The 56,463-nt window shown below is 75.4% G+C and carries 48 protein-coding genes (2 of these 48 running past the window's edge); 19 read left to right on the top strand and 29 right to left on the bottom strand.

Annotated elements, in window-relative coordinates:
* On the top strand, positions 1 to 1,308 hold the 3' portion of the coding sequence (locus IE180_RS29645; protein ID WP_190160024.1) for an aminotransferase class I/II-fold pyridoxal phosphate-dependent enzyme. Its footprint begins 12 nt before the window's first position; only the last 1,308 of its 1,320 coding nucleotides appear in the window; the start codon falls outside the window, past its left edge; its stop codon occupies positions 1,306 to 1,308.
* An 87-nt stretch (positions 1,309 to 1,395) separates the two neighbouring features.
* Here the strand turns inward: IE180_RS29645 and IE180_RS29640 are convergent, their stop codons facing one another.
* Positions 1,396 to 3,036, bottom strand: coding sequence for a serine protease (locus IE180_RS29640; RefSeq protein WP_190160023.1), 1,641 nt, complete (start codon positions 3,034 to 3,036; stop codon positions 1,396 to 1,398).
* Positions 3,037 to 3,165: 129 nt separating this feature from the next.
* Between IE180_RS29640 and IE180_RS37420 the strand changes: the two genes are divergently transcribed.
* Positions 3,166 to 4,062: an RNA polymerase sigma factor gene (locus IE180_RS37420; RefSeq protein ID WP_190160022.1), complete on the top strand. Its 897-nt coding sequence runs from the start codon at positions 3,166 to 3,168 to the stop codon at positions 4,060 to 4,062.
* A complete protein-coding gene (locus IE180_RS29630) occupies positions 4,059 to 5,147 on the top strand; it encodes a CU044_5270 family protein (RefSeq protein ID WP_190160021.1) in 1,089 nt (362 codons plus the stop codon). The genes IE180_RS37420 and IE180_RS29630 overlap by 4 nt, the downstream gene beginning before the upstream one ends.
* 57 nt (positions 5,148 to 5,204) lie before the next feature.
* On the opposite strand, the gene IE180_RS29625 is transcribed toward IE180_RS29630, so the two are convergent.
* Positions 5,205 to 7,178: an acetoacetate--CoA ligase gene (locus tag IE180_RS29625; protein ID WP_190160020.1), complete on the bottom strand. Its 1,974-nt coding sequence runs from the start codon at positions 7,176 to 7,178 to the stop codon at positions 5,205 to 5,207.
* Between the two features lie 215 nt (positions 7,179 to 7,393).
* Between IE180_RS29625 and IE180_RS29620 the strand changes: the two genes are divergently transcribed.
* On the top strand, positions 7,394 to 9,865 hold the full coding sequence (locus IE180_RS29620) for a glycoside hydrolase family 31 protein (protein ID WP_190160019.1): 2,472 nt from the start codon (positions 7,394 to 7,396) through the stop codon (positions 9,863 to 9,865).
* Between the two features lie 71 nt (positions 9,866 to 9,936).
* Here the strand turns inward: IE180_RS29620 and IE180_RS29615 are convergent, their stop codons facing one another.
* Positions 9,937 to 10,497: an NUDIX domain-containing protein gene (locus IE180_RS29615; RefSeq protein WP_190160018.1), complete on the bottom strand. Its 561-nt coding sequence runs from the start codon at positions 10,495 to 10,497 to the stop codon at positions 9,937 to 9,939.
* On the opposite strand from IE180_RS29615, the gene IE180_RS29610 reads away from it, so the two are divergent.
* Positions 10,496 to 11,359 (top strand): M15 family metallopeptidase, encoded by an 864-nt coding sequence (locus tag IE180_RS29610; protein ID WP_190160017.1) that lies wholly within the window; start codon positions 10,496 to 10,498, stop codon positions 11,357 to 11,359. The genes IE180_RS29615 and IE180_RS29610 overlap by 2 nt on opposite strands.
* 25 nt (positions 11,360 to 11,384) lie before the next feature.
* On the top strand, positions 11,385 to 12,572 hold the full coding sequence (locus tag IE180_RS29605) for a lipid-transfer protein (protein WP_190160016.1): 1,188 nt from the start codon (positions 11,385 to 11,387) through the stop codon (positions 12,570 to 12,572).
* Positions 12,573 to 12,751: 179 nt separating this feature from the next.
* Here IE180_RS29605 and IE180_RS29600 read toward each other — a convergent pair whose 3' ends face one another.
* Genes IE180_RS29600 through IE180_RS29585 form a run of 4 tightly spaced genes read right to left on the bottom strand, consistent with a single transcriptional unit; the run spans position 12,752 to position 17,096 of the window.
* Positions 12,752 to 13,357, bottom strand: a complete 606-nt coding sequence (locus IE180_RS29600) for a GTP-binding protein (RefSeq protein ID WP_190160015.1) — start codon at positions 13,355 to 13,357, stop codon at positions 12,752 to 12,754.
* Positions 13,338 to 13,763 carry a DUF742 domain-containing protein gene (locus IE180_RS29595; RefSeq protein ID WP_190160014.1) on the bottom strand — a complete coding sequence of 142 codons (426 nt, stop codon included), beginning with the start codon at positions 13,761 to 13,763 and terminating at the stop codon, positions 13,338 to 13,340. The genes IE180_RS29600 and IE180_RS29595 overlap by 20 nt, the downstream gene beginning before the upstream one ends.
* Before the next feature lie 10 nt (positions 13,764 to 13,773).
* The gene (locus IE180_RS29590; protein ID WP_190160013.1) at positions 13,774 to 14,223 is read right to left on the bottom strand and encodes a roadblock/LC7 domain-containing protein; all 450 of its coding nucleotides are present in this window, start codon (positions 14,221 to 14,223) and stop codon (positions 13,774 to 13,776) included.
* Positions 14,220 to 17,096 (bottom strand): sensor histidine kinase, encoded by a 2,877-nt coding sequence (locus IE180_RS29585; protein WP_190160036.1) that lies wholly within the window; start codon positions 17,094 to 17,096, stop codon positions 14,220 to 14,222. The genes IE180_RS29590 and IE180_RS29585 overlap by 4 nt, the downstream gene beginning before the upstream one ends.
* 453 nt (positions 17,097 to 17,549) lie before the next feature.
* Between IE180_RS29585 and IE180_RS29580 the strand changes: the two genes are divergently transcribed.
* On the top strand, positions 17,550 to 17,918 hold the full coding sequence (locus IE180_RS29580) for a hypothetical protein (RefSeq protein ID WP_229861016.1): 369 nt from the start codon (positions 17,550 to 17,552) through the stop codon (positions 17,916 to 17,918).
* 90 nt (positions 17,919 to 18,008) lie between these two features.
* Here IE180_RS29580 and IE180_RS29575 read toward each other — a convergent pair whose 3' ends face one another.
* The 5 genes from IE180_RS29575 to IE180_RS29555 form a co-directional block, all read right to left on the bottom strand.
* The gene (locus tag IE180_RS29575) at positions 18,009 to 22,706 is read right to left on the bottom strand and encodes a coiled-coil domain-containing protein (protein ID WP_190160012.1); all 4,698 of its coding nucleotides are present in this window, start codon (positions 22,704 to 22,706) and stop codon (positions 18,009 to 18,011) included.
* 55 nt (positions 22,707 to 22,761) lie between these two features.
* On the bottom strand, positions 22,762 to 23,664 hold the full coding sequence (locus IE180_RS29570; RefSeq protein WP_190160011.1) for a hypothetical protein: 903 nt from the start codon (positions 23,662 to 23,664) through the stop codon (positions 22,762 to 22,764).
* Positions 23,661 to 23,876 carry a hypothetical protein gene (locus IE180_RS29565; protein ID WP_190160010.1) on the bottom strand — a complete coding sequence of 72 codons (216 nt, stop codon included), beginning with the start codon at positions 23,874 to 23,876 and terminating at the stop codon, positions 23,661 to 23,663. The genes IE180_RS29570 and IE180_RS29565 overlap by 4 nt, the downstream gene beginning before the upstream one ends.
* 353 nt (positions 23,877 to 24,229) lie before the next feature.
* Positions 24,230 to 25,774 (bottom strand): hypothetical protein, encoded by a 1,545-nt coding sequence (locus IE180_RS29560; RefSeq protein WP_190160009.1) that lies wholly within the window; start codon positions 25,772 to 25,774, stop codon positions 24,230 to 24,232.
* An 88-nt stretch (positions 25,775 to 25,862) separates the two neighbouring features.
* Positions 25,863 to 26,567: a GntR family transcriptional regulator gene (locus IE180_RS29555; protein ID WP_229861012.1), complete on the bottom strand. Its 705-nt coding sequence runs from the start codon at positions 26,565 to 26,567 to the stop codon at positions 25,863 to 25,865.
* A gap of 139 nt (positions 26,568 to 26,706) precedes the next feature.
* On the opposite strand from IE180_RS29555, the gene IE180_RS29550 reads away from it, so the two are divergent.
* The 4 genes from IE180_RS29550 to IE180_RS29535 all read left to right on the top strand — a co-directional run bounded on the left by IE180_RS29550 (position 26,707) and on the right by IE180_RS29535 (position 29,423).
* Positions 26,707 to 27,027 (top strand): hypothetical protein, encoded by a 321-nt coding sequence (locus IE180_RS29550; protein WP_190160038.1) that lies wholly within the window; start codon positions 26,707 to 26,709, stop codon positions 27,025 to 27,027.
* A 154-nt stretch (positions 27,028 to 27,181) separates the two neighbouring features.
* A complete protein-coding gene (locus IE180_RS29545; protein WP_190160008.1) occupies positions 27,182 to 27,946 on the top strand; it encodes a LamB/YcsF family protein in 765 nt (254 codons plus the stop codon).
* Positions 27,943 to 28,563: a 5-oxoprolinase subunit B family protein gene (locus tag IE180_RS29540; RefSeq protein WP_190160007.1), complete on the top strand. Its 621-nt coding sequence runs from the start codon at positions 27,943 to 27,945 to the stop codon at positions 28,561 to 28,563. Before IE180_RS29545 ends, IE180_RS29540 begins: the two co-directional genes overlap by 4 nt.
* Positions 28,560 to 29,423, top strand: a complete 864-nt coding sequence (locus IE180_RS29535; protein ID WP_190160006.1) for a 5-oxoprolinase subunit C family protein — start codon at positions 28,560 to 28,562, stop codon at positions 29,421 to 29,423. The genes IE180_RS29540 and IE180_RS29535 overlap by 4 nt, the downstream gene beginning before the upstream one ends.
* A 21-nt stretch (positions 29,424 to 29,444) precedes the next feature.
* On the opposite strand, the gene IE180_RS29530 is transcribed toward IE180_RS29535, so the two are convergent.
* The 5 genes from IE180_RS29530 to IE180_RS29510 form a co-directional block, all read right to left on the bottom strand.
* Positions 29,445 to 33,038 carry a hydantoinase B/oxoprolinase family protein gene (locus tag IE180_RS29530; RefSeq protein WP_190160005.1) on the bottom strand — a complete coding sequence of 1,198 codons (3,594 nt, stop codon included), beginning with the start codon at positions 33,036 to 33,038 and terminating at the stop codon, positions 29,445 to 29,447.
* Positions 33,035 to 34,198 carry a glycosyltransferase gene (locus IE180_RS29525; protein ID WP_190160004.1) on the bottom strand — a complete coding sequence of 388 codons (1,164 nt, stop codon included), beginning with the start codon at positions 34,196 to 34,198 and terminating at the stop codon, positions 33,035 to 33,037. The genes IE180_RS29530 and IE180_RS29525 overlap by 4 nt, the downstream gene beginning before the upstream one ends.
* Complete coding sequence (locus IE180_RS29520; RefSeq protein ID WP_190160003.1) at positions 34,195 to 34,851, bottom strand: glycosyltransferase; 657 nt, start codon at positions 34,849 to 34,851, stop codon at positions 34,195 to 34,197. Before IE180_RS29520 ends, IE180_RS29525 begins: the two co-directional genes overlap by 4 nt.
* Positions 34,852 to 35,285: 434 nt before the next feature.
* Positions 35,286 to 36,701: a HEAT repeat domain-containing protein gene (locus IE180_RS29515; RefSeq protein ID WP_190160002.1), complete on the bottom strand. Its 1,416-nt coding sequence runs from the start codon at positions 36,699 to 36,701 to the stop codon at positions 35,286 to 35,288.
* Positions 36,702 to 36,957: 256 nt separating this feature from the next.
* Complete coding sequence (locus tag IE180_RS29510) at positions 36,958 to 37,350, bottom strand: ankyrin repeat domain-containing protein (RefSeq protein WP_190160001.1); 393 nt, start codon at positions 37,348 to 37,350, stop codon at positions 36,958 to 36,960.
* A gap of 314 nt (positions 37,351 to 37,664) precedes the next feature.
* Between IE180_RS29510 and IE180_RS29505 the strand changes: the two genes are divergently transcribed.
* Entirely contained in the window at positions 37,665 to 37,859 is a 195-nt protein-coding gene (locus IE180_RS29505) for a hypothetical protein (RefSeq protein WP_030691317.1), read from the top strand.
* 37 nt (positions 37,860 to 37,896) lie between these two features.
* Positions 37,897 to 39,792 (top strand): hypothetical protein, encoded by a 1,896-nt coding sequence (locus IE180_RS29500; protein WP_229861008.1) that lies wholly within the window; start codon positions 37,897 to 37,899, stop codon positions 39,790 to 39,792.
* A 70-nt stretch (positions 39,793 to 39,862) separates the two neighbouring features.
* Here the strand turns inward: IE180_RS29500 and IE180_RS29495 are convergent, their stop codons facing one another.
* Positions 39,863 to 41,365: an SCO1417 family PLP biosynthesis transcription factor gene (locus tag IE180_RS29495; protein ID WP_190160000.1), complete on the bottom strand. Its 1,503-nt coding sequence runs from the start codon at positions 41,363 to 41,365 to the stop codon at positions 39,863 to 39,865.
* 102 nt (positions 41,366 to 41,467) lie between these two features.
* Between IE180_RS29495 and yczE the strand changes: the two genes are divergently transcribed.
* From yczE to IE180_RS29475, 4 genes are all read left to right on the top strand, one after another.
* Positions 41,468 to 42,256 carry a membrane protein YczE gene (yczE, locus tag IE180_RS29490; RefSeq protein WP_229861007.1) on the top strand — a complete coding sequence of 263 codons (789 nt, stop codon included), beginning with the start codon at positions 41,468 to 41,470 and terminating at the stop codon, positions 42,254 to 42,256.
* Positions 42,253 to 43,017, top strand: a complete 765-nt coding sequence (locus IE180_RS29485; protein WP_190159999.1) for a glycerophosphodiester phosphodiesterase family protein — start codon at positions 42,253 to 42,255, stop codon at positions 43,015 to 43,017. Before yczE ends, IE180_RS29485 begins: the two co-directional genes overlap by 4 nt.
* A gap of 41 nt (positions 43,018 to 43,058) precedes the next feature.
* Positions 43,059 to 44,429, top strand: coding sequence for an MFS transporter (locus IE180_RS29480; protein ID WP_190159998.1), 1,371 nt, complete (start codon positions 43,059 to 43,061; stop codon positions 44,427 to 44,429).
* Positions 44,430 to 44,684: 255 nt separating this feature from the next.
* Complete coding sequence (locus IE180_RS29475) at positions 44,685 to 45,059, top strand: RNA polymerase-binding protein RbpA (RefSeq protein ID WP_015032218.1); 375 nt, start codon at positions 44,685 to 44,687, stop codon at positions 45,057 to 45,059.
* Between the two features lie 107 nt (positions 45,060 to 45,166).
* Here the strand turns inward: IE180_RS29475 and fxsA are convergent, their stop codons facing one another.
* The 4 genes from fxsA to IE180_RS29455 all read right to left on the bottom strand — a co-directional run bounded on the left by fxsA (position 45,167) and on the right by IE180_RS29455 (position 49,220).
* Positions 45,167 to 45,760 (bottom strand): FxsA family membrane protein, encoded by a 594-nt coding sequence (fxsA, locus tag IE180_RS29470; RefSeq protein WP_190159997.1) that lies wholly within the window; start codon positions 45,758 to 45,760, stop codon positions 45,167 to 45,169.
* Positions 45,761 to 45,833: 73 nt separating this feature from the next.
* On the bottom strand, positions 45,834 to 46,610 hold the full coding sequence (locus IE180_RS29465) for a polyprenol monophosphomannose synthase (protein ID WP_190159996.1): 777 nt from the start codon (positions 46,608 to 46,610) through the stop codon (positions 45,834 to 45,836).
* Positions 46,611 to 47,075: 465 nt separating this feature from the next.
* Positions 47,076 to 48,713, bottom strand: a complete 1,638-nt coding sequence (locus IE180_RS29460; RefSeq protein WP_190159995.1) for an amidohydrolase — start codon at positions 48,711 to 48,713, stop codon at positions 47,076 to 47,078.
* 66 nt (positions 48,714 to 48,779) lie between these two features.
* Positions 48,780 to 49,220, bottom strand: coding sequence for an Lrp/AsnC family transcriptional regulator (locus IE180_RS29455; RefSeq protein ID WP_030691308.1), 441 nt, complete (start codon positions 49,218 to 49,220; stop codon positions 48,780 to 48,782).
* Between the two features lie 225 nt (positions 49,221 to 49,445).
* Between IE180_RS29455 and IE180_RS29450 the strand changes: the two genes are divergently transcribed.
* A complete protein-coding gene (locus IE180_RS29450) occupies positions 49,446 to 49,817 on the top strand; it encodes a hypothetical protein (RefSeq protein WP_190159994.1) in 372 nt (123 codons plus the stop codon).
* A gap of 9 nt (positions 49,818 to 49,826) precedes the next feature.
* Here the strand turns inward: IE180_RS29450 and IE180_RS29445 are convergent, their stop codons facing one another.
* Both IE180_RS29445 and IE180_RS29440 read right to left on the bottom strand, forming a co-directional pair.
* Entirely contained in the window at positions 49,827 to 50,918 is a 1,092-nt protein-coding gene (locus IE180_RS29445; RefSeq protein WP_190159993.1) for a phosphotransferase family protein, read from the bottom strand.
* Between the two features lie 94 nt (positions 50,919 to 51,012).
* Entirely contained in the window at positions 51,013 to 52,116 is a 1,104-nt protein-coding gene (locus tag IE180_RS29440) for an Rv3169 family protein (protein WP_190159992.1), read from the bottom strand.
* 388 nt (positions 52,117 to 52,504) lie between these two features.
* Here IE180_RS29440 and IE180_RS29435 point away from each other — a divergent pair, with 388 nt between their 5' ends.
* Positions 52,505 to 52,690, top strand: a complete 186-nt coding sequence (locus IE180_RS29435; protein ID WP_190159991.1) for a hypothetical protein — start codon at positions 52,505 to 52,507, stop codon at positions 52,688 to 52,690.
* Here IE180_RS29435 and IE180_RS29430 read toward each other — a convergent pair.
* From IE180_RS29430 to IE180_RS29415, 5 genes are all read right to left on the bottom strand, one after another.
* Entirely contained in the window at positions 52,653 to 53,825 is a 1,173-nt protein-coding gene (locus IE180_RS29430) for an acyl-CoA dehydrogenase family protein (RefSeq protein WP_190159990.1), read from the bottom strand. The two genes, IE180_RS29435 and IE180_RS29430, sit on opposite strands and share 38 nt — an antisense overlap.
* Positions 53,826 to 54,028: 203 nt before the next feature.
* Complete coding sequence (locus tag IE180_RS29425) at positions 54,029 to 54,172, bottom strand: SCO1431 family membrane protein (protein WP_190159989.1); 144 nt, start codon at positions 54,170 to 54,172, stop codon at positions 54,029 to 54,031.
* A 216-nt stretch (positions 54,173 to 54,388) separates the two neighbouring features.
* Positions 54,389 to 54,760 carry a hypothetical protein gene (locus IE180_RS36815; protein WP_229861005.1) on the bottom strand — a complete coding sequence of 124 codons (372 nt, stop codon included), beginning with the start codon at positions 54,758 to 54,760 and terminating at the stop codon, positions 54,389 to 54,391.
* Between the two features lie 11 nt (positions 54,761 to 54,771).
* Positions 54,772 to 55,812 (bottom strand): helicase-related protein, encoded by a 1,041-nt coding sequence (locus tag IE180_RS29420; protein ID WP_229861003.1) that lies wholly within the window; start codon positions 55,810 to 55,812, stop codon positions 54,772 to 54,774.
* Between the two features lie 352 nt (positions 55,813 to 56,164).
* Positions 56,165 to 56,463: the end of a C39 family peptidase gene (locus tag IE180_RS29415; RefSeq protein ID WP_190159988.1), read on the bottom strand. Its footprint extends 1,105 nt past the window's final position; only the last 299 of its 1,404 coding nucleotides appear in the window; its start codon lies beyond the right edge, outside the window; it ends in the stop codon at positions 56,165 to 56,167.

Genomic DNA, 56,463 nt, shown 5'->3' with positions numbered 1-56,463 from the left:
TATGCGATCGAAGGGGCGACGGCCAAGGGGATTGCCGCGTCCGTGGAGCGGGGCGTCGCCGAGGGCGGGCTCGCCCCCGGCGACGCCCTGCCGCCGGTGCGGCGGCTCGCCGACGAGTTGGGGGTGAGTCCGGGAACCGTCGCCACGGCCTACAAGGAGCTGCGGCAGCGGGGGCTGATCGTCACGCGGGGCCGGGGCGGGACGGTGGTGGCGGAGGTGCCCTCGCCGACTTCGCGGCGCCCCCCGCGCGTACCGCCCGGTCTGGTGGACCTGTCCGCCGGGTTTCCGGACCCGGCCTTCCTCCCCGTACTGCGGCCCCCGGCGGCCGTCGCCCCGGTGTACGGCTCCCATCGCGCCGCGCCCCGGCTCGCGCATCTGGAGGCGCTGACCCGGGCGTGGTTCGAGCGGGACGGGGTGCCGGCGGGACACGTGACGTTCGCGCACGGCGCCCTGGACTGCGTCGCGCGGCTCCTTTCGACGGAGCTTCGGCCCGGGGACGCCGTGGCGGTGGAGGATCCCGGGTTCCACCATGTGCTCGACCTGGTCCCCGCGTTGGGGCTGCGGACGGTCCCGGTGGCCGTGGACGGCGAGGGGCTCGTACCGGAGTCGCTGCGGGCCGCGCTGCGCGGCGGGGTGCGCGCGGTGGTGTGCAGTCCGCGGGGGCAGTGTCCGACGGGGGCGTTCTTCACGCGCGCGCGGAGGGACGAACTGGTGGCGGTGCTCCGGGAGTTCCCGGAGGTGCTCGTCGTCGAGGACGACCACAACGCGGAGGTCGGCGGGGCCGCGGCGTACACGCTCGCGGCGGCGGGGCTCGACCGGTGGGCACAGGTGCGGACCGTGTCGAAGCACCTCGGCATCGACCTGCGCTGGGCCGGGGTCGCGTGCGACGCGGTGACGCTGGCGCGGCACGACCGGCGGATGGTGATGACCTCGGGCTGGGTCAGTCACGTCCTGCAGGAGACGGTGGCCGGCCTCCTCGCCGACGAGGCCGTGCGGGATCTGGTGGCGGCGGGCGAGGAGGCGTACGCGGAGCGGCGCGCGGCGCTGATCGGCGCGCTCGGCACGTACCGGATCCGCGCGTTCGGTGCGAGCGGCCTGAACGTGTGGGTGCCCGTGCGGGACGAGTCGGCGGTGGTGAACGGGCTGCGAACGCAGGGCTGGTGGGTCGCCGCCGGGACGCGGTTCCGCATCGCGGCCCCGCCGGCCGTGCGGATCACGACCGCGGCGCTCGCGCCCGCGGACGCCCCGCGCCTCGCGGCGGACTTCGCCGAGGTCCTGGGGGACGCCCAGGCGACGTACGGCGGTTGACGGTGCGCCGGGCGGTGTCGCGTCCGGGACGCGCGGACGCTCCGGGGAAGGCGTCGGCCCTCCCCGGAGCGTCCGGTCGGGGCCGGTTCAGCGGGTGCGGAAGGCGTGGCGCTGGGTCTGGGTGAGGGTGTTGCCCCGGGCGTCGGTGAGTTCGGCGCGGAGCGAGACGGACCCGCCCGGGCCCGGGGTGCGGAATTCCACCCGGCCGTCGAGGGCGGGGACCCGCGTCCAGGTACGGCCGCTGTCCGTGGACACCGACACCGTCAGGGACCGGACGCCGGCCCGGGCGGCCTCGCCCTGGACGGTGACCGGCACGCGGAGCGGGGCGCCCGCCGGGGCGGTGCCGTCGAGGGCGAGGTCCGGGGCGAAGCGGACGGTGCTGAGGGGAAGGGCCGCGGGGCGGCCGGCGGCGGCCGAGGCGAAGGTCCACGAGGCGGTGACGCGCTCGCTCGACGCCGTGCCGTCGCCCCGGGTCGCCGAGGCGGTCAGCCGGTACGAGGCCGCTCCGGGGGTGGTCGTGAAGTCGGCGCGGCCGGGCTCGCCCCGACGGGTGCCGATCAGGACGCCGTCGCGGTGGAGCGTGGTGGTCGCGGTGCGGAAGCGCGGGGCGCTCGGCGCGTGACCGTCCCCGTCGGCGAGCAGCGGGAGGTCGAGCGCGATCCTGTCGCCGTCGCGGACGCCGGCCGGCCGGGCACCGGGCCCCGTGTCGAGGGCGGGGCCGAAGACGGCGTTGTCGAAGGTGTGGGTGGTGGTCGCGCCCGCGTGGACCGCGATTCCGTCGGCCTCGTAGCGGTTGGGCGGCGTCCCGGGGGCGGCCGGGCCGGTGAAGGTGACGTCCCAGAGACCGCGCTCCGGGGTGACGAGGACGGTCGCGGTGCCGGGGAGCCGGAGGGGCTGGGCGAGACCGATGGTGGGGCCCGCGTCGGGCTGGACGGAGACGAACCCGGTGCCGCCCGCGCCCTCGGGGGCGGCACCCCGGATCTTCAGGGTGGCCAGCCCGTCGGCCGCCGGGTGCCGGACGAGGCCGGTCAGGGCGCGGTCCGAGGTGAAGGTGTAGCCCAGTCCGTAGTCGTTGCGGGCTCCGGACCAGTAGGTGTCGAACCACTCCTTGACCGAGCCCGGTTCCGAGGCCGGGCCGAGGTGGGCCACGCGCAGGCCCTCATGGGCCGTCATGACGTTCGCCGAGCGGGTGGTCCCCTCGTGGGTGACCTCGACGAACCCGATGCCGTTCAGGCGGCGCGCGCCCGGCTCCGGCGGGCGCACGTCCACCGGGGCGGTCGTCCGGGCGTCGACGGTGACGGTCGTGTCGCCGTTCAGGTCCAGGCGGGGCTGGACCACCCAGTCGGTGCCGGTCGCCGGATCGGTGCCGTACAGCGTGGAGTCGAGCAGGTAGCGCCCCCCGGGGAGGCGGAGGGTGACCGTGCCGGACTCGTCGTAGGGCGTGGCCGCCTCCTGCGCGCCGGGGCCCGAGATGCCGGTGACGTGGGTGCTGTACCCGCCGGTGGCGTGGCCCGCCCGGTCGAGGTGCCGGATGGTCAGCGTGTACGTCTCGGGGGCGCCGGGCGCCGCCGCGGCGGTCGGGGGCAGCGCGGAGAGGGTCGTGCCCGCGAGGACTCCGGCGAGGGCCAGGGCGCGCAGGACGGTGCGGCGGCCGGCGGCACGGGGTTCGGGGGTGCGGGGCCCGGCGGTGCTGTCGGGCGTACGTCCGTGTGTCGAGGAATCGTTCATGCCCAGCACTGCTCGGGGCGGGCGGGGCGTTCCCGTGACCTGGGCCACATCGGCGGGGTGCGGGGCGCTGTGGCCCAGGTCACGGGAACCCTGCCGAACCAGCGCCCAGTGCCAGATGTGGAATCACCTATGAGAGATCGTTTCCGCGCCGGGGACCCCACGGCGCTCGGCGAGGCGTACGACGAGCACGCACGCGTGCTGTACCACTACGCCCACCGGGTGTGCGGGGACCGGGCGGCCGCGGAGGACGTCGTGTCCGCCGCGTTCCTGGAGGCCTGGCGCTGCCGCGGCAAGGTGCACGCCGACGGCGGCAGCCTGCGGCCGTGGCTGCTCGGCATCGCGACCAACATCATGCGCGGCGCGGCCCGCGAGGCGCGCAGACGGGACGCCGCGCTCGCCAGGATCCCCGAGCGCGGCGTCCTGCCGGACTTCGCCGACGACGTCCTCGGCCGGATGACGGACACGGAGCAGATCCGTGCCGCCCGCCTCGCGCTCGGGAAGCTCAAGCGGCGTGAGCGCGAGGTCTTCACGCTCGTGGTGTGGGCGGGCCTGGACTACGCCGCGGCCGGGGAGGCCCTGGGAATCCCGGTCGGCACCGTCCGCTCCCGGCTGTCCCGGGCCCGCGAACGGCTCCGGAAGCTCGCCGAGACCGAACTGCGCGCGGCGCGGCGCCGGGAGCGGTCCGCCGCGGCGGCGGTCCGCTCGACCGGCCGGCGCACTCCTGGCGGCGCCCCGGCCGGGGGTGGCTCGCCTTCCGCCGCCGAAGGGACGCCCGGACCCGTCATCGAGGGAGCGCGCGGACCCGTGGCCGGGAGAACACGCGGATCCGTCGCGGTGCCCGGCGCCCCAGGAGTGTCCGGAGCCCCCGGGGTGCCGGCGCCGGGGGCCGTGCCCGGAGTCCCGGCGGCGCCGACGGTCTCGCCGGAAACCGTGTCCCCGCCCCTCGCCGCACCCGGCTCCCTCTCCGTCCGCTCGACCGTCCGCCCGGCCCTCGCGCCCCGACCCACCTCGGAGAACCAGGCATGAACGCCTTCGCCCCCCGCCCGCCGCGCGCCGACGCGGACGAGCTCCTGCGCGCGGAGCTCGCCGAGCTGCTGCCCCCGCCTCCGGTACCCGATCTGACGGCGGAGCGGGACCAGCACCTCAGGCACGCCGTCCTGCGGGCCGCCCTGGCCGGCGGGGACGGCACGGCCGCCCGCCCGGCGCGTGCGCGCCGCCCCCGCCGGGGGCTCCGGCTCGGCTGGATCGCCGCGCCGATGGCCGCCTGCGCGGTCGTCGCCGGCGTCGCCGTGCTCGCGCCCCAGGACGGCCCCGCCGGGACGCCCGGCCGTGTCCCCGTCGGGCAGCCCGCCTCGCCCGAGGCCGTGCGGGTCCTGTCCGGTGCCGCGCTCGCCGCGGCCGCCGCCCCCGCGCCGGACGCCCGGCCCGGTGGGTACGTCTACGTCAAGAGCCTCGTCGCCCACGCGGGGCGCGACGCGGCCGGCGGTCCCGCCACGCTGCCGCCCGCGCATCAGCGCGAGGTGTGGCTCTCCGTCGACGGCGGCCGGCCCGGTCTGCTGCGCGAGCCCGGCGCCGCCGACACGGAACTGGGCGCCGAGGCGCCCGTGTACGAGCTGGAGCATCGCGGGGCCACGCCCCGGAAGACCACCATGGAGACGGCGCCGCCCTCCGTCACGAATCCGACGCACGCGTACGTGGCGGCCCTTCCCACGGATCCGGCGGTGCTGCTGCGTCTGGTCCGGGACCAGACGCGCGCGGGCGGGGGCGACGCCGATCAGCGGGCGTTCACCGCGATCGGGACCCTGCTCGCCGAGACCTGGGCGCCGCCGGGGGTCACCGCCGCGCTGTACGAGGCGGCGGCGCGGATCCCCGGGGTGACCGTGCTGCCGTCCGCGAAGGACGCGGCCGGTCGCGAGGGCGTCGCCGTGGCCCGTGCCTCCCGCGGCGAGCAGACCCAGTGGGTCTTCGACCGGACGACGTCGGCCTTCCTCGGCGAGCGCACGGTGCTCGTCGAGGACACCTCGGCCGGGCGGGCGGGGACGGTCCTCGGGGTCTCGGCCGTACTCGCCAAGGCGGCCGCCCCCGCGCGCGGCGAGGTGCCGAAGGGCTGATCGGAGAAGGACCGGGGCCCGCCGATCCGGTCGGATCGGCGGGCCCCGGTCGTGTGCTCAGCCCCGGCGGTCGGCGGCGAGGGTCTCGTAGAAGTGGAGGAGACCGAGGTCGTCGACCGAGCCGGCGTTGACGGCCTTGGCCAGGGGGGTGCCCTGGAGGAGGCGCTTGACCGGGACCTCGATGCGCTTGCCCGTGAGGGTGTGCGGGACGCCCGGGACCTCGATGATCTCGTCGGGGACGTGGCGCGGGGAGAGTTCGCTGCGGATCGTCCGCTTGATGCGGTCGATCAGCTCCTCGTCCAGGGTGGCGCCGTCCACGAGGTGCACGAAGAGCGGCATCCAGTACCCGCCGTCCGGTTCCTCCAGGCCGATGACCAGGGACTCGCGGATCTCGGGGAGGCGCTCGACGGCCTCGTAGATATCGGCGCTTCCCATCCGGACGCCCTGGCGGTTCAGGGTGGAGTCCGAGCGTCCGTGGATGACGACCGAGCCGCGGTCCGTGATCGTGATCCAGTCGCCGTGGCGCCAGACGCCCGGGAACATCTCGAAGTAGCTGTCGCGGTAGCGGCTGCCGTCGGGGTCGTTCCAGAAGTGGATCGGCATGGACGGCATGGGGTTGGTGACGACGAGCTCGCCGACCTCGCCGATCAGGGGCTTCCCGGAGGGGTCCCAGGACTGCAGGTCGGTGCCGAGGCCCGCGGCCTGGAGCTCGCCGATGTGGACGGGCAGCGTGGGGACGGCGCCCGCGAAGCAGGAGCAGACGTCCGTGCCGCCGCTGACGGAGGCGATCCACAGGTTCTCGCGGACCTCGTCGTGGAGCCAGCGGAAGCCGTCGGGGGGCAGCGGGGAGCCGGTGGTGGCGACGCACTTCACGGCGGAGAGGTCGAAGTCCCGGCCGGGGTGGACGTCCGCCTTGGCGCAGGCCATCACGTACGCGGCGGAGGTGCCGTAGAGGGTGGCGCGGGTCCGCTCGGCGACCCGCCACTGGGCGGCGGTGTCGGGGTAGCCGGGGCTGCCGTCGTAGAGGACGACGGTCGTGCCGGTGAGGAGGCCGGAGACGAGGAAGTTCCACATCATCCAGCCGGTGGAGGTGTACCAGAAGAACACGTCCTGGGGGCCGAGGTCGCAGTGCAGGCCCAGCTGCTTGACGTGCTCGACGAGGATGCCGCCCTGGGACTGGACGATCGCCTTCGGCAGACCGGTCGTGCCGGAGGAGTAGAGGACCCACAGCGGGTGCGCGAACGGCACCTGCTCGTAGACCGGCTCGACGTCGGCGGCGACCAGGTCGGACCAGGCGAGGGCGCCTTCGGGGGCCGGGGTGCCGAGGAGCGGGATGTGGACGACGGCGCGGAGGGTGGGAAGCTCGGCGCGCAGCTCGGCGACGGTGTCGCGGCGGTCGTGCTCCTTGCCGCCGTAGCGGTAGCCGTCGACGGTGAAGAGGACGACCGGCTCGACCTGCTGGAAGCGGTCGAGGACGCTGCGGGCGCCGAAGTCGGGGGCGCAGGAGGTCCACACGGCGCCGACGGCGGCGGTGGCGAGGAGGGCGACCACGGCCTGCGGGACGTTGGGCAGGTAGCCGCTGACGCGGTCGCCGGGGTTCACGCCGAGGGCGCGGAGCTCGGCGGCGAGGGAGCCGACCTGGCGGCGGAGCTCGCCCCAGGTGATCGGCGTGGGCTCATGTGTCTCGTCCACATGGAGCAGGGCCGTGTCATGGGGGCGCTCGTCGGCGGCGCGCAGGGCGTGCTCGGCGTAGTTGAGGGTGGCTCCGGGGAACCAGTCGGCGCCGGGCATGGAACGGTCGCCGAGGACCCGCTCGTACGGGGTGGAGAAGCGGAGGTCGAACCACTCGACGACGGCCTGCCAGAAGGCTTCGAGGTCCTCGACCGACCAGCGGTGGAGCGCCGGGTACCCGCCCTCGGCCGGGGCGCCGTGGTGCTCGGCGGCCCAGGCCTGGAAGCGGGTGACGGCGGCCGTGGCGATGCGTTCCTCGTCCGGCTGCCAGAGCGGCTCGGTCGGCGCTGCGGATGTCATTTGGGGCGGCTCCCTGGCTGTACGCGGGTCTGCGTGTGTCTCGCGCACGTGCGGGGGTGTGCGCGTGACGCGGCTGACAGGACGATGCCACGTGATCGTCGATCGCACCAGGTCTGCCCGCCCATGGTCGGGCAGTTGAACATGTGCTCCCACCACGGGTGAACGGCAGCTGAACGGAACCGGTTCGCGCTCCTGCGAATGGCAGGGTGAGCTGCATGGACGGTCGTGAACTGGTGCGTTCGATGAAGGTGTTCGGTTCGGTGCAGGGCTTGCGTGCGGTGTGGTCGGCGTGGCGGCAGCGCCGTACGGACGTGTGGGGGCTGCCGCCCAGGGGGGCGGAGCGGGCCAGGGTGCCGGGGCTCGCGGTGGGGGCGGAGCCGGCTCCGGGCGGAGGAACCGTCCGGTTCGCCCGGTCCTCGCTCCGGATTCGCGTGTCGTCGGGCGGCACGGTGTTCTGGGGGTGGGACGGGGCCGGGCCGCTCCCCTCGTACGCGCTGGCGGGCGGGGCGCCCGACGCGGACCCCCGCGCCTCCCTCGAACCGGACACCGACGGCGGGTGGCGGATCGTGTCGGAGCGGGTGACGGTGACGGTCTCCCGGCACGGTGCGGTGGAGCTCCGGACCCCGGGCGGGGTGCTGCTCCGCCGGGACCTGCCGCCGCGCTGGTGGGAGCCGGTGGCGGGCGACGGCGCAAGGCCGGGGACGGGCGGTCGTGCGGGGTCGGTGGCGGGCGACGGCGCAGGGCCCGCGGGGGGCGGGAGTGCCGGACCGGCGGCGGGCGGCGGGCGGTGGGTGCAGCGCAGCGAGGTGCCGGCCGACGCCCGGTTCTTCGGGCTCGGCGGGCGGGCGGCGGGGCCGCGCCTGCGGGACGGCTCGTACCGGCTGTGGAACACCGACCCCCAGAGGGGTTTCGATCCCGGGGACGATCCGCTCTACCTGACCATGCCCGTCCAGTTCGTGGTCTCGGACGCCGGGACGCACCTGGCGTTCCACGACAACTCCTGGGACGGCAGGGTCACCCTGGCCGAGGGCGAGGAGGGGGCCGGTTCCGGGCACGACCGGCCGGGGACCAGCGAGGTGCGGATGACGGGCGGGCCACTGCGCTGCTGGGTGATCGTCGGCACCCCCGCGCGCGTCCTGTACGGCTGGGCGGCGCTGACCGGTGCGCCCGCGCTGCCGCCGTCCTGGGCGCTCGGACCGCAGCACGCGCGCTGGGGCTTCGGCAGCGCGCGGGAGGTGCGGCGGGTGGTGGCCGGATACCGGGAGCGGGGGCTGCCGCTGTCCGCCCTGCACCTGGACATCGACCACTACGACGGGCACCGGGTGTTCACGGTCGACCGGGAGCGGTTCCCCGATCTTCCGGGGCTCGCGGAGGAGCTGCGGGAGCAGGGCGTGCGTCTGGTGTCGATCGTGGACCCGGCGGTGAAGGCCGAACCCGGCGACCCGGTGTACGACGGCGGGGTGGCGGTGGACGCCTTCGTGAAGGACGCGCGCGGGCAGGAGGTGCGCGGGGTGGTGTGGCCCGGCGAGTGCGCCTATCCGGACTTCACGGACCCCGCGGTGCGGGAGTGGTGGGGCGGCCTGTACGAGGAGCGTCTCCGGCAGGGCTTCGCGGGGGTCTGGCACGACATGAACGAGCCGGTGTCCTTCGTCCCCTTCGGGGACCCGACGCTGCCCCGTTCGACGCGGCACGCGCTGGAGGGCCGCGGCGGCGACCACCGGGAGGCGCACAACGTGTACGGGCTCTCGATGGCCCGGGCCGGGTACGAGGGACTGTGCCGGCTGCGCCCCGACGAGCGGCCCTTCCTCTTCTCGCGTTCCGGCTGGGCGGGCATGCAGCGGTACGGGGGCACCTGGTCCGGCGACGTGGCGACGGGGTGGCCGGGGCTGCGGGCCTCGCTCGCCCTCGTTCTGGGGCTGGGGCTGTGCGGGGTGCCCTACTCGGGGCCGGACGTGGGCGGTTTCGACGGCAGCCCCTCGCCGGAGCTGTTCCTGCGCTGGTACCAGCTGGGCGCGTGGCTGCCCCTCTTCCGTACGCACGCGGCGATCGACGCGGGGCGGCGGGAGCCGTGGGAGTTCGGCCCCGAGGTCCTGGAGCACGCGCGCGTGGCGCTGGCCGAACGGGAGCGGCTGCGGCCGTACTTCACGACGCTGGCCCGGCTGGCCCGGATGACGGGCGCGCCGTACGTCCGCCCGGTGTGGTGGGGGACGCCCGAGGACCGGGCGCTGCGCGACTGCGAGGACGCGTTCCTGCTCGGCGACGCGCTGCTGGTGGCGCCGGTGCTGACGCGGGGTGCGGACCGGCGGGCGGTGCGGCTGCCGCGCGGGCGCTGGTACGACACGGCGACGGGGCGGGCGTACGAGGGTCCGGGGCAGGTGCTGCTCGACGCGCCGCTCTCCCGGGTGCCGGTCCTGGCCCGGGCGGGGGCCGTGCTGCCCGTGCGGGGCGAGGGGGACGAACTCGTCCTGGAGGCGTGGGCGCCCGCCGCGGGGCGGACCGGTGGCGGGCTCGTCGTGCGGGACACCGGGGACGGCTGGGAACCGGCCTCGATCGAGCGGTACCAGTCGCGGCTCGTGGACGGCCGGGTGGTGGTGGAGCGCGTCACGGACCACGGGGCGGAGGAGCCGGGGCTGCCGGTGGTGGTGCGGGGCTGTGAGGGGGTGGACCCGGTGGGCGGGACCCGATAGACGGGACCCGGTGGGCGGATCCCGTATCCGGTGAACGGATGCCGGAGAGGGGATCCGGCATCCGGCACCGGTCACCCGTAAGCGCCGTCGAACCACTTCCGTACCGCCTCCGTGTGGAGCGGAAAGGCCAACTCCTGGGGTGCCCTGAGCACGTGGTGGCCGCTCGTCTCGTCCGTCGGGGCCGACGGCGGGAGCTCTGCGGCCGGGCGCGGCGGGAGGAGGCCGAAGAGGAGGAGGTGGCCGGCCGGGGAGCTCAGCGCGTCGGCGAGGCGGACCTCCTCGGCGGAGGCGGGGATGCCGGTCTCCTCGCGCAGTTCGCGGGCGACGGCGGCGCGCCAGTCCTCGCCGTGGTCGATGAAGCCGCCGGGCAGGGCGACCCCGCCCCGCGCAGGTTCGATGGTGCGGGTGACGACGACGAGGCCCGTCCCCTTCTCGTCGGTGACGGGAAGGAGGGCGACGGCGACGGGCAGCGGGTTGCGGTAGGCGGTGTGGCCGCAGGCCGGGCAGGTGCGGGGCCAGCCGGCGTCGGGGAGGTGGGCGGCGCCGCAGGCGGAGCAGTGGGTGTCCTTCACGGCCCGACCGTACGCGATCGTCCTTTCCCGGCGCTGCCGGAACTGATAGACGGTGCGCATGACAGGACTCGCAACCGCCCTCCGTACCCTCGCCGTCACGGCCGCGTCCGGACTGCTCGCCCTCTCCGGGACCGTCACCGGAGCGGCCGCCGGAACCGCCACCGGAGCCGTCGCCCCACCCGCTCCCCCGGCCTCGGCCTCGGCCGCGCCGGAGCCCAAGGCGCCGCGGGAGTTCGTGGCCCTGGGCTCCGTGGACCGGACGATCCTCCAGGAGATGCGCTACACGACCGCGCACAACTTCGTCGGCGAGCCGGTGGACGGCTACCGGCAGCCGCTGTGCATCCTGACCCGTCCGGCGGCCGAGGCGCTGCACCGCGCGCAGCTCCGGCTGCTCGCCCGGGGGTACGCGCTGAAGGTGTACGACTGCTACCGGCCGCAGCGGACCGTGGACCATTTCGTGCGCTGGGCGAAGGACCTGGAGGACGAGCGGATGAAGAAGGAGTTCTATCCGCTCGTCGACAAGTCGAGGCTGTTCGCCGACGGTTACATCGCGGAGAAGTCCGGGCACAGCCGGGGATCGACGGTGGACGTCACGATCGTGCGGCTGCCGGTGGTGCCCACGCGCGCGTACGTGCCGGGTGAGGAGCTGGTGGAGTGCTGGGCTCCGCGGGAGGAGCGGTTCCCGGACAACTCGGTGGACATGGGGACCGGGTACGACTGCTTCGACACGCGCTCGCACACCGACGACCCGCGGATCCGGGGTGAGCAGCGGGCCAACCGGCAGCTGCTCAAGGGCGTGCTCGCCGAGCAGGGGTTCGTGAACCTGCCCGAGGAGTGGTGGCACTTCACCTTCAGGCCCGAGCCCTTCCCGGCCACGTTCTTCGACTTCCCCGTGGCGCGGAGGTCGGTGGCCGGGCACTGAGCCCTTCTCGGCGGGGGGAGCGGTCGTGAACGACATCGCCGTGCTCGGGGCCGGAATGCACCCCTGGGGCAAAGGGGGCCGGAGCTTCGTCTCGTGCGGGACGGCCGCCGCCCGGGCCGCGCTCGCCGACGCCGGTCTGGAGTGGCCCGCCATCGACTCGGTCGTCGGCGCCGACACCATGCGGTGCGGATACCCGGGATACGTGGCGGGGGCGACCTTCGCGCAGGCCCTCGGCCGGCAGGGGGCGCGGGTCACCAGCGTGTACGCCGCCTGCGCCTCGGGCGCCCAGGCCGTCGGCACCGCGCGGGCCCAGATCCTGGCGGGGCTCGCGGACGTGGTCCTGGTCGTCGGGGCGGACTCGACGCCGAAGGGGTTCCTCGCCCCGGCCGGCGGCGAGCGGCCCGGCGACCCGGACTGGCTGCGGTTCCGGGTGCTCGGGGCGACCAACCCGGCGTACTTCGCGCTCCACGCGCGCCGCAGGATGGCGCTGTACGGCGACACGGCCGAGGACTTCGCCCGGGTGAAGGTGAAGAACGCGGCGGCCGGCGCGCTCAATCCGCTGGCCCGCTACCGCAGGCGGGTGACCGCGGAGGAGGTCGCGGCCTCCGCCGTCGTCGCCGATCCGCTGCGGCTCCTCGACATCTGCGCCACCTCGGACGGCGGCGCCGCGCTCGTCCTGTCCGGCATGGAGTTCGCACGCCGGCACGGACACCCCGAGCCGGTCCGGATCTGGGCGGTGTCCGCCGTCTCCCCCACGTACCCCAAGGCGGTGCTCGACCTCCCCGACATCGCGACCGACTCGGCGGCGGCCGTCTCCCCCGCCCCGCACGCCTTCCGTGCCTCGATCGCCCGCGCCGCCTACGAGGAGGCGGGGACCGGGCCCGAGGACCTGTCCCTCGCGGAGGTGTACGACCTGTCCACCGCCCTGGAACTGGAGTGGTACGAGGACATCGGGCTCTGCCCGCCGGGCGAGGGCGCCAAGCTGCTGCGGGAGGGCGCCACGGCCCTCGGAGGGCGCCTGCCGGTCAACACCAGCGGCGGCCTCGGCTCCTTCGGTGAGGCGGTGCCCGCCCAGGCGATCGCGCAGGTCTGCGAGCTGACCTGGCAGTTGCGCGGCACGGCGGGCGCCCGGCAGGTGCCGGGGGCGAGGGCCGGGATCACCGCGAACCAGGGCCTGTTCGGCCACGGTTCGGCGGTGGTCGCGGTGCGCTGAACCGGACCGGGACCGCGCCCTGCGGGTCCGACGGCGCACCGGGCCGAACCGGGACGGCGCACCGGGGGTCCGGCAGCGCACCGGGCCGAACCGGAACGGCGCACCGCGAGCCCGGCAGCGCACCGAACCGGCTCTGAACCGCCCCCGCGGGCCGGGCGGTGCGCCGAGTGCCCCTGCCGTCAGGTCGTGACGGCGGCGGGGCTGCGGTCCGCGAGGACCAGGGCGTGCTGGACGACCGCCACGAGGACGTTCTTCACGGACTCGCGGTCCCGGGCGTCGCACATCAGCAGCTCCACCTCGGGGTCCAGGTCGAGCGCGCCGCGCACGCTCTCCGCCGGGAACCGCTGGGCGCCCTCGAAGCAGTTGACGGCCACGGTGAACGGGATGCCGCGCCGCTCGAAGTAGTCGATGGCGGCGAAGCTGTCCTCCAGGCGGCGGGTGTCCGCGAGGACGACCGCGCCCAGGGCGCCCTGGGCCAGCTCGTCCCACAGGAACCAGAAGCGGTCCTGCCCCGGGGTGCCGAAGAGGTAGAGGACGAGGTCCTCGCGGAGGGTGATCCGCCCGAAGTCCATGGCGACCGTGGTGGTCGTCTTGGACTCGACGCCGTGCAGGTCGTCGACGGGCCGCCCCACCTCGCTGAGGATCTCCTCGGTCCGCAGGGGCCTGATCTCGCTGACCGCGCCCACCAGCGTCGTCTTGCCGACCCCGAACCCGCCCGCGACGAGGATCTTCAGGGTCACCGGCTCGACGAAGGGCTTCTTGCGGCTAGAGCGCCCGAAGGCCATTGATCACCTCGCGAAGGATGCTCACGTCCGGCAGCTCGGCCGGCGGAACGGGGCGGGTCACGTGGACGAGTTCGTCCTCGACGAGATCGCCGACGAGGACCCGTACCACCCCGACGGGGAGGTCGAGTCCTGCGGCGAGCTCGGCGATCGACTGGGGCTGCTCGGAGCAGCGTTCGACGATCTCCACGTGTTCCGGGGAGAGCGTCTGGTCCCGGCCGGGGTCGTCGGCGGCGGGCTCGGGAACGACCACCGCGATCAGGTCGAGCCGGTGGCGGGTGGCGGCGCTCGTCCGGCCGCGGGTCATCGCGTACGGACGGACCACCGGTCCGGCCTCGTCGTCGAACCAGTGGTGGGGGCCGGGGGTCAGGTCCCGGCCCCGCCGGCTGCGCTCGGCTTCGTCACTCATGCCGTCCCACTCACCCTCCCGAGGGCAGGCCGGTCCGGGGAGCCGTCGTGAGGTGGGCCCCGACCCGCTTCACCATCAGCGTCATCTCGTAGGCGACCTGGCCGACGTCCGAGTCGGCGTCCGCGAGCACCGCGAGGCAGCTGCCGTCGCCCGCGGCCGTGACGAAGAGGAAGGCGTCCTCCAGCTCGACGACCGTCTGGCGGACCTTGCCCGCCTCGAAGTGGCGGCCGACGCCCTTGGCGAGGCTGTGGAAGCCGGAGGCCACGGCGGCGAGGTGCTCGCCGTCCTCCCGGGTGAGGTCCTGGGAGGCGCCGGTGGGAAGTCCGTCGCTGGAGAGCACCAGGGCCTTGCGGATGGAGCCGACGCGCTGGACCAGCTCGTCGAGGAGCCAGTTCAGCTCGCCGTTTCCGCGTCCGGGTCCGGAGGTCGTGCTGGTTGCTGCGGCGTTCGGTGCGGTCATCGACCGTCCCCCTCGGGTGTCGTTCCTGGTGCTGTCGGGTCGTCCGGCTCTGTGGTGTCCCGCCTGCCGCGCTGCCAGCCGCGCTGCATGGCGGCCATGCGGGCGCGTACCTCCTCCGCGTCGCGCTCGAAGGAGCCGGACCCCTCGGACCGCGCTCCGGTGCCCGCACGACCGTCGGCGCGGGTTCCCGCGCCACGGTCGGCCGGGCCCTCGGCCTCGCGCAGCTGGGGCGCGAGACTGGCCTGGCGGACGCGGCGGGGCAGACCGCCGAACAGCTCCGGGTTCTCCGGCGGCACGGGACCCTCCGGTGGTACGGGGACGAGGACGGGACCGGCGGCAGGGCCCGGCGGAACGCCTCGCCCGTCGCCGTGCGGGTGTCCCGGCCGGGCTCCGCGCCGGTCGTCCTGCGGGAAGTCCGCCCGGTGCTCCTGCGGGTGCGCGCGGTCCGGCTGCGGCCGGCTGCGGTCGGCCTGGGCGTGGGCGCGGCCCGGCTGCGGGTGCGCGCGGTCGGGCTGGTCGTGGGTGCCGTCCGGCTCGTCGAGGCGGCGGCCGTGGTCCACGACGAGCGTCGGGGTGCGGCGGCGCGGCAGTCGCACGGGCTCCGGGATCGCGCCGTCGGCGGGCGCGTCCTGCTCTCCGCGGCCCGTCGTGCGGTCCGGGGCCTGCTCGTGCTGCTCGCCGGCCGGCGCGAGGCCGGTGCGGCGCCGGTCGCGGGGCCGGAAGAGGCCGCCGCGCTCGCTGTCGCTGTCGAGGAGGTCCGCGGACCGGTCGAGGAGGACGTCGAGGCCCTCGGTGCCGAGCGGTGCCTCCAGCTCGACGGGGCCGTCCAGCGGCCCGGGCGCCTCGGTCACGTCGGGGACCTTCGTGAGGGCCGCCCTGCGGGTGGGCAGGGTGCCGCCGTCGGCGGACGCGTCGTCGGTCCGCCCCGGGCGTTCCAGGGTCTTGCGGTCGAGCCGGAATCCGGCGCCCTGGGTCTCGGGCGCGTCGGTGAGCAGCGCGGCGGGGATGAAGACGACCGCGGTGGTCCCGCCGTACGGGGAGGTCTGGAGGGAGACCCGGACGTTCTGGCGCTGGGCGAGGCGGCTGACGACGAAGAGGCCGAGCCGGTCGGTGTCGGAGAGCTCGAACTCGGGGGTCTCGGCGAGCCGGAGGTTGGCGTCGAGCAGGGCGTCGGGGTTCATGCCGAGGCCGCGGTCGTGGATCTCCAGGGTGAAGCCGTTGGCGACCCGCTCGCCGAGGACCTGGACGGCGGTGTGCGGGGGCGAGTACACCGTGGCGTTCTCGAGGAGTTCGGCGATGAGGTGGGTGAGGTCCGCGACGGCGGGGCCGCCCACGCCGAGGCGGGGCAGGCGACGCACCTCGATCCGCTCGTAGTCCTCGACCTCGGCGACGGCGGCGCGGACCACGTCCATGAGCTGGACGGGCTTGCGCCACTGGCGGGAGGGGGCGGCACCGGACAGGATGACGAGGCCCTCGGCGTGCCGGCGCATGCGGGTGGTGAGGTGGTCGAGGCGGAAGAGGTCGGCCAGTTCGTCGGTGTCCTCCGTGCGCCGCTCCATGGTGTCGAGGAGGGTCAGCTGGCGGTGGAGCAGGACCTGGTTGCGGCGGGCGAGGTTGACGAACACCTCGGAGACGCCGCGGCGCAGTTCCGCCTGCTTGACGGCGGCCTCGACGGCGGCGCGCTGGAGGGTGTTGAGGGCCTGGCCGACCTGGCCGACCTCGTCCTCCCCGTACCGCAGGTGGGGCACTTCGGTCCCGACGTCGACCTGTTCGCCGGCGGCGAGGCGGCGCATGACGCTGGGCAGCCGGACGCCGGAGACCTCCTGGGCCTCCTTCCGCAGGCGGCGGAGGTCGCGGATGAGTTCGCGGCCGACGCGGACGGAGATGACGATCGAGGCGAGCAGGGCGAGGAAGCCGAGGACGCCGGCGACGCCGACCTTGAGGAGGACGCTGTACGCGGCGGGCTGGACGCGTTCCTGGTAGCGGTCGCCCGCGGCGGTGTTCTCGCGGGCGAGGTCGTCGAGGACGGGGCTCACCTGGTCCTGCCAGCGCTCGGCGGTGATGGCGCGGGGGTGGCCGGTGGGGCCCTCTTCGATGATCGCGTTCTCTGCGGTGCGCAGCGGCTGGGTGCCGGGACTGCGCCAGTACTTCTCGAAGCGCTCGCGCTCGGCGGCGGGCAGGAGTTCGAGGTTGACCTCGTAGAACGCCACGCGGTTGGCGACGAGGTCGGATATCGCGCGTATCTCCTCGGCGGTGACGCGGTCCGCGACGAGCGCGGAGAGGACGAGGGCGTCCTCGCGGGAGAGCAGCTCCCGCGCGCGCGTGATGCCGACGAGGGCGCGGCCCTGCTTGTCCATCTCCACGTTCTCGAGGGCGTGGAGGGTGATGAGGAAGCTGTAGCAGGGGTCGACGAGACGGTTGTAGAACTCGAGGGCCTGGATGCGGCCGATGCCGCGGGCCTCGACGGAGCGGCGCAGCGAGGCGAGGCCGTCGAGGGCGTCGAGGAGGGAGTTGAGCCGCTGGGTGGTGACGGGCCGCATCTCCTCGCGCACGCCGGGGTCGGCGGCGTTGGCGCGGATGCGGGCGATCTGCCGGTCGGTGGCGCGGCGGGTCTCGCGCAGGGAGGCGAGGGCGTTGGAGCCGCGCGGGTCGGCGAGGTAGATGAGCGATTGCCGGCGTTCGATCTGGATGACCCGGGCGGTGTCCTCCAGGGGGTAGCCGACCTTGTCGACGATGTAGCCGACGTCGAGGAGCTGGTCGGCCTCGCGGCCCGTCAGGACCGTGGCGAAACCCCACAGGCCGGTGAGGGAGACGAGCGGTACGAGCAGCAACGCCACGATCTTCCTGCGGATGGACTTCCCGCGAAAGCGCATGGCCTCCCCCAGCTCGGCCCCCGTCGCACCACGGGGGTCCTTCACGTTCGTGAGCACCGGCGTCAACACGCGGCGTCAACCTTGAATTTCAACAAACGGCGGCGTGAGCCTACTACTGCATCACGGCCGTTCCGAAGGTGCGTCCGAGCGATTTTCAGCCTGCCGAGTGAGTCTTGATCATGAGATGTCCTGGTATTGCTGGAGTTGGGATTGACCACTGTGGCGCAGGACACCTGATGCTGTGCCATTTCTCCGGCCCGCGGGGATGGCTGGAACTCTCCGTTCCGCCGGTGCGCGGGCCTCGTCCGTCCCCACCCGGGCGAAACCTTTTCCCTCTCTCGTGCGTCAATGGGTGCGGGGAGGGTTCTGTCCGCGTAAAGGCGCTTCCGTGTAAAAGCGCTCAAGGCGGGCAGCCGTCCCTGTGGTCGTTCAGTGGTGGGGAGTGACGGGACAATGGAACACGAGGCGCGGTCGGCGCGGCAGTTGTGGGTGGAGGAGGAGCGAGGCCGACGGCGGATGCCCGATCCGGTGCGCGACGCCGCCGTGCGGGCCGTGATGATCACGTCGGTGACACTCATTCAGGCCGTGGTGGCCTTCCTCTGCACGGTCGCGGGCGCGTGGCCGGCGTTTCCGGTGACCATCACCGCGGTGGCGTCGACGATCGTGGCCACCTGGAGCGTTCTCGACATCTGGATCACCCGTCAGGTGTGGCGCCAGCGCAACGGCGTGGTGTCGGAGCCGAGCAGCACGGCCCGTCCGCCGATCCGGGCGCGGCACGACGAGCACCGGACGGGGACGGCGCCGCTGTCCGAAGCGGCGTGAAGGACGCCGAAACGGCTCCAGCAAGGGTGAGCGGCCCGCCCCCTCGAATGGGGGCGGGCCGCTCACCCTTGCTGGAGCAGGGACCCGGGACTACGCCTCGTCCGCCGGAGTCGCGTCCACCGGAGCCGAGCCCGCCGGAGCCGCGTCGTCGGACCGGTGGCGGCGGAACATCCGCGTCGCCGTGATCTCGCCGTGGATCGTCTCCCCCTCCGCGGTCGGCTGCGGCAGCCCGGGACGCAGGTGCTCCTCCACGCTGATGTACTTCAGTCCGGCCCTCAGGTCCGCGTCGTTGCGCAGCCGGATCACCAGCGGGAACTCGGCGAGCGCCGTCGTGTCGAACAGGCCCGTCGTGTAGAGGAGCTGGACGCCCAGCGCGTCCGACACGGCCCGCTGGAGCTCCAGGAGGTACGTGGCGTTGGCGCGGCCGATCGGGTTGTCGAGGAACAGCGTGCCCGCGTGCCGGTGCTTGTCGCGGCCCCGGTCGTTGGAGCGGAGCGCCGCCATCGTGCAGTACAGGGCGATGGCCGCGGTGAGCAGCTGGCCGCCGGAGAAGACGTCGCCCATCTGCCCGACGGGGACGCGCTCGGCGCGCAGCACCGCGTCCGGCTTGAGGATCTCGACCGAGACGCCCTTGGGTTCGAGGGCCGCCTGGACGCCCCTGAGGAGCAGGGACATGCCGTCGCGCCGCAGGTCGGAGTTCTTCCGGACCGCGGCGCGGGTCGCCTCGTCGACGACCTCGCCGAGCCGCTCGGCGAGCGTGGCCTGGTCGGGCTCCTCGAAGCGGATGCGGAGGAACTCCTGGCCCGACCACTCGCCGAGGCCCTCGGGGAGCCGGGAGAGCCGCTGGGCGGAGCGGAGCGTCGCGAGCGAGGACTCCACGAGGCCCCGCAGCCGGTCCACGATCGAGTCCCGGTTGCGCTCCAGCTGCTCCAGCTCGTCGGTGAGGACCCGCAGCCGGGGTGCGAAGGCCTCGGCCCACTTGGCGGCGTGCTCGGGCAGCGCGGACGCCGGCAGTTCGCGGATCTGCTGCCGGGCGGGGGTGCGGACCTGCTCGTAGCGGGTGGAGTTGGCGTGCCGGACGAGGATGTCGCTCGCCTCCCGCACGGCGGCGTCGGCGGCGGACAGCTCGGCGGTGCAGGCGCGCAGGGAGCGGCGCGCCTCGGCGGCCGTCGTACGGGCCTCCTCCAGGCTGCCCGGGTACGGCTCGGCCTCCTCCCGCTCCTCGTCCGCGTGGTCGCGGAGCAGGTCGCGCAGCAGGGCGGCCGTCTCGTCGAAGCCGCCGGCCGCGTCCTCGGCGGCCCGGTGGTCGCGGAGCAGTCCGGCGTGGGCGGCCCTCGCCGCCTCCAGGGCGTCGGTGCGGGAGGCGAGTTCGGCGGTGGCGGTACGGAGCAGGGCCTGGGCCCGCTCGGCGTCGGCGGGCACCAGCTCCTCGGGCAGCTCGGTGTGCGCCTCGCCGTCCTCGGGGGCCAGGCGCTCGGCCTCGCCGCGGAGCCGGCCGAGCTTCTCGCTCGCCTCCGAGGCGCGGGTCTCCAGCATCTGGACCAGGGCCTCGGCGCGGGCGACGGCCGCCTGCCGGGACGGGCCGTCGGCGCCGTCGGTGGACTCCAGGAGCTGCTCGGCGCGGGTGCGGACCTTGTTGGTGAGGCGGTCGAGCTCGGCGAGGGCGGCGGACTCGTCGCTCTCGGCGCGGGCCTGCTCGGCACGCAGGTCGGCGCCGACGCCGACCTTCTCGTACAGCTGGGACGCGGCCCGGTAGGCCTCGCGGAGGGTGGGGAGCGCGGTGCGGGGCGCGGCCGGGTCCTCCTCGGGGAGGGTGTCGGGGGCTCCGGCGATCTCGGCGCGCTCGGCCCGCAGGGCGCGGGCGGTGCGGTGGGCGTCGTCGGCGGCGCGCTGGGCCGCGCGGCGGTCCTCGTCGGCGGCGCGGGCGCGCTCCAGGCAGGTCTGGGCGCGGGCCTCGGCCTCGGCGGCGTCGTCGGCGAGCTCGCGGAGCTTCGCCTGCCAGGCGGACCGCTCGCGCAGCCGGAACGCGAGACCCGCGAGCGCGTCGGCGACCCGGCGGGCCCGCTGGGCGGCCTCCTGGCGCTCGTCCCGGAGCCGGGCGGCCTCGGCGGCGGCCTCGTCGGCCTCCGTACGGGCCGTGCGGGCCTCGTCGAGCGCGGCGGCCGCTGCCTCGGCGGTCTCGCGGGCTGCCGTGGCGACGGACGCGAGCTCGGCGAGCATCCCGAAGGGGCAGTCGGCGCGCCAGGCGCCGATCCGGGAGGCGAGGGCGCGGTCGGCGGCGAGGCGGCCGGCGAGGGCGCGGATCTCCTCGTCACGGGCGGCGGCGCGGGCGCGCAGCGCGTGCCGCTCCTCGTCGGCGGCGTGCTCGTCGTGCATGGCCGGGTTCGGCGGCACCAGGAAGACGCCGGTGTCCTCGCCCGGCTCCCGTGACGGTACGGGGGCGAGCAGGGCGGCGGCGGTGCCGACGGCGACGGCGGAGCGGGGCAGCAGGGCGGCGGTGCCGAGGACCTCGCGGGCGCGTCCGTACGAGACGGGGTCGGTGATCACGACGCCGTCGACGAGCTCGGGACGGGCGGCGAGCACGCGCGCGTGGTCGGCCGGGTCGACGGCCTGGGCGAGGTAGCGCCAGCCGGGGAGGGCGGGGATGCCGTGCTCGCCGAGGTACTCGACGGTGGCGAGGACGTCGGGGCCGGGCGGCAGCAGGCCGCCGTCGCCGAGGGCGCCGAGGATGCGGGAGTCGTCGGCGGCGGCGGTGCGCAGCTCGAAGAGCCGGCTCTCGGCGGAGGCGACGGCCTGGTCGAGCAGGCCGCGCAGCTCGTCGGCGTACCGGTCGAACTCGGTGACGGTGAGCGGACCCTGGGGCCCGGTCCCGGCACCGGGGGCCTCCTCGGGGGCCTCGGCGCCGGTGCCGGCGGCGCGCTGGCCCGGGAGGGGGGAGCCGGAGGACGGCAGGCTCAGGAGTTCGGCGAGGCGCTCCTCGGAGGCGAGGGACTCGGCGGCGCGGCGCTCCGCGTCATAGGCGTTCCCGGCGGCCTCGGCGGCGTCCGCGGCGCGGGCGGCGGCGAGTTCGGCGCGGGCCTCGGCGCCGGCGGCCTCCCGCGCGCGCTCGGCCGCGGTGCGGGCGGCCTCGCGGGCCGTGTCCCAGGCGGCGACCGCCGTCTTCTCGGCGTCGCTCGCGGCGAGGGCGGCGCGGGCCGGGTCGGCGTCCGGAGCCGTGTCGTCGAGCCAGCCGGCCCGGACGGCCTCGGCGGTCTCCTGCTCGACCTCGGCGAGCCGCTGGCGCAGGTGGCCGGCCTCGCTGCGGGCCCGCTGGGCCTCGGTGGCGGCGGCGGTGGCGTCCCGGTGGGCGGTCTCGCCCGCGTCCTGGAGGGCGGTGGAGCGTTCCTCCTCCTCGGCCGCGTGGCGCTCGCCCTCCTCGGCGGCGGCGGCGAGGGCCCGTACGAGGTCGGCGGCGGCCTCGGCGCGGGCGGCCAGGGCGGGGGCGGCGTCGCGTTCGGCCTCGCGGATGGCGGCGGCCACGCGCGCGGAGCGGTCGCCGGCGGCCCGGTGGCGCAGCACCGCCTCGGCCGCCTGCCAGGCGGAGTGGAGGGTGCGGGCGTCGGTGAGTTCGCGGCGCTGGGCGGCGGCGCCCTTCTCGGCGGCGGTCAGCGCCAGGGAGGCGTGCCGGTAGGCGAGTTCGGCGGCGATGAGGGAGCTGCGGCCGCGGGCGGTCTCGGCCTCGGCGACGGCGTGCCCGGCCGAGGTGACCTGCTGGGCGAGTTCGGCGGCGCGGCCGCGTTCCCCGGCGGCGCGGGCGGAGAGCCGGCGGGCGAGCGTGCGGGTGCGGCGCTCGGCGGCGGTGTGGACCTCGCGCGCGTGGGCGCGGGTCCCGGCGGCCTCGACGATCCGGCCGAGGAGGTCGACGGAGCCGGCCGTGAAGTCGCGTTCGGCGGTCAGTTCGGCGCGGCGGCCGAGCTTGTTGCCGAAGCCGCCGACGAGGTCGGCGAGACCGTCGGTGTCGCGGGTGTCGGTGACGGCGCGCAGCAGCAGGTCGGTGAAGTCGGAGTCCTTCTTGACCGCGAAGAGGCCGGCGGCCTCGCCCTCGTCGGCGTTCATCTCGCGCTGGTAGCGGAAGAGTTCGGGGTCGAGGCCGAGGTCCCCGAGGTGCTCGTTCCAGCGGTCGTGGATCTCCTCCCAGACCACCTCCAGGTGCGGGTACGCCTTCCCGGCCTCGGTGAGCGCGTCGCGGAAGCCCTTCATGGTGCGGCGGCGGCCGGTGGCGCCGGAGGCGCCCTCGGCGGGCGGGCGGACGGAGGTCGCCTCGGCCACGGGGAGGTTGTCCAGGCTGAGTCCGGGGCCGGGACGGAAGGAGTACCAGGCCTCGGCGAACTTCCGCGGGTCGTTGGAGACCTGGCGGCCGCGCCACTCGCTGGCCTTGCCGACGACGACGAGTTCGCCCGTGAGGGTGTGCTGCCATTCCAGGGCCACGTGGCCGCAGTCGTCGGCCAGGAGGAACTTGCGCAGCACGCCGGAGCTGGCGCCGCCGAGGGTGTTGCGGTGGCCGGGGAGCATGACCGAGAAGATCAGTTTGAGGAGGACGGACTTGCCGCCGCCGTTCTCCAGGAAGAGCACGCCCGCGGGGGCCGGGCGGCGCGGCGGGCCGACCGGTTCCTCCTCGAAGAACTCCGCCTGGGTGGGGGCGGGGTGGGGCACGGGCGCGCCGACCCCGCGCAGGTCCAGGACGGTGTCGGCGTAGCGCGCACCGGCGGGACCGATGGAGTAGAGGCGGACCCGGGACAGCTCGTACATGCGGCGGACTCTCGTACTGGAAGGGGGCGGTGGCGCGGGCGGTTACGCGGGGCGGTCACGCATGGAACGGCAGTCCCGCGTCGGCGGCGAGTTCCAGGTCGTCGCCCTCGGGCGGCGGCAGGAGGGTCGCGGAGCCGTCGCTGACGGGGACGACGCCGAGGTCGAGGAGCTCGGCCATGGCGGCGGAGCCGGCCATGTCGCGGACCTGGAGCTGGTAGCGGGCGGTGGTGCGGTAGGAGCCGCCGCCCTCGTCGCCGGTGCGCTGGAGGAAGCCGGAGTCGGTGAGGAAGGCGGCGGCCTTGCCGACGATGCCGGTGGTGGAACCGGCGAGGCGGCGGGCGTCCTTGGTGGCTCCGGTGGCGCTGCGGCGGGCGTAGGTCCGCCAGGCGGCCTCCAGGCCGGGGGCGTCGGAGGCCGGGTCGGTGTTCTCGCCCTGCTCCTCGGCGCGCTGCTCCAGGCGCAGACAGGCCTGGCGCACGAAGGCGTCGACGCCGTTGACCGTGAACCGGCCGATGTACGTGTCGTCGGCGAGGTCCTCGGGCCGGGGGAAGGCCATGGCGGCGACCGCGAGGTGGGCGAGGCCGTGCAGGAACCGGTCGGCGGAGTCCGTGGAGGCGCGGCGGGCGTAGTCGCCCATGCGGACGGCGAAGACGGAGTCCTCTCCCGCGGTGACGGCCATCCCCGCGCGCGGGGACACCTCCAGGACGACGAGTCCGAGGCCGGTGGCGACGGCGTCGGCGAGGCGCGCGAAGGCGGGGTCCTCGCGGTAGCGGCGCAGGAGCTCGGTGTACTCGGCGTCGCGGGCCGGGAGCAGCTTGGGCTGGAGGCCGAAGGAGACGAGCCGGGCCGCGTCGGCGGCGTCCGCGGGGGTGACGGCGGAGGCGGTGGGCGCGGCCGGGGGCTGCGGGGGCTCCTGCTCGCTCCACGCGTCGGTGTGCTCGGCGTGGGTTTCGCTCACGGCTGGGGCTCCTCGGTACGGCTCTCGGTCGGTACGGCGCGGGGGGCGGGTCGGGGTACGGGCAGCGGCACGGGGGTGACGGACGCCGGTGCGGCGGCGGGGCCGGGGCGGTCGGCGGGCGCGGGCGGTTCGTCCGTGAGCCGCACGGCGCGCACGGACGGCAGGCCCCGGCGTCGCGCGGGCGGGGTGCGGGCCGGCTCCGGCACCGACACGGTCCCGAACCTCGGCCGCGCGACGACCTCGGGCGCGGGCGCCTCGGCGGTGGCCGGTACGGGTTCCGGCCGGGGCTCCGTTTCCGGCCGGGGTGCGGCTTCGGGGCGAGGCGCGGCTTCGGAGTCGCGGCCGGTTTCCGACTCGGGAGCGGCTCCCGGATCGATAGCGGCTCCCGGATCGGTAGCGGCTCCCGGATCGGTAGCGGCTTCCGGATCGGTAGCGGCTTCCGGCTCCCGTACGGCGGTGGGTTCCGGCGCGCTCCCCGGTTCCGGAACGACGGCGTCGGCCGGCGGGGCGGGCGTCGGCCCGTCGGGAAGAGCGGGCTCGGTGGGGGCTGCCGGGGGGACGGGGATCACGAGGCCTCCGTGCGGTCCGCGGCCATGCCCGCCGCGTCGAGCATCGCCGTACCGACGATGAGGTCGGCACCGCCGAACTCGGGGTCGTCCAGCGGGGTGCCGTCGTCGACGGCGAAGAGGAGGCGCTCCTCGCCCTGGCGGTAGGCGGTGCCGACCGGAGGACTCGCCGCGTGGACGGCGAGGAGGGCGACGAGGTACGGGAGGTCGGGGTCGAGGCGGCGGGCCTCGGCGAGCAGACCGGAGAGGCGACGCGGGGCGTCGTGCTCCAGGTCGAGCAGGCGCATGGCGTTCGCGAGCTGCTCCTCGCTGAAGCGGGAGTCGTCGGGGGTCGCGATGAGGTCCGGCTCGGGCATCTCCGCGCCGAGGTGCTCGCGCTCGACGGGCGGGGTGAGGAGCAGGTCGACGAGGTCGCCGAGGCGGACGGAGGCGGGGGTGCGCAGTCCGGTGCCGTGGGCGAAGAAGGCGTCGGTGACGCGGGTGGCCTGCTCGACGGGGAGCGGCAGGACGGGGGCGACCAGCTGACCGTACAGGTCGAGTCCGGTGTACGCGGCGGGGGCGGCGAAGGCCTGCCGGTCCTGCTCGGCGCGGAAGAGGGGCCCGGCTTCGAGGAGGCGGGACTGGAGCTGGGTGTGGCGGCGGATGCAGTCCTTGACTATGTCGACGAGCTCGGCCGCGCGCCGCTTGTGCTCCGCGGTCTTCGCGTCGTTCGTGGCCTCGGCCTCGTCGCGGGCCTTGCGGATGTTGGTGAGGATCGCGTTCTCGTGGCGGTAGCGGTCGGCCACGTGGTCGAGCGCCTCGGCGATCATGTCGGGGACGGTGTGGAGCCAGTCGACGGCCCGGACGTTGCGCCGGGTGGCCTCCAGGGTCTTGCGGAGGGTCTCGGCGTACTGCACGGTCCGGTAGCGCGCCTGCTCGGCGGCGAGCTGGGCGTCGGCCAGGCGGCCCCGGTTGATGAGGACCTCCAGCTTCACCTCGGCGGCGATCTGGGCACTGGTCACGTCGGTGTCGAGGGCTCCGACGAGCACGTTGACCGCTTCGTCGGTGGTGCGGAGGTAGACCCCGCCGCCGTAGCCCGGGACCTCTTCGATGAGCTTGAAGTCGTAGTCCCGGCGGACGTAGACGCCGTCGGTGCCGAAGGTGCCGTAGACGGCGCGGAAGCCGCGGTCGACGCTGCCGACGTTGATCAGGTTCTCCAGGACCCAGCGGGCGACGCGCTCGTGCTCGGCGGCGGGGCGGGCCGGGGCCTGGGCGGCGACGCGGGGCAGCAGCCGGGCGACGATCTGCTCGTGGTCGGCGCCGGTGTCGAAGTCCATGTTCAGCGTGATGAGGTCGATCGCGGCGAGGGCCACCTCGGCCATCGCGTAGACCGTGTACTCGCCGGCCAGGTTCGCCTTGCGCGCGTCGAGGTCGTGCAGCGGGGCGGTGCACGCGAGCGCGCGGAGCCGCCGCGCGAGCCCTTCGTCGGCGGCCGGGCCCTGAGCGGGGCGCGGCCCCGCGCTGAGCTGGGGCGGAGCGAGGTCCGTCGAGGCAGGCGAAGTCACGGTGGACAGATTAGGTCCTCACCCTGACAACGGTCGAAACGGCGCAGATGCGCCTGGCCGCCCCGGTGGCCCCGTACGGTCCGCGCGCTCAGCCGGCGGGGGCCGCGGGACCGCCGACGGCCCGGGCGCAGGCGGCGGCGACCCGGGCCCGGGAGTCGTCGAGGTAGCGGGCGAGGAGCCGCTCCGCCGAGGCCCGTTCACCGGCCCGCAGGGCGTCCAGAATCTCCCGGTTCCTCCGGAGATAGGGCTCGTGCAGGGTGCGCGGGTCGTCGACGGCGTGGAGGGCGAGGCGGAGTTCGGCGAGGACGCCGCGCATCAGTTCGTCGGTACGGGCGCTGCCGGCGAGGGCGACGAGTTCGCGGTGGAAGTGGATGTTGGCCGTGGAGACGCCCGTCCAGTCGTCGGCGCGGGCCGCGGTCTCGCCCTCGGCGACGGCGGCGGCGAGGCCCTCGACGGCGAACGGCGGCTGCCCCAGGCCCCGTACGACGGCGCACTCGACGAGCCGCCGGGTGCGGTGGATGTCGTCCACGTCCTCCACGGTCAGGACGCGGACGAAGACGCCCCGGTTGAGCTCGTGGACGAGCAGCCGCTCGTGGGTGAGGAGCCGGAAGGCCTCGCGGAGCGTGTTGCGGGACACGCCGAGGGCGCCGCCGATGCTCTCCTCGGAGAGCCGGGCGCCGGGCGGGAAGTAGCCCTCCGCGATCCGGGTGCGCAGGATGTCCGCGACCCGCTCGGCCGTGCTCGTGCGTCCGAGCAGCACGCGGTCGTCCGCCAGCCCGCCGGTCCCGCTCACGTCCACGGCACTCCCGTCCACAACGCCTCGCCCCTTCCGTCGCCCGCCGCCGGGTGAACCGCGGAACGCGGCCGAGTCAACCGCAGAAACGGGGAAGCGACAACACGCGTCTTGTCGGATCGTTGAACGATCCTCTACCTTGACGGCACCGCACGGTTCCCCGGTACGTCTCTCGGGCACGCTCCTCCCCCTCTGCGAGGTGCGGATGGGCACGGCACGGATCCGGCGGCGCTCCCCGGGCGAACGGCCCGACGACACGGGCGCGTTCGCCCGGCTGCGCGGCTTCGGGCCGCGCAGCCGGCGCGCCGTCGGCGGCGAGTGGGCCGTCGGCGCGATCCTGGTCGGCTTCCTCGCCGAGGACTGGGGCGTGGGCGGGGCGCTGGTCCTCGGCGCCGTCGGCTACGGCCCGGCCGTGCTCGCCCTGTTCGGACTGCCCGAGACCCGGGGGGAACCCGTATGAGCGGGACGGCGGTTCTCGATCCGCGCGGGGCACGCGCGCGTGCCCGGGCCGGACGTTCGTCACCGACGTCCGGGACGGCCCCCAGCGCATCGCCGTGCGAACCGCACGGCGCGTCCACGAGCACCACCGCGCCAGGTGGGAGAGGAAGCACCCCATGACCCCGGTCCCCATCGATCTCAACGCCGACCTCGGCGAGGGCTTCGGCCGCTGGACGCTGACCGACGACGAGCAGCTCCTGTCCGTCGTCACCAGCGCCAACGTGGCCTGCGGCTTCCACGCCGGGGACGCGGTCACCATGCGGCGGGTCTGCGAGCTCGCGGCGGCCCGCGGGGTGCGGATCGGGGCCCAGGTGTCCTACCGGGACCTGGCCGGCTTCGGGCGGCGCGCGATGGACGTCCCGGCGGCGGAGCTGGCCGCCGAGGTGGCGTACCAGATCGGCGCCCTGGGGGTCTTCGCCCGGGCCGCGGGCTCGCGGGTCTCGTACGTGAAGCCGCACGGGGCGCTCTACAACCGGGTGGTCCGGGACGCGGAGCAGGCGGCGGCGGTCGTCGACGGCGTGCTGCTCGCGGACCGGACGCTGCCGGTCCTCGGGCTGCCGGGATCCCGGCTGCACGAGGCCGCCGCGGCGGCCGGACTTCCGGTCGTCGCCGAGGCCTTCGGCGACCGCGCCTACCGGGCGGACGGCTCCCTGCTGCCACGGGGGCAGGAGGGAGCCGTCGTCACGGACCCGGACGAGGTCGTCGAACGCTCGGTGTCCATGGCCCGGTCCGGGGTCGTCACGGCGCACTGCGGGAGCCCCGTCGCCGTGCGGGCCCGGTCGCTCTGCCTGCACGGGGACACCCCGGGCGCGGTGGGCCTCGCCCTGCGGGTCCGGGAGCGGCTCGAAGCCTCCGGCGTGCGCGTGGAGGCCTTCGCGTGAGGGTGCTGAGGGCGGGCGACCGGGCCCTCCTGGTGGAGCTGGAGGGCGGCGGCGCGACCGAGGCCTTCCACGCCGAGCTGTTGCGGCGGCGGGCGGCCGGTGCGCTGCCCGCCGTACGGGAGATCGTGCCGGCGGCGCGGACGGTGCTCCTCGACGGGGTGGACGATCCGGGGCGCCTCGCGGCCGAGCTGGCCGGCTGGGAGCCGGCGCCGCTCCACGCGCGCGTGGGCGAGGCCGTCGAGGTGCCGGTGCGCTACGACGGGCCCGACCTGCCGGAGGTCGCCGCGCTCTGGGGGGTGTCCGTGGAGGCGGCGGTGCGGATCCACACGGCGGCCGAGTTCCGGGTCGCCTTCTGCGGGTTCGCGCCCGGCTTCGGCTATCTGACCGGGCTCGGCGAGCGGTACGAGGTGCCCCGCCGGGCCACGCCGAGGACGGCCGTCCCGGCCGGGTCGGTCGCCCTGGCCGGCCCGTACACGGGGGTGTACCCGCGCTCCTCCCCCGGCGGCTGGCAGCTGATCGGCACCACGGACGTGGTGCTGTGGGACGCCGGGCGGGACCCGGCCGCGCTGCTCGCGCCCGGCACCCGGGTCCGGTTCACGGCGGGGGGCGGGCGATGAGCGACCGGGCCGTCGCCGTGGTCCGGGCCGGGGCGCTGACCACCGTCCAGGACCTGGGGCGCACGGGGTACGCGCACCTCGGCGTGCCCCGCTCGGGCGCCCTCGACCCGGCGGCCGGGCGCCTCGTCAACCGGCTCGTCGGCAACGCGGAGGGCGCGGCGGTCCTGGAGACCACCGTCAGCGGGTGCGCGCTGCGGCCCCGGTGCGCGGTGACCGTGGCGGTGGGCGGCGCGCCCTGCCCGGTCCGGGTGGACGGCCGCCCGGCCGCCTGGGGGACGACGGTCCGGGTCGGCGCCGGGTCGCTCCTGGAGGTCGGCGCGGCCGTGCGCGGACTGCGTTCGTACGTGGCGTTCGGTGGCGGGATCGCCGTCGCGCCGGTGCTCGGCAGCCGCTCCGCCGACCTGCTGTCGGGCCTCGGCCCGGCGCCGCTCGCGGAGGGGACGGTGCTGCCGCTGGGCGCGGACACGGGCGTACGGGTGCCGGTCGACGCCCCGCCGTGGCCGGGCCCGGCGGCGGAGCTCGTCCTGCGCGTCCGGCTCGGTCCCCGCGACGACTGGTTCACCGCGGGCGCGCTGCGGACCTTCGCCACGCGCGCGTACCGGGTGTCCGCGGCGAGCAACCGGATCGGGCTGCGGCTCGAGGGCCCGGCGCTGGAACGGGCCCGGCCGGGCGAGCTGCCGAGCGAGGGCATGGTCCTGGGCGCGGTGCAGGTGCCGCCGGACGGTCATCCGGTGGTGTTCCTGGCGGACCATCCGACGACCGGGGGCTATCCGGTGGTCGCGGTGGTGCGGGAGGCCGACCTGGGCGCGGCCGCGCAGGCGGTTCCGGGGACGCCGGTGCGGTTCGTGCCGGTGCGGTGAGGGACCGGCGGCGGGCGCGGCTCAGAGGGGCGGCGGGCCGTAGCCCCCGCCGCCGGGGGTGCGCAGGACCAGGACGTCGTCGGGGCCCACCTCCGTGGTGGCGGCGCCCCCGAGGTGCTGGACGGTGCCGTCGGCGCGTTCCACGAGGTTCTCGCCGAGGGCGCCCGGCTCGCCGCCGGCCATCCCGTACGGCGGGACCCTGCGGTGGCCGGTGAGGAGGGCCACCGTCATCGGCTCCAGGAAGCGCAGGCGGCGCTCCACGCCGTGGCCGCCGCGCCATCGGCCGCGCCCGCCGCTGTCCTCCCGCACCGCGAAGGCGTCGACCCGGACGGGGTGGCGCCACTCCAGGACCTCGGGGTCCGTGAGCCGGGAGTTGGTCATGTGGGTCTGGACGGCGTCGGCGCCGTCGAAGCCGTCGCCCGCGCCCGAGCCGCTCGCGACGGTCTCGTAGTACTGCACGCGCGCGTTGCCGAAGGTGACGTTGTTCATGGTGCCGGAGCCCTCGGCCTGGACGCCGAGGGCCGCGTAGAGCGCGCCCGTCACGGCCTGGGAGGTCTCGACGTTCCCGGCGACGGTGGCCGCCGGGTGGACGGGGGCGAGCATGGAGCCGGGCGGGACGCGGATCTCCAGGGGCTCCAGGCAGCCGCTGTTGAGCGGGATGTCCTCATCGACCAGGGTGCGGAAGACGTACAGGACGGCGGCCATGACGACGGCGGTGGGCGCGTTGGCGTTCCCGGGCAGCTGGGCGGAGGTGCCGGTGAAGTCGACGAGGGCGGAGCGCCGTTCGCGGTCGATGCGGACGGCGACCCGGATCACGGCGCCCCCGTCGGTCTCGTAGCGGTACGCGCCGTCGTCGAGGCGGGCGACGATGCGCCGTACGGACTCCTCGGCGTTGGCGCGGACGTGCCGCATGTAGGCCTGGACGACGTCGAGTCCGAACTCCTCGACCGTGCGGCGCAGTTCCTCGATGCCCTTCTCGTTGGCGGCGATCTGGGCACGCAGGTCGGCGAGGTTGGTGTCCGGGTCGCGGGAGGGGTGGCGGGCGCCGGTGAGCAGGGCGCGGGTCTCGGTCTCGCGGAGGCGTCCGTCGCGGACGAGCAGCCAGTCGTCGAAGAGGACGCCCTCCTCGTCGACGGTCCGGCTGAAGGCGGGCATGGAGCCGGGGGTGATGCCCCCGATCTCGGCGTGGTGGCCGCGGGAGGCGACGAGGAAGCGGAGTTCGTCGCCCGTGTCGTCGAACACCGGGGTCACGACGGTGACGTCGGGGAGGTGGGTTCCGCCGTGGTACGGGTCGTTGATCGCGTACGCGTCGCCGGGGCGCAGGTCGTCCCCGCGCCGGCGGAGCACCTCCTTGATGGACTCCCCCATGGAGCCGAGGTGGACGGGGATGTGGGGGGCGTTGGCGATCAGGTTGCCCTCGGCGTCGAAGAGGGCGCAGGAGAAGTCGAGGCGTTCCTTGATGTTGACCGACTGGGCGGTGTTCTCCAGGCGGACGCCCATCTGCTCGGCGATGGACATGAAGAGGTTGTTGAAGACCTCCAGGAGGACGGGGTCCACGTCCGTGCCGGCGGCCACGCGCGGGGGGCGGGGGGAGACGCGGCGCAGCAGGAGGTGGCCGCCGTCGGTCGCGGTGGCCCGCCAGCCGGTGTCGACGACGGTCGTGGCGTCGGCCTCGGCGAGGATCGCGGGCCCGTCGACGCCGTCGCCCGGCCGCAGGTCCTCGCGCCGGTGGAGCGGGGCGTCGTGGGGCGTGCCGGCGCTGTGCATCCGGACGGTGGCCACGGGGGCGGGGGGGCCGCTCCGCTCCGCGGTGCCGACGAGGACCGGCCCGTGCGGACCGGCGCTCCCGACGGCTTCGACGGTGACGGCCTCGACGACGAGCGGCCGGTCCAGGGTGAAGGCGTACCGCGCTCGGTGGACGTCCGTGAACGCGGTTCCCAGCTCGTCGGGCGGTGCGAGGTCGACGGGGAGGCTCGCGTCCGTGCCCGCGTACCGCAGGAGCACGCGCGCGTGCGTGGTGATCGCCTCGTCCGGCAGTCCGTCGGCGCGGAGCTCCTCGCGGGTGCGGTCGGCGAGTTCGGCGCAGAGCGCGGTCACGCGCTCGTGGGTGCCGGGGGCGTCGAGTTCGGCCTCGACGGACCGCTCCCGCATGGCGGTGGCGTCGGCGAGCCCGATCCCGTACGCCGAGAGCACTCCGGCCAGCGGGGGTACGAGGACGGTGTCGACGCCCAGGGCGTCGGCGACGGCGCAGGCGTGCTGGCCGCTGGCGCCGCCGAAGCTGGTGAGGGCGTACCGGGTGACGTCGTGGCCGCGCTCCACGGAGATCTTCTTGACGGCGTTGGCCATGTCGAGGACGGCGATCTCCAGGAAGCCGGCGGCGACCTCCTCGGGGGTGCGGCCGCCGCCCACCTCCTCGGCGAGGGCGGTGAACCGCTCCCGCACGACCTCCGCGTCGAGCGGGCGGTCGCCGGTCTCGCCGAAGACGGCGGGGAAGTGGCCGGGCTGGACGCGTCCGAGCATGACGTTGGCGTCGGTGACCGTCAGGGGCCCGCCGCGCCGGTAGCAGGCGGGTCCGGGGACGGCGCCGGCCGAGTCGGGGCCGACCCGGTAGCGGCGGCCGTCGTAGTGGAGGACGGAGCCGCCGCCCGCCGCGACGGTGTGGATGCCCATCATGGGCGCCCGCATCCGCACCCCGGCGACCTGTGTGCCGAGTTCGCGCTCGAAGGCGCCCGCGTAGTGCGAGACGTCGGTGGAGGTGCCGCCCATGTCGAAGCCGATGACCCGGCCGTACCCCGCCTGCGCCGAGGTGCGGGCCATGCCGACGACGCCGCCCGCCGGGCCCGACAGGACGGCGTCCTTGCCGCGGAAGTGGGCCGCCTCGCGGAGGCCGCCGTTGGACTGCATGAACATGAGGCGGATTCCGGCGAGTTCGCGGGCGACCTCGTCGACGTACCGGCGCAGGATCGGTGAGAGGTAGGCGTCGACGACGGTGGTGTCCCCGCGCGGGACCAGTTTGATGAGCGGGCTGACCTCGTGCGAGCAGCTGATCTGGGTGAAGCCGGCGGCTCGGGCCGCCGCCGCGACCCGGGCCTCGTGCTCGGGGTGCCGGTAGCCGTGCAGCAGGACGACGGCGGCGGAGCGGAAGCCGTCGCGGTGCGCGGCGGCGAGCGCCGCCGCGACGGCGGCCTCGTCCAGCGGGCGGACGACGCGGCCGTGGGCGTCGACCCGCTCGGGGACCTCGATCACGCGCGCGTACACCGCCTCGGGCAGCACGATGTGCCGGTCGAAGAGCCGGGGCCGGTTCTGGTAGGCGATGCGGAGCGCGTCGCGGAAGCCCTCGGTGACGAGGAGCACGGTCGGCTCGCCGCGCCGCTCCAGGAGGGCGTTGGTGGCGACGGTGGTGCCCATCTTGACGACGGCGACGCGGTCGGCGGGGACGGGTTCGTCGGGTCCCAGGCCGAGGAGGAGGCGGATGCCGGCGACGGCCGCGTCCTGCCGGCGGGCGGGGTCGTGGGAGAGCACCTTGCGGGTGACGAGCCGGCCGTCGGGCCGCCGCCCGACGACGTCGGTGAAGGTGCCGCCCCGGTCGATCCAGAACTCCCAGCGCCCGCTCATCTCCCCATTGTGGCCGGGAGGGCGTCGTGGGCGTGGAGGAAGGCGGTGACGGCGCGGTCCCAGGAGAAGAGCTCCGCACGCGTGCGTGCGGCCCGGCGGCGGACGCCCTCCGGGACCGCGAGCAGGCTCCGTACGCCGTCGGCGAAGGCACCCGGCGCGTCGGCGGCGGACGCCCCCGCCGTGCCCACGACCTCGGGCAGGGCGGAGGAGGCGCTGACCACGACGGGGGTCCCGCAGGCCAGGGCCTCCAGGGCGGAGAGGCCGAACGCCTCCGCGGGCCCCGGCGCCAGGCACACGTCGGCCGCCGCCTGGAGGTCCGCCAGGGCCTCCCGGTCGGCCACGTGCCCGAGGAACCGCACCGGCAGCCGCCGCTCGCGCGCCCGCCGCTCCAGGGCGCCCCTCAGCGGCCCGTCCCCCGCGACCACGAGCGCCGCCGGGGTCCCCGAGGCCCGCAGCTCCTCCAGGGCGTCCAGGGCCGTGCCCGGCCGTTTCTCGACCGAGAGGCGCGAACACAGCAGGAGCAGCACCCGCTCCCCGCCGGCGTACCGGGCGCGCGGCACGGCGCCGCGGCGGTCGGGCCGGCAGCGGTCCAGGTCCACGCCGAGCGGGGCCCGTACGACGTTGCGGGCCCCGATCCGTACGAACTCGCGCTCCGCCCGCTCCGTCGTGCACACGATCCGCGCGAAGGCCCACGCGGTGCGGCGGTTGAGCCGGTCCGCGGCGCCGGCCGCGAGCGCGGGCGGCACGCCCCAGGTGCGCAGCGCCCCGTCCGCGGTCTCGTGGGAGACCATGACCGACGGCACGCGCGCGCGTCGCGCCCACTCCCCCGTCCACCGCAGCGTGGTGCGGTCCGAGACCTCGATCCGGTCGGGGGCGAGTTCGTCGAGGAGCCGGCGGACCCGGCGCCGGTCGGCGAGGACCCGGTAGCCGCCGGTGCCGGGCAGCACGGGGCCGGGGAGCGTGACGACCCGGCCCTGCTCGGTGCGGCGGTCGCTCGCGGCGGCGCCGGGGACGACGAGGACGGGCTCGTGCCCGGCGGCCAGGTAGCCGCGGCCGAGCTGGTCGAGGGCGGTGCGCAGGCCGCCCGAGGTGGGCGTCACGAAGTTCGCGAGCCGCACGATCCGGAGTCCCGCTCCCCCTCCCGTACGGACGCCGCTCATGCCGCCACCGCCGTCCGCTCGCGCAGCACCTCCAGGTAGGGGCCGGTCGGTTCGCCGCCGAGCGCCTCCCCGGTGCGTCCTTCGACGGCGGCCCGTCCGGCCGGGCCGAGGGCGGCCCGCGTCCCGGGCGCGGCGGCCGGCGCGGCGACGGCCCCGCGCAGCGCGTCCGGGTCGCCCGGCGCGACGAGCAGTCCCGTGCGGCCGTGGTCGACCAGGTTCAGGGGCCCGCCGGCGGCCGGGGCGACGACGGGGACCCCGCTCGCCATGGCCTCCTGGACGGTCCGGCAGAACGTCTCGTACGGGCCGGTGCGGACGAAGACGTCGGGCGAGGCGAAGATCCGGGCGAGGCCGGTGCCGGTGCGGCGGCCCGGGAACCGGGCGCCCGGCAGGTCGGCGCGGCGGGCGGCGGTGGCCACGGCGATCCGGCGGCTGGGCAGGGCGACGCGTACCCGCGGACAGCCGGGCAGGGGGAGGGAGGGCACCCGGACGACGGCGCGGGGGGCGTCGGCGTCCGCGGCCGGATCGGCGACGGCGGGGGCGGTGACGAGCGGGGTGTGCCCCCGCCGGGCGAGGGGGCGCGCGGTCTGCAGGGCGCAGTGCGCCACGCCGTTGACGTCGGGAGGGAAGGATTCGGTGACGATGACGACACGCATACGGGTGTTGTCGTCGCGCCCGGCGTGCCCCCGCCGACGTGAATCTGGACGGGGAGGGAACGTCCCGTGAGCGTTTCCCCCGGGGCGCCCGGCCGGGGCGGGGCTCGGAGCCCGAAACGCCCGGCCCGGAAGACCCGGGCGAGGACCGGGGCCGGGGCGGGGCTCGGAGCCCCGGGCCCACGCCCGGGCCGGGAACCCCGGCCCGCGGCCGCCGCCGGACTCGGAGCCCGGGACCGACTCGCGCGCGGGGAGGGCCGGGCGGGGACGCGGGCCCCGGCCTGGCCCGGGAACGCCCCGGCCCCCGGGGCGGGGCCACGGTCGGCGGGTTCTCCGCCGCAGGCCGCGCCGCCCCGGGGGCCGGGTGGCGGGTGGCTCGGGTGCGCGAGGTCGGGCCGGGAGGGGTGGTCGGACCTGTCGCTGTCCCGGAGCCGGGGTCAGACCTGGAGGTCCGGCCCTATCCGGTTGCGTACCGCCGCCTGGACCTCGACCTCTTCGGCGGGGTCGGCGGCGAGGCGGCGCAATCGCTCGGCGACGCGCGCGTCACCGGTCTCGGCGTGCTGGGCCGCCACCTCGCGCGTGGTCTCCTCGCAGTCCCAGAGGCATTCGACGGCGAATCCGGTCGCGAAGGTGGGGTCGGTGGCGGCGAGGGCGCGGGCCACGTGGCCGCGCAGCCGGGAGGAGGTCGTCTCGCGGTAGACGTGGCGCAGCACGGGTGCCGCGCAGGCGATGCCGAGGCGTCCGGCGCCGTCGACGAGGCAGGCGAGCTCGGGGGCGTCGGGGCCCGCGGAGCGCACGGTGTCGCGGAGGGCGCCGAGGACGAGGCCGGCGTCCTGGGCGGTGCCGCGGCAGGCGAGGACCTCGGCGGCGGCCGTCCCGAGGGCGTCGGTGCGCCGGACCCACGCGCGGGCGCGGGCGACGGCGTCCTCGCCGCACATCCGCCGGTAGGCGGCGACGGCGACCTCGGCGACCTCGTGGGAGGCGCCGTCGGCCGCGGCCTCGACGAGGTCGAGGACGGCGGGGTCCCGTGTCTCGGCGAGGTGGTGCAGGGCGGCGCCGCGGGCCCCCGTGGCGCCGTGCCGGGCGGCGGCGAGGAGTTCGGGCCGGTCCTCGGGTCCGGCGACGGCGGTCAGGCAGCGGGCGGCGGGGCCGTGCAGGACGGCTCCGCGCTCGTACCCCTCCTGCGCCCAGTCGAGGACGGCCCGGACGCTCCAGCCGGGGCGGGGCCCGGCGGGGCGCATCTGGCGCTGCCAGCGGTCGAAGGAGCCCTGTTCCCGGGCGGCCCTGACCCGGGCGGCGACGGCCTCGCGCGGGTCCTCGGCCCACAGCCGCCAGGGGCGGGGTTCGAAGGCGTCGCGGACGGTGCGCGCCAGCTCGGCGTCGCCGTCCGCGTCGGCCGGGAAGCGGGCCAGCACGGGCAGGGCGAGCGCGCGGAGTCCGGCGTCGTCGTCGCGGAGGGCCAGCTCGTCCAGGGCCCAGGCCCAGTTCGCGCCGGTCGCCGCGTACCGCCGGAGCAGCAGCAGGGCGTCCTGGCGCCCGTAGGAGGCGAGGTGCCCGAGGACGGCGAGCGCGAGCCCGGTCCGGGACTCCTCGGTGTCGAGGTGGTCCTCGGCACCCAGGAGGTGCGCCTCGATCTCGTCGAGGCCTCCGTGGAGGTCCAGGTAGAGACGGGCGTAGTAGAGGGAGCGGTTCTCGACCTGCCAGTCGTGGCGGGGGTCGTCGAGAACGCAGTGGTTGAGGGCCGCGAGGGCCTCGGCGCGTGGCGCGGCGAGCGCGTGCAGGGTGCCGTCGCCGCGGCCCCGCTGCAGCAGACCGAGCAGGGTGCCGCTCGGCGCTATGACTGGTTCGAACATGGGAAGACGCCTCACATCAAGCTGTCGACACGACCGGGGGATACCGGGGGGAGCCCGGTCGGGCGGTACATCGCCCGTACGCCTAGGCCGCGCGGCAACATTCGGGGCCGCCCGTCGTCGTTCGCCTGCTTGTGATCATCTTCCTCAGCCTCTCGTCGGTGACCCGTTTTGCCGGGCCCGACGTCATGATGACCCACCCATTTCGCCACCGCGACCACATTTACGACGCTGCTCCCACCTGGGGTTCAGCCGCCGTTCACCCGGCTCCGAAGAGCTCCAGGAGTTCGGTCCTGCCGAACATGCGGGCGGTGTCGAGCGCGGACGGAGTCCCTGCCTCCGGATCGGCGCCGGCGGCGAGGAGGGCGCGGATCACGGCGTCCTCGCCCTTGAAGACGGCGCCGGCGAGCGGGGTCTGGCCGCGGTCGTTGGGGCGGTCGGCCTCGGCGCCGCGCTCCAGGAGGGCGGCGACCGCGGCGGCGTGGCCGTGGTAGGCGGCGAGCATGACGAGGGTGTCGCCCTTGTCGTTGGTGAGGTTCGCGGGGACGCCCGCGTCGACGTAGGCGGCGAGGGCGTCGGCGTCACCCGTGCGCGCGAGGTCGAAGACCTTCGACGCCAGCTCGACGACCTCGGGGTCCGGAGTCTCGCTCATCGGGTGGAACCGCCTCTCTCTCCTGTCGTTGTCGGCCCGCGCGCGGTGAGCGCGGCCGTACGAGTGAATCGACAGGGTACTGCCCGTCCGTCGACATGACCGCGCCCCACCGAGGCAAAGATCACCACGTCCTCCCGTCCCGGGACCCGCTCCTAGCGCACGCCGGGCATTTCGCCACCCGGCGGGGCGTCCGCTGTCCGCCGGACAAGTGAAATCAGCCGTTTTTCACTCGAATGCACCTTTAATCACATAGATACTCCCGGTGAATCTGGAAGAACTCATGGTGACTGTCCCCTCAACCAGGAGAACAACCAATGATCCTGTCCATCTCAGGCGTGGTTCTGCTCGGCATCATCTGCTTCCTGTTCTTCAAGAAGGACGGCATGAAGGCCTCACACGCCCTCGTCAGCTCGCTGTTCGGCTTCTACCTCGCGGGCACCGCCATCGCCCCGAGCATCACGGCGGGCGGCCAGAGCCTCGCCGGCCTCCTGGGCGGGATCAAGTTCTGACGCCCTTCAGTCCCTTCCACCGATTCAGGAGTACTTCGTGGCCCGGCGACCACTCCCCCGCATTCTGAGCAGCGGCAGCGCACAGATCGCTCGCAGTCGAGAGATCGCGCGCACGGCCGCCGACAGCGCCACCGACGTGCTCCATCCGCTGATCACGGTCTCCCGTGGTCTGCGGAAGCTGGCCGCGACCGCGCGCGCCAGGTGGGCCGCGACCCCCAAGGAGCGGCGTGGTCCCACGCTGCTCCTGGTCGCGGCCTGCGTCCTGGTCGTCGCCCTCATGCCGTACGGGCCGCTCCTCGCGGTCGTCCTGCTCATGGCCGTGGCCGCCTGGCTGGGCCGGGAGCGCCCGGTCGTGAGGACCGGACCCGACGACGCGGAGATCGCCCGGCTCAAGGGCCTGTACGAGGCGCTCGTGCCGTACTTCTCCGTGCCGGAGGACCCCGCGCCGCTCTTCGCCCACGGCGGCGAGTGGAGCGGCGCCTTCGGGGAGTACGCCTTCGACGAGGACGGACGGCTGACCCGGCTGAAGATCGCGTACCCCCCGTACTTCACCGACGGCGAACCGGCCGCCCGCGCCCGCATCGAGCAGCTGCTGCACGCCAAGTCCGGGCGCGGCCGCGAGTACCGCTTCGACTGGGACGAGGAGGGCAACCGGCTCGTCATGAGCGTGCTGCCCGCCCTGCCCACCACCATCGCCGCCCAGCGCTTCGTGACGGTGCCGGGCGAGACCGTCCTCGGTTTCACCGACGCCGACGCCGTGCAGCGGACCGTGCCGGTCGTCTCGGCGGACGGCACGGAGGACGCGCCGGCCGTCGTCTGGCGCACCGGCCCCCGCTCCACCGAGCCGCACCTGCTCGCCGTCGGCCAGCCCGGCAGCGGCACCACTTCCCTGCTGCGCTCGATCGCGCTCCAGGCCCTCCCCCACGGGGACGTGCTGATCGTCGAGGGCGGCGGCACCGGCGAGTACGCGTGCCTGACCGGCCGCGCCGGCGTCCTCGCGGTCGAGTGCGGGCTCTCCGGGGCCCTCGCCGCCCTGGAATGGGCGGCACACGAGACGGAGCGGCGGCTGATCGCCGCGAACCGGGCCCGGCAGGCCGGTCAGCCGGCGCCCGAGGACACCCGCCGTCCGCTGTGGATCCTGCTCGACCGGCCGGGCGTCCTGGGCCACCTGGCCGCCGCCGACGGCCGCCCCGACCCGCAGGAGCTGCTGGAGGTGCCGCTGCGGCACGGGCGCGCGGCGCAGGTCACGGTGGTGGTGGCCGAGCAGTTCGACAGCACGGAGACGCTGAGCGAGGCGGTACGGACCCACACCCGGGCCCGGATCGTCCTCGGCCCCGCCGCCCCGGAGCAGATCGCGGCCGTCCTCGGCGCCCGGCCGCACACCACGCCGACGCCCGAGGTCCCGGCGGGCCGTGGCTACGCGCGCCTGGGCACCGGCCCGGTCCTGCGGCTCCAGGTGCCGGCCACGCCCGACCCGTACGACGACGCGACGAGCGAGGCGCACCGGCGGGCGGTCCTGGACCTGCTCCCGGAGCGCAGCGCGATCACGGCCCCGGCCGCACCCGCGAACCCGCCCGTGGCCACGGTCGAGTCCCCGGCGGCGGTCACGGCCCCGGACACGGTCACGGTCAAGACCCCGGCCGCCGCCCCGGCCGCCGTCGGGGCCCAGGACACGATCACGGCCAAGTCCCCGGCCGTGGTCACGGCCCAGAACACGATCACGGTCAAGACTCCGGCCGCGGTCACGGCCCAGGACACGGTCGCCGTCAAGGCCCCGGCCCCCGCCCCGGCCGCCTCCCAGGGCACGGTGACGATCTCGGCCGCCGTGGTCGAGACGGTCCCCGGCGCGGCCCCCGAACCGGCTCCGGCGCCCCGTCCCGAACCGGACTCCGGCCCGACCCCGTTCCACGCGCCCGTCCCGGCGGAGGGCTGAGCGGGCGGAACCAGGGACGGCGGAGGGCCCCACGCGCGCGCGTGGGGCCCTCCGCCGTCCGTGCGGACCGCTACGCCACGAACGACCTCGGCGGCTCCGCGCCCCCGCTGCCCGCGCCGGACTCGACCAGGCGCGCCGCGGCGGCCAGCCGGGCGGCCGCCTCGTCGGCGACCGGGCCCCCGACCGTGAAGGGCAGCCGGACGAAGCCCTCGAAGGCGCCGTCGACGCCGAAGCGGGGGCCGGAGGGCACGCGGACGCCGACCCGCTCCCCCGCCTCGGCGAGCCGGGAGCCGGACAGGCCGCCGGTGCGGACCCAGAGGGTCAGACCGCCGCGCGGGACCGCGAACTCCCACTCCGGGAGTTCCCGGCGGACGGCGGCGACGAGCGCGTCCCGGTTCCCCCGGGCCTGGTCGCGGCGCAGTCCCACGGCCTCCTCCCAGCCGCCCGTCCGCATGAGCCAGTTCACGCCGAGCTGCTCCAGGACGGGGGTGCCGAGGTCGGCGTACGCGCGCGCGGCCACCAGGGAACGGATGACGTCGGGGGCGGCCCGGACCCAGCCGATGCGCATGCCCGCCCAGAAGGCCTTGCTGGCCGAACCGACGGTGAGGACGGTGGCGCCCGCCGGGTCGAAGGCGCAGACCGGCCGGGGCATCTCCAGGCCCTCGTCCAGGTGCAGCTCGGCCATGGTCTCGTCGACGACGAGGACCGTGCCGGCCGAGCGCGCCGCCTCGACGAGCTGCCGCCGCTGGTCCTCGTCGGCGAGCGCGCCGGTCGGGTTGTGGAAGTCGGCGACGACGTACGCGAGACGGGGCGCCGCGTCCCGCAGCACCTGCCGCCAGCGTCCCAGGTCCCAGCTGCCGAGGCCCTCGGCCATGGCGACGGGCACCAGCCGGGCGCCGGCCGAGCGCATCAGCTGGAGGATGTTGGCGTACGAGGGCGACTCGACGGCGATCCGCTCGCCCCGCCCGGCGAAGAGGTGGCAGATGGCGTCGATGGCGCCCATGGCGCCGGTCGTGACCATGATCTGCTCGGGCATGGTGGGGATCCCGCGCGCGGTGTACCGGTCGGCGAGCATCTGCCGCAGCGCGGGCAGCCCGGCCGGGTAGTCCCCGTGCGTGTGGGCGTAGGGCGGCAGCTCCTCCAGGGCGCCCTGGACGCTCCGGGTGAGCCAGGGCTCGGGCGCGGGCAGCGCCGCGCAGCCGAGGTCGATCATCGAGCCGAGGGACTCGGGGGGCAGCGGTTCGAGGCCGCGCGCGGGCAGCGGGTTCCCGGCGGGCACGGCGGTCCAGCTGCCGGCTCCGCGCCGCGACTCCAGGAAGCCCTCGGTGCGCAGCGCCTCGTAGGCCGCGGCGACCGTGGTGCGGCTGACGGTGAGCGCGAGGGCGAGTTCCCGCTCGGCGGGTAGGCGGGCGGCGACCGGGACGCGGCCCTCCAGGACGAGCAGCCGGATGCCGTCGGCCAGGGCGCGGTAGGCGGGCGGCTTGCGGGTCCCGGGCCCGGCGGGCCGGGGCTGCTGCGCCTGGAGCTGCCGGGCGAGCTGGGCCGGTCCCACCGCCGAAGTCCACTGAGCCATGGAAATCAGTCCACCTTCCTCGAATTGGCCATGGTTGACATCCGATCCCCCGCCACAGAGTGTCATGAGTCAGTCCACTACCACCACCTTGGGGGCAGTCCCTTGTCCATCGCCTCCGGCCTCCGCGGCCGGCACCTCGCCCGTCGGCTCGTCCAGCTGTACGTCGGACTGACGCTGTACGGGGTCAGCTCGGCGCTGCTCGTGCGCAGCGGGCTCGGCCTGGAGCCCTGGAACGTCCTGCACCAGGGCCTCGCCGCGAGGACCGGGCTGTCCATCGGCGTGGTGTCGATCGTCGTCGGCGCGATGGTGCTGCTGCTGTGGCTCCCGATCCGGCAGCGGCCCGGACTGGGCACGGTCTCCAACGTGTTCGTGATCGGACTGGCGATGGACGGCACCCTGGCCCTGGTGCCGGACGTCCACGGCCCGGCCGGGCAGGTGCCGCTGCTCGTGCTCGGCATCGTCCTCAACGGCGTCGCCACCGGCCTGTACATCGCGGCGCGCTTCGGGCCCGGTCCGCGCGACGGCCTGATGACCGGTCTGCACCGGCTCACCGGCCGGTCCGTCCGGCTGGTGCGGACGGCGATCGAGGTCGTGGTGGTCGCCACCGGTTTCCTGCTCGGCGGTTCGGTCGGCGTCGGCACGGTCCTGTACGCGCTCGCGATCGGCCCGCTCGCCCAGTTCTTCCTGCGCCGGTTCGCCCTTCCGGAGCCGGGTTCCGCCGGTGCGGCACCCGCCGCCGGGCCCGGTCCCGCCGGTGCGGCACCCGCCCCCGGGACCGCTCCCGCCCCCGCGGCGCCCGCCTCCGGCGGCCCCGCGCTCGTCCCCGGGCCGGCCTCCGTCCCCTCCTCGGTCGCCGCCGGGACACCGGAAGGCGCCATACTGCGGCCGTGACTCGCGTACGCCACCCCTACCTCGACCACCCCTCCCCCCTCGCGTTCGCCCATCGCGGCGGCACGGCGAACGGCCTGGAGAACACCGCGGCCGCCTTCCGCGGAGCCGCCGCGGCGGGCTACCGCTACTTCGAGACCGATGTGCACACGACCTCCGACGGGGTGCTCGTCGCGTTCCACGACGCGACCCTCGACCGGGTGACGGACGCGTCGGGCCGGATCCGCGACCTGCCGTGGGCGGCGGTGCGGGAGGCCCGCGTGGCCGGCAAGGAGCCGCTGCCGCTCTTCGCCGACCTCCTGGAGGAGTTCCCCGAGGTGCGCTGGAACGTGGACCTCAAGGCGGAGTCGGCGCTCCACCCGCTGATCGACCTGATCCGCAGGAAGAAGGCCTGGGACCGGGTCTGCGTGGGTTCCTTCACCGAGTCCCGGGTGGCGCGGGCCCAGCGGACGGCCGGTCCGCGGCTCGCCACCTCGTACGGGGTGGGCGGGGTGGTCGGACTGCGGCTGCGCTCCTGGGGGATCCCGGCGGCGTTGCGGGCCGGAGCGGTGGCGGCGCAGGTCCCGGAGCGCCAGGCCGGGGTGCCGGTGGTCGACCGCCGGTTCGTGCGGGAGGCGCACGCGCGCGGGCTCCAGGTCCACGTGTGGACGGTGAACGATCCGGCCCGGATGAACTCTCTCCTCGACCTGGGTGTCGATGGCATCATGACCGATCACCTGGAGACGCTGCGCGGCGTGCTCACCGACCGGGGAGCGTGGGCCTGAGCCGCGTCCCGGCCAGGGGGACGAACGAGGAGGGCGCGGCCGTGACCGCTGACACCACCGAGCCGGAGGAGTACACCGCCGGTCCCGCCGAACGACGGCGCGAGCAGCGCGGCTGGTACTTCTACGACTTCGCGTGCTCGGTGTACTCGACGAGCGTGATCACCGTCTTCCTCGGCCCGTACCTGACGTCGGTGGCGCGGGCCGCGGCCGACGCCGAGGGCTTCGTGCACCCGCTGGGAATCCCGGTCCGGGCGGGCTCGCTGTTCGCGTACGCCGTGTCCGCCTCGCTCGTGGTCGCGATCCTGGCGATGCCGCTGGTGGGCGCGGCGGCGGACCGCACGGGCCGGAAGAAGCCGCTGCTCGCGGCGTCGGCGTACCTGGGGGCGGCGGCGACGACGGGGATGTTCTTCCTGGCGGGCGAGCGGTATCTGCTCGGCACGTTCCTGCTGATCGTGGCGAACGCCTCGCTGTCGGTCTCGATGGTGCTCTACAACGCCTATCTGCCGCAGATCGCGGAACCGGACGAGCGGGACGCGGTCTCCTCGCGCGGCTGGGCCTTCGGCTACACCTCCGGCGCGCTGGTCCTCGTCCTGAACCTGGTCCTCTACTCGGGGCACGACTCCTTCGGCCTCACGGAGGGCGAGGCGGTCCGCGTCTGCCTGGCCTCGGCCGGTCTGTGGTGGGGCGCCTTCACGCTGGTGCCGCTGCGCCGGCTGCGCGACCGGCGGACTCGCCCGGAGGGTTCCGAGCGGTCCGGCGAGGGCGCGGTGGGCAGCGGCTGGAGCCAGCTGCGGGCCACGCTGAAGGACATGCGCCGGCATCCGCTGACGCTCTCCTTCCTCCTCGCGTACCTCGTCTACAACGACGGCGTGCAGACGGTGATCTCGCAGGCCTCGATCTACGGCTCCGAGGAGCTGGGCCTCGACCAGACGACGCTCATCACGGCGGTCCTGCTCGTCCAGGTGCTGGCGGTGGCGGGCGCCCTCGGGATGGGGCGACTCGCCCGGTCGCACGGCGCCAAGCGGACGATTCTGGGTTCGCTGGCGGTCTGGACGCTGATCCTGGTGGCGGGGTACTTCCTGCCGGCCGGCTCGCCGGTCTTCTTCTACTTCCTGGCGGCCGGGATCGGCCTGGTCCTGGGCGGCAGCCAGGCCCTGTCGCGCTCGCTGTTCTCGCATCTGGTGCCGCGCGGCAAGGAGGCGGAGTACTTCTCGGCGTACGAGATGAGCGACCGGGGGCTCAGCTGGCTGGGTCCGCTCGTGTTCGGTCTCGCGTATCAGCTGACCGGAAGCTACCGGGATGCCATCATCTCCCTGGTGATCTTCTTCGCCGTCGGCTTCACGCTGCTCGCCCGGGTCCCGGTCCGGCGTGCGGTGGCGGCCGCGGGGAACCCGATACCCGAGCGTATTTAGACGTGGCGATGAAAGGGCGGTAGTGTACGCGTTTGGCCTGCCAGGCGGACCGTTACTGCGTGCTGCTTTGGTGAAGACACCGGGTCACATCTGCCGTCAGATGTGACAAAACGGGCACTGGTGGGTACAACAAGGGGCGGCACGACGGGCGACGCATGACCCGGCACGGGAATCTTTACCGCCGACCGGACGTTGACCGGATAACGACGACAGCGACACCTGTCCTGTGGGCGACAAGCCCGGGAGGCACGATTCATGAGTGAGCGAGCTCTTCGCGGCACGCGCCTCGTGGTGACGAGCTACGAGACCGACCGCGGCATCGATCTGGCCCCGCGCCAGGCGGTGGAGTACGCATGCGAGAAGGGACATCGTTTTGAGATGCCCTTCTCGGTCGAGGCGGAGATTCCGCCGGAGTGGGAGTGCAAGGTCTGCGGAATCCAGGCACTCCTGGTGGACGGGGACGGACCTGAGGAGAAGAAGGGCAAGCCTGCGCGTACGCACTGGGACATGCTCATGGAGCGCCGCACCCGCGAGGAGCTGGAGGAGGTCCTCGCCGAGAGGCTGGCCGTCCTGCGCTCCGGCGCCATGAACATCGCCGTGCATCCGCGCGACAGCCGCAAGTCCGCCTAGCGGACCGCCGCGAGAGCACTACGCCGCGGGGCCCGGTACACATCGTGTGCCGGGCCCCGCGGCGTTCCCGCGCCCCGCCCCCGAAGGAGCGGGGCGCGGGCCTGGGATCAGGGCGTCAGCGGCGGACGGGGCCCCTCGGGCCGACGGGGGCCCTGGGACGCCTCCTCGCGGATGACCTCGCCCTGGACCACCTTTCCGTCCGGGCGGTGGATGCGGGCCTGCTGGAAGGCGTCCTGGAGGCTGCCGGGAGACGCAGCGCCCATCCGGCGCTCGACGGCCTTCTCCGCGTACCGCCCGAGGAACGAGCGGACCTGCGGGATCAGCAGGAGCAGACCGGCCGCGTCCGAGAGCGGACCGGGGACCATCAGGAGCAGGCCGCCGAGCATCAGGAAGCCGTTGCGGTCGTCCGCGCCGGCCCGGTCGGCGGGCGAGGGCGCCGCGCCGGTCCGGGCGGCCGCCTGGGCCTGCTGGAAGGTCGAGGTGAGGTTGCGGAAGGCGCGGCGGCCCGCCCGCTTCACCACGGCGGCGCCGAGCACGGCACCGCCGACGAGCAGGGCGAGGACGGCCGGTCCGCCCGCCACGTCCGCCACCACCGTGAGCAGCCAGATCTCCAGGACCAGCCAGGCGGCGACGCCGAGCGGGAGGAACGTACGCGCGCGGGAGCGCTTGGGGGCGGGGGGAGGCGGTGCGCCGGTCGTCATGGACCCCAGTGTGCCTGGCGCCCCGCCGGAACGTCGTAAAGGAAGGATCAGTGCGGCAGGAGCCGTACGGCCGTCAGGAGGGCTTGCGGCCGAGCATCTTGCCGACCTTCTCCGCGCGCGCCGTCAGACCCCATCCGGTGACCCGCCACAGCGCCTCGACGACGATGTTGCGGCTCATCTTCGAGTCGCCGACCTCGCGCTCCACGAAGGTGATCGGGACCTCGACCACGTGGAAGCCGGCGGCGACCGCCCGGCGGGCCAGGTCGACCTGGAAGCAGTAGCCCGCCGAGGCCACGTCCTCCAGGCCCAGGCCCTCCAGGGTCTCCTTGCGGAAGGCCCGGTAGCCGCCGGTGACGTCGCGGATCGGCACGTCGAGCATCACGCGCGAGTAGAGGCTGCCGCCCCGGGAGATGAACTCGCGGGACTTCGGCCAGTTCACGATCCGGCCGCCCGGCACCCAGCGGGAGCCGAGGACCAGGTCCGCGCCCTTGAGGGCGGTGAGCAGCCGCGGGAGCTCCTCGGGCTGGTGGGAGCCGTCGGCGTCCATCTCGACGAGGACGCCGTAGCCGTGCTCGATGCCCCACCGGAAGCCGGCGAGGTAGGCGGCGCCGAGCCCTTCCTTGCCCTTGCGGTGCAGGACGTGCACGTGGTCGTCCTCGAAGGCGATCTCGTCCGCGAACTTGCCCGTGCCGTCGGGGCTGTTGTCGTCGGCGACGAGAACGTGCGCCTCGGGTACGGCTTCCCGCACCCGCGCGACGATCGGCTTGATGTTCTCCGCCTCGTTGTAGGTCGGAATGATCACCAAGGCCTTGCCGAGCGGGCCGTAACGCCTCTGGCCACCGTCGTTCACTACTGCCCCTTCGGATACATACGCAGGACCCCACCATAGCGAGGTCCCCGGCGTGCTCCGGCGCGGCGGGTCGAGTGGTCCGGGTGACAGACCGGACGGAAGGGGCCACAGGGGCGGGTGAGGTGCGGTGCGGGGCCCGACGTCCTTCGGTCCGACCTGGGATCCGCTGGCTGCGGGTCGACCGAGAGCCGTTGTCTACTGAACGTCCGGGCCCCACCCGGGTCGCACCTTCCGCCGGAGAGACCTTCCCTCGCGGCCGAGGCGCGGGCGGCGTTCGGCCACGGCGTGGGGGCGGTCCGGTCGGACGTCCTGTGGTGGACGCGGTGAACCTACCCGCCCCCGGCGGGCGACTGTCAACACCGGCTTGACCTGCGAAAACCTTCCAAAAGGCCAGGCCGGAGGGGAGAATCCGCAGGTCGGGGACAGGCGTACGGGACGGCGTCGAGGGTCCGAAATATCCCCGTATCAGTCGTTCGGCCGTACGAACACCGTCTGCCCGTGCACCACCGTCCGCAGACAGACGGGGAGATCGACACCGGGCGACAGATCGGGCAGACCGGGCGTTCCGGAGCGCGGGTCGGTGGACCAGCGGGCGACCCGGTCGTCGGGCGCCTGGACGACGAGTTCCTCGGTGCGCCAGACCGCGTAGTCGGCGGGGGCGCCGGGGACCAGCGTCCCCGCGTCGTCCCGGCCCACGGCCCGCCAGCCGCCCCGGGTGTGGGCGGTGAAGGCGGCCCGGGCGGAGATCCGGTGCCCGGGGGTCCGGTGGAAGGCGGCGGCCCGGACGGTGCCCCACGGGTCGAGCGGGGTGACCGGACTGTCGGAGCCGAAGGCCAGCGGCACGCCGGCGCGCAGCAGCGCGGCGTACGGGTTGAGGGTGCGGGCCCGCTCGGCACCGAGCCGGTCGGCGTACATGCCCTCCTCGCCGCCCCAGAGGGCGTCGAAGGCGGGCTGGACGGAGGCGGTGAGCCCCAGCTCGGCGAAGGCGGCGATCGTCTCGGGGGTGAGCATCTCGACGTGCTCGACGCGGTGCCGGGCCGCCCGGATCCGGGCCGGGCCGAGCTTCTCGGCGGCGGCCCTGACGCCCTCGACGACCGCGGCCACCGCCGCGTCCCCGATGGCGTGGAAACCGGCCTGGAGGCCCGCCTCGGTGCAGGCGACGACGTGCAGGGCGATGGTGGCCGCGTCCAGGTGGGCCGAGCCGCGGTGCCCGGCGTGGTCGGCGTACGGCTCGTGGAGGCAGGCCGTGTGGGAGCCGAGGGAGCCGTCGGCGAAGAGGTCGCCGGCCGCGCCGAGCGCGCCCAGGGCCCTCGCCCGCTCGACGTCGAGGTCGGCCCAGTAGCCCACGACCCGGGGCCCGGCCTCCTCGCGCGCGAGGTCCAGGAGTCCGGTGAAGTCCTCCTCGGAGGAGATCTGCGGGCCGCCGCACTCGTGCAGGGTGCCGATGCCGAGGGAGGCGGCCCGCAGCCGGGCGGCGCGCTGCGCCTCGGTGCGCTGGAGCGGGGAGACGGCGGCGAAGGCGGCCGCGCGCACGGCGTGGTGGGCGTCGCCGGTGAGCGGGCGCTGCCCGTCGTGGAAGCCGTCCAGGTCGCGGATGCCGGGCACGAGGTCGAGGAGGGCGGTCGTGACGACGGCCGAGTGGACGTCGATCCGGGTCAGGTAGAGCGGGCGGCCGCCGGTGAGCCCGTCGAGCTCGGCGCGGGTGGGCGGGCGGCGCTCGGGCCAGCGGGAGGCGTCCCAGCCGTGGCCGATGAGGATGCGGTCCTCGGGCCGGGCGGCGGCGTGGGCCCGGATCAGCTCCGCGGCCTCGGCGAGCGAGGCGGCGGAGGACAGGTCGAGTCCCGTGAGGGCGAAGCCGGTGGCGGTGGTGTGCACGTGCGCGTCGACGAACGCCGGGGTGACGAGCGCGCCCTCCAGGTCCACGACCTCGTCCACGCCGGACGCGAAGGCGTCGGCCGCGCCCTCCGAGCCCACCCAGGCGACGTGACCGCGCTCCACCACCATGGCGGTGGCGAAGGGGTCGGCGGGGCTGTGGACTTCTCCGCCGCGCAGCAGCACGGTGCGGTGTTCGCCGGGAGACGCAGGGGGCATGGACTCACTCATGGCACCAGGCTAGGACCTGCCGGGACGCGGTTCGTCCGGCAGGTCCCCCCGGTGGTGCCGGGCGCGTCAGATGCGCGGCGGCCTGGCCTCGTACGGCGTGGACAGGACGACGGTCGTGCGGCTGGAGACCCCGGCCTGGGAGCGGATGCGGGTGAGCAGGTGCTCCAGCTCCAGCGGGGTGGCGACGCGGACCTTGAGGATGTAGTTCTCGTCGCCCGCGACGCTGTGGCAGGCCTCGATCTCCGGGATGTCGGCGAGCCGGTCGGGGGTGTCGTCGGGGGCGCTCGGGTCGAAGGGTTTGACCGAGATGAACGCGGTGAGCGGCAGGCCCACGGCCTCCGGGTCGACGACGGCGGCGTAGCCGCGGATGACCCCGCGCTGCTCCAGCCTGCGGACGCGCTGATGCACCGCCGACGTGGACAGGCCCGTGGCCTTGCCCAGGTCGGTGTAGCTCATGCGCCCGTCCTTGACGAGCAACTCCACGATCTGACGATCCAGCTCCTCCATGCGGTGACCCTATTGCTCCGCGGGGCCGGGGGCACAGTCGGGGGCGGCCCGTATGGGGCGCTATGGGCCGTCACGGGGCACCTGCGACGGGCATGTGACGAACGCCACAGGTTTGCGCCCGGCCCGGGGCCCCGCCTCACGGTTATGCGGAGTTCCGCATGGGAAGTGCTTGCTGTGGTCGAGGCCGTACGGATCCGGCCGACCCAGCCAAGGGGGAGATTCCCAATGCAGGAGCCTGTTGAATCGGTCGACACGTCCGACGAGCTCGACGCGTACGACACCTTCGAGATGTTCCGGGTCGTCTGCCCGGAGTGCGTGCAGCCCATCGCGCTGCTCGCGGACGAGGACGCGCTGCCGGAGCACGCGCTCTGCCCGTCGCCGTGGAACCCCTTCGTCCTGACGGTCTGCCCGGGCACGGGCCTCCCGGCCGCGGACGCCCGCCCCGCCGACGACGACGTGCTGGGGGTCCAGGAGCAGGACACCGCACTGCTCCTGACGCTCCCCCAGGGCCTCGACTGGCGCACGCAGCCCTTCTCGCACGTCGGCGGTCCGGGCTCGCGTCCGATCCGGGTGCCGCAGATGCGGCGCGCGGCCTGAGCCGGCCGGCTACCAGTAGCTTCCCCGCACCATCGCCGCGAGCGTGGCGTGGTGCAGGATCAGGCCGTCGGGGTCACCGGGCACCTCGACCTCGCCGAAGTGGGCCTGGCGGTACGCGATCCTGAGCATCACGATCGCGTGCCGCAGCGCCGCGTAGAGCGTGTGGAACTCCATGTCGCGCGGGGTGTGGCCGGTCAGTTCCGCGTACCGCCGTTCGACCGCGTCGCGCCGCAGGAAGTCGGGCAGCCCCGGCCGGCCGGAGCCGACGGTCAGGTCCTGGAAGAAGCGGTGCAGGTAGACGGTCCAGCCGAGGTCGACCTCGCGGGGGACGTACGCCGCCATCTCCCAGTCGAGGACGGCGGCGGGCGTGAATCCGTCGTAGACGATGTTCCCGATGCGCGCGTCGCCCCAGCCGAGGACGGCGGGGCCCTCGTCGGCAGGCCAGAGCTCATCGAGCCGGTCGAAGGCCGACTCGATGAGCGGTGAGGGCGCGAGCCCCTCCACGACCCACGCGTAGTAGGCGCGTTGGGCGTCCACGTGCCGGCGCAGTGGGCTGCCGGCGCCTTCGGGCAGCAGGAACTCGGCCTCCTTCGCGGGGAACTGGTCGTGCAGCCTGGCCAGCACGGAGACGGACCCGGCCTCCAGGAGGTCGCGTTCGGCGTCGGTGGCGGCGTGCAGCCAGTTCCCCTCGTACGTGTAGGGCATGACGTCCGGCGGGACGCGGCCCTCGGCGCGGGCCATCACGAAGAAGGGCGCGCCCAGCGGTTCCGGGTCCTCCTCCAGCCAGAGCACGCGCGGCACGGGGACGTCGGTGTGCTCGCCGACGAGGCGCATCACCCGGTACTGGCGCGCCATGTCGTAGACGGGGAAGACGGTGTACGCGGCGGGATCCGCGGCGAGCCGCAGGGCGCAGCCTCGCACGGGGGCGTCCGGGTGGTCGAGGTCGAAGAGCAGGGTCTCGCTGGACATGCCGTTGGAGCCGGGGACGGCGAGGCCGGCGACCCGGGCGCCGGGCAGGTGCCGGTCCAGCCAGACGGCGAGCCGCCGGCCGAGCTCCTCGGGGTCGCGGGTGGTGGTGCGGGGACGCGGGGCGGTGGCCAAGGGGCGCTCCCTCTCGTGGACTGGGGCCTGTCTTTCGGATCGGGCCGGGCTCGCGGGGCCCGGCGCGAGCCCGGACCGATCCGGAAGACAGGCCCTATGCGGTGAAGCCGCTGGGGTCGTGTCGGCCGAAGGAGCCGTGTTCGAAGATGCCGTGGCCGGTGCGGCCGTCGAGGGTGAAGCGGGCGGCGTGGTCGGTGACTCCGTAGGCGGCCACGGGGTGGGCGGCGGGGTCGGAGAGGTCGTAGACGCGGCGGTCGGTCCAGCCGCGGCCCTGCCAGGTCCCGTGCTGCCAGTCGGTGGCGGGCGGGTAGCCGGCGCCGACGGCGAGCGGGGAGGAGGCGAGGATCTCGACGCCGATCTCCAGGGGTTTTCCGGCCGGGTCGGTGAGGTGGACGGTGGCCCGCTCGGGACGGCGGGTGCCGGGGCGGTACGTGATCTCGGTACGGGGCCAGCCGAGCTGGGTGTCGCGGTGGCCGTTCCGCACGAGCAGGGCCTCGTTGAGGGTGCGGTAGCCGTCGGCGTCCTCCTGGGCGATGACCATGAGGAAGCGGTCCTCGAAGCGCATCGGGATCCAGAGCCAGTGGAAGCCCTCGGGGCGGAACTCGGCGGCGCGGCCGGGTTCCTCGCCGGGGAGGGGGCGGACGCCCCAGCTGCGGTCGCGGGTGCCGGTCCACTCCCCCGCCGTGACGGTGAACTCCTCGCCGCCGGCCCTGAGGGTGCCCGCGCAGTGCCCGGCCTGGACGAAGCGGCGGCCTTCGAGGGTGAGCCGGCCGCCGTGGCGCTGGGTGTGGTGGGGTTCCCAGACGGCGGGGAAGTCGCCGGTCCAGGTGAGGTCGAAGGAGAGCCCGTCCGGGTCGTCGGGGTCTGCCTCGCAGTGCAGGGAGAGGCGTCGGAGGGGTTCGTCGACGGTGATGGTCAGCGGGCCGACGGAGAGGTCCGTCCGGTCGTCGCCGAGGGCGTCGGAGGCGCGCACGGCGTGCAGCCGGTCGCCGGTGCGCAGGGTGGCGTAGGCGTCGACGACCCCGGTGTTGGGGTAGACGCCGAGACCGGTGACGAGCAGGGCCCGGCCCGCGTGGTCGAAGACGTGGAAGATGCACCGGTCGTAGGCGTTCCGGTCGCCGCTGACGTGGTGCTTCATCGAGAGCGGTGCCTGGTGCACGGGGTATTCGTCGAGCGCGACGGGCCGGTCGTCGTCCACGGCTGTCCTCCTGAGCGGCGAATGGGATCTGACGGTACGTCAGTTTCTGTTCGGGGGGCCAGAGTCGTGCACCGGGTACCGGGCGAACTGCCGCTCGAATCCGCTCGGCGGTGACCCTCGGCCGTCGGGGCGCGTTGGTCAGGGCATGACCACGCTGTACACCACTCCCAGCGGTTACGGTCGGCACCGGCAAGCCGAACCGCGCGGTGAAGAATCGGTTCCTCAGCCGCCGTCGCCGGAGCCGGCACCGGCTCCCGCGCCGGCCCCGGTGCTCGCCCCGGCACCCACGCCCGCGCCGCCTCCCCTGGCTGCCCCGGCCCCCGTGCCCGCGCCGACCCCCGTTCCGGTGCAGGGACAGGGACAGGGACAGGGACAGGGACAGCCTCAGGTGAAGCCCCCCGTCCCCGCCGACCCGCCCATCTACCGGGACGTGCTCTCCCTCTGGGCCAGCCAGGGCCGCACCCTGCCCGGCCACCGCGACCAGGAGTGGACCAGGCTCGCCGCCGGACCGGTCTGGGCGGACCGCACCGTACGCGTCAGCGGGACTCTGGTCCGACCAGGTGGCGGGCGATGACCACGCGCTGGATCTGGTTGGTCCCCTCGACGATCTGGAGCATCTTCGCCTCGCGCAGGTACCGCTCCACGGGGAAGTCCGCCGTGTAGCCGTAGCCGCCGAGCACCTGCACCGCGTCCGTCGTGACCTGCATGGCGGCGTCCGTGCAGAAGAGCTTGGCCATCGCCGCGCGCCGGCCGAAGGGCCGCCCCTCGTCCCGGAGCCGCGCCGCCTCCAGGTACAGCGCCCGGCCCGCCTCGATCCGGGTCGCCATGTCGGCGAGCAGGAAGCGGAGCCCCTGGAAGTCCGCGATCGGCCGGCCGAACTGGCGGCGCTCCCGCGCGTACGCGACGGCCTCGTCCAGGGCCGCCTGGGCCAGCCCCACGGCACAGGCGGCGATGCCGAGCCGGCCCGAGTCCAGGGCGTCCAGGGCGATCGCGAAGCCCTGCCCCTCCCCGCCCAGCCGCCGGTCGTCGGCGATCCGCACCCCGTCGAAGTGGAGCTGCGCGGTGGGAGAGCCCTTCATGCCCATCTTCCGCTCGGGAGGGGCGGCGCCCAGCCCCGGCGCGTCCCCCGGCACCAGGAAGGCCGTGATGCCGCGCGCTCCCGACCCGCCGGTGCGGGCCATGACCGTGTAGAAGTCCGCGATCCCGCCGTGGGTGATCCAGGCCTTGGTGCCGTCGACGACCCAGTCCCCGCCGTCCCGGACGGCGCGGGTCCGCAGCGCCGCCGCGTCCGATCCGGCGGAGGGTTCGGAGAGGCAGTACGCGCCGAGGAGACCGCCACCCAGCATCGCGGGCAGGTGCGCGGCCCGCTGGTCGTCGGTGCCGAAGCCCGCGAGCGCGTGGCAGGCCAGGGTGTGGACGCTCACCCCGAGCCCGACGGTGAGCCGGGCGGCGGCGAGCTCCTCCAGGGCCTGGAGGTAGACCTCGTACGGCTGACCGCCCCCGCCGTGCTCGGGGTCGTACGGCAGTCCGAGCAGGCCGGAGCGGGAGAGCAGCGCGAACAGCTCGCGCGGGAAGCGGCCGGTGGCCTCCTCCTCGGCGGCGCGCGGGGCGATCTCCCGCCGGGCGATGTCACGCACCAGGGAGAGCAGTTCCCGCGCCTCGTCGGTGGGCAGTCGGCGTTCCACGCCGTCCGCGGTGCTGTCGGTCATGGCCGGACGCTCCTCCCTGCCGGGCGCGGGCGCGCGCGGAGTGCCGAGATCGCGGGGAGTATGCCCGTTCCGGCCCGGGGGATCACGCGGACGCCGAGGATGCACACGGTTGCCCGGCCGGGCCGACGCCGGGGGCACACACGGTCACCGGACCGGGCCGACGCCGGGAGGACGCACGCGGACGCCCGCCGGTCACGACGGCCTCACATGAGGCCCGCCCGGGTGACGAGGAGGGCGAGCAGGACGACCAGGGTCCAGCCGAGGACGTGCTCCAGGACCTCGGGGCCGTCGTCGGGGCCGCCGGTCCGGGCGCGGACGAGGAGGCGGGGGTGGGTGGTGGAGGTCATGGGAACCACCATGCGCCACGGGCACCGCCCCGCGGTAGAGACGTCCGTCACGTGCCCCGGGTCCGCCGCGCAGGGGGTGGGCGGTGCCGGCCGCCGCCCCGGGCGCCGTCGGGCGCGGGGCTCGTGGCCCCGTGGCCGCACGGCCCGATCAGGCCCGCACCGCCGCGTACGCACCGAGCCAGGCCGGACAGCGCTGGGCCTCCTCCAGGATGCCGGTCATGAAGTCCACGGGGATGCCGAGGACGTACGAGGGGCGGCCGCGGAAGAGACGCGGACGGGGCCCGCGAGCAGCAGGACCGCGCGGGCCGGGTCTCCGGCCCGCGGCCGTTGTTCGTCGCCCTCCGGATCCGGTTCCTCCGTCGGGCCGGGACCCCACGGGTCGTCCGGCTCCTCGTCCGCCTGCCCGGTCTCCCGCAGGACCCGGCGCAGGGCGGCCTTCGCCCGCTCGGTGAACGGCGCCTGTTCGAGTACGGGCGGGCGGGTGCTGAGCAGGGTGGCGAGCAACTGCTCCGCGATGTGCGGGCCTTCGGGCGACGGGGCCTGCCGCAAAGCCGTCGCCAGGTCGTCGGCGAGCACGGAGTCGACCATGAAGCGACTGGTCAACCGGCCCAGCGCGCCGGGCTCGAGACGGCCCTGGTCGGCGACGGACCGCAGACAGCCCACCGGGCGAGGAACTGTGCCGCCTCGTGCAGCGGTTCGACGCCGTCGTGCCCCTGGTGCGCGGCGAGCCTCCCGGCCCACCAGTGCTCCGCCTCGTCGAGGGTCGGAACGCGTTCCCGCACCGCCTCGGCGAGGAGGTGGTCGGCCAGGTGATCGTCCAGGCGCGAGCGTACGGTGTGGCCGGCGGCCAACCGGGCCTGCCAGTGCGCCCGTTCCGCCGGGTCGCTCAGCAGGGACGCCCAGCCCTCGCGCTCTCCGGCACCGATGCGCCCGGCTCGCCCGAACACCTGATGGGCCATCGACACCTCGATGCGGTCCAGACCGAGGGGCGTGTCGCAGACGACGACCGCGCGGGCGGGGAGGTCGACGCCGGCCGCCACCGTGGAGGTGGCCACCAGGATCTCGGCCTCGCGGGCGCGGAACGCCTGCTCGGCCTCCCGCTTGTACGGCCGGTCCCGGTGGTGCGGGCGCACCCCGGCCTCGGTGCACAGTCGCTCGACGAGTTCGGCGTCGTCGGCGTCCACACCGGCGGTGGGCACGCCCCGGTGGGCGGCCGGCGCGAGCGCCGTGGACCGTGCCCCGCGCTTGCTGCCGCAGCAGACGAGAACGCCGCCGCCGTCCCCGGTGACCTGCCGGGTGACGCGGACGGCCGCCTCGGTGCTGCCGGCGGCCCGTGCCGCCCGGTCCGCCGGCAGCAGCTCGTCGACGGGCACGTACGTGTCGCCGTCACCGTCCGGCAGCTCCTCCAACGCGTCCCCCTGGGCGGCGAAGGCGTCCCGGGCCACCACCGCCCGTGGCCCGGCGGCGGGTGCCACGCCGTCCGGACCCGCCGCGACCAGCTCCGTACAGCCGCCGCCCGTGTCGTCGACCGTGCCGACCTGACCGGCCTCCTCCCAGTAGCGGCTGACCCGGTACGGGACGTCCCGTTCCCCCAGCCACGCCCGCGGCCCTTCGTGCTCCGGGCCGTCGGGAAGGATCACCCGCACGTCCTCGGCCGCCGCGAGCGCCTCCTCGGCCGGGCGCCACGCGGGATCGGCCGCCTTTCACCGCATCAGGGCGCGCCGCGCGGTCCCGTCCGGCACGGCCAGGTCCTCCGGCCACACCGGGCCACGGGCCACGCGCACCCCGGACGTGGCCTCGCCGGAACCCCGACGGCCGCGGTCGCGGTGAGCCGCGGCCCGGCCGGGCGGGGCACGGAGCCGGCCAGCACTGTGGCACCCATGATCACCGCGCGCAGGCGGTTCGCGGGTTTCACCCGACCGGGGTCGGGCCGCCGGGACGACCGCGGGGCCGTACGTGCTCACAGCAGGAGCGCGAGGGGGTCCCCCGTGCTCACAGCAGACCGAGCGACCGCAACACCCGGTGCTGACCCGGTGCCGGCTCAGTGGGCCAGTAGAGGTAACAGACCCCGCCCGTACCGCTCCTGACCTTGCCGTTCGCGTCGTACCGCTTGGTGCGGAGCCAGATGTTCTCCCACTCGCGCCGCCGGTAGACCCGGCGGACGGCCTCGTTGCTGGGGGAGGCCGGGTCGTTGGCGATGACGTCGCCGTCCGCCGTGAAGCCGATGACGGTCATCAGGTGGCCCGAGGTGCCGTACCCGGCTCCGGTCAGCTCCTCCTTGCGGAAGGACT

It is taken from the genome of Streptomyces litmocidini, from assembly GCF_014649755.1.
In the GTDB taxonomy this organism is placed as follows: domain Bacteria; phylum Actinomycetota; class Actinomycetes; order Streptomycetales; family Streptomycetaceae; genus Streptomyces; species Streptomyces litmocidini.
Note: the sequence above shows the minus strand (reverse complement) of the source record. Positions and strands in the feature narration are given on the sequence as shown.

Excerpts from the sequence above, each read along its gene's own strand:
- IE180_RS29510 (WP_190160001.1), bottom strand. The coding sequence starts at position 37,350 with ATGAGCGAGACTCCGGACCCCGAGGTCGTCGAGCTGGCGTCGAAGGTC.
- IE180_RS29640 (WP_190160023.1), bottom strand. The coding sequence starts at position 3,036 with ATGAACGATTCCTCGACACACGGACGTACGCCCGACAGCACCGCCGGG.
- IE180_RS29430 (WP_190159990.1), bottom strand. The coding sequence starts at position 53,825 with ATGACCGACAGCACCGCGGACGGCGTGGAACGCCGACTGCCCACCGAC.
- IE180_RS29585 (WP_190160036.1), bottom strand. The coding sequence starts at position 17,096 with ATGCGCTTTCGCGGGAAGTCCATCCGCAGGAAGATCGTGGCGTTGCTG.
- IE180_RS29505 (WP_030691317.1), top strand. The coding sequence starts at position 37,665 with ATGATCCTGTCCATCTCAGGCGTGGTTCTGCTCGGCATCATCTGCTTC.
- IE180_RS29580 (WP_229861016.1), top strand. The coding sequence starts at position 17,550 with ATGGAACACGAGGCGCGGTCGGCGCGGCAGTTGTGGGTGGAGGAGGAG.
- IE180_RS29625 (WP_190160020.1), bottom strand. The coding sequence starts at position 7,178 with ATGACATCCGCAGCGCCGACCGAGCCGCTCTGGCAGCCGGACGAGGAA.
- IE180_RS29495 (WP_190160000.1), bottom strand. The coding sequence starts at position 41,365 with ATGGCTCAGTGGACTTCGGCGGTGGGACCGGCCCAGCTCGCCCGGCAG.
- IE180_RS29610 (WP_190160017.1), top strand. The coding sequence starts at position 10,496 with ATGACAGGACTCGCAACCGCCCTCCGTACCCTCGCCGTCACGGCCGCG.
- IE180_RS29460 (WP_190159995.1), bottom strand. The coding sequence starts at position 48,713 with ATGAGTGAGTCCATGCCCCCTGCGTCTCCCGGCGAACACCGCACCGTG.
- IE180_RS29600 (WP_190160015.1), bottom strand. The coding sequence starts at position 13,357 with ATGGCCTTCGGGCGCTCTAGCCGCAAGAAGCCCTTCGTCGAGCCGGTG.
- IE180_RS29525 (WP_190160004.1), bottom strand. The coding sequence starts at position 34,198 with ATGAGCGGCGTCCGTACGGGAGGGGGAGCGGGACTCCGGATCGTGCGG.
- IE180_RS29575 (WP_190160012.1), bottom strand. The coding sequence starts at position 22,706 with ATGTACGAGCTGTCCCGGGTCCGCCTCTACTCCATCGGTCCCGCCGGT.
- IE180_RS29630 (WP_190160021.1), top strand. The coding sequence starts at position 4,059 with ATGAACGCCTTCGCCCCCCGCCCGCCGCGCGCCGACGCGGACGAGCTC.
- IE180_RS29590 (WP_190160013.1), bottom strand. The coding sequence starts at position 14,223 with ATGACCGCACCGAACGCCGCAGCAACCAGCACGACCTCCGGACCCGGA.
- IE180_RS29595 (WP_190160014.1), bottom strand. The coding sequence starts at position 13,763 with ATGAGTGACGAAGCCGAGCGCAGCCGGCGGGGCCGGGACCTGACCCCC.
- IE180_RS29475 (WP_015032218.1), top strand. The coding sequence starts at position 44,685 with ATGAGTGAGCGAGCTCTTCGCGGCACGCGCCTCGTGGTGACGAGCTAC.
- IE180_RS36815 (WP_229861005.1), bottom strand. The coding sequence starts at position 54,760 with ATGGTCGACTCCGTGCTCGCCGACGACCTGGCGACGGCTTTGCGGCAG.
- IE180_RS29530 (WP_190160005.1), bottom strand. The coding sequence starts at position 33,038 with ATGAGCGGGCGCTGGGAGTTCTGGATCGACCGGGGCGGCACCTTCACC.
- IE180_RS29425 (WP_190159989.1), bottom strand. The coding sequence starts at position 54,172 with ATGACCTCCACCACCCACCCCCGCCTCCTCGTCCGCGCCCGGACCGGC.
- IE180_RS29535 (WP_190160006.1), top strand. The coding sequence starts at position 28,560 with ATGAGCGACCGGGCCGTCGCCGTGGTCCGGGCCGGGGCGCTGACCACC.
- IE180_RS29455 (WP_030691308.1), bottom strand. The coding sequence starts at position 49,220 with ATGGAGGAGCTGGATCGTCAGATCGTGGAGTTGCTCGTCAAGGACGGG.
- fxsA (WP_190159997.1), bottom strand. The coding sequence starts at position 45,760 with ATGACGACCGGCGCACCGCCTCCCCCCGCCCCCAAGCGCTCCCGCGCG.
- IE180_RS29450 (WP_190159994.1), top strand. The coding sequence starts at position 49,446 with ATGCAGGAGCCTGTTGAATCGGTCGACACGTCCGACGAGCTCGACGCG.
- IE180_RS29620 (WP_190160019.1), top strand. The coding sequence starts at position 7,394 with ATGGACGGTCGTGAACTGGTGCGTTCGATGAAGGTGTTCGGTTCGGTG.
- IE180_RS29615 (WP_190160018.1), bottom strand. The coding sequence starts at position 10,497 with ATGCGCACCGTCTATCAGTTCCGGCAGCGCCGGGAAAGGACGATCGCG.
- IE180_RS37420 (WP_190160022.1), top strand. The coding sequence starts at position 3,166 with ATGAGAGATCGTTTCCGCGCCGGGGACCCCACGGCGCTCGGCGAGGCG.
- IE180_RS29520 (WP_190160003.1), bottom strand. The coding sequence starts at position 34,851 with ATGCGTGTCGTCATCGTCACCGAATCCTTCCCTCCCGACGTCAACGGC.
- IE180_RS29515 (WP_190160002.1), bottom strand. The coding sequence starts at position 36,701 with ATGTTCGAACCAGTCATAGCGCCGAGCGGCACCCTGCTCGGTCTGCTG.
- IE180_RS29545 (WP_190160008.1), top strand. The coding sequence starts at position 27,182 with ATGACCCCGGTCCCCATCGATCTCAACGCCGACCTCGGCGAGGGCTTC.